Origin of the sequence: Bacillus sp. 7884-1, from assembly GCF_002272245.1 — a bacterium.
Classification (GTDB): domain Bacteria; phylum Bacillota; class Bacilli; order Bacillales; family Cytobacillaceae; genus Neobacillus.
This window is the reverse complement of record NZ_NPDD01000165.1, coordinates 1-57,671: the sequence shown is the minus strand read 5'-3', so window position 1 is coordinate 57,671 and position 57,671 is coordinate 1. Positions and strand designations below refer to the sequence as shown.

Here is a 57,671-nt window from a genome sequence, read left to right as displayed (position 1 = left end):
AATGATCGTTGGTGCTGCTACTGTCATTTTCTGGTCTATGGCAGGATTATCCGATACGCTTTATGAAATGATCCCTGGTTTTGGCGCAAGCTTGATTGCCATCATAGTGGTCAGTCTTCTTTCAGCGAAGCCATCTAAGGAAGTAGAAGAGCAATTCGAGGAATTCGAGAGAACATTAAAACAATAATAATCCCCCTAAAAGGAACGGTATTTTTCATATACTGTTCCTTCTTTGTTCATGCCCCTATACACATCATTGGTTTAAAAGTATTATTAAACTAAGTTGTCACACACTTCAAAAAACTACAGGGGGCCATATATGTCATTAGAAAAAATTCTGACTCTCACAAACATAAACGATATAACGGATATGGTCAGCACTTATTTAAAAAAACCAGTCGTCATCGAAAATGACCAATTTTTATTGCTGGCATATAGTTCATATTATATCGAACACTTCGACCAAGCCAATCGGCAAACCATCTTCACCAAGCATTGGCCGATTCCAATTCTGGAAAAATTCATGGATGAGGGCATTGTCGAACAGCTTAAAACCGTGGAGCATCCATTTAGGGTGAAACATATCGAGGAAATCGGCTTAAATCAAAGAGTCGTTGTGAGCGCCGTTCACAAAGGACAGGTCTTCGGATTCATTTGGGTCCAAGAAACGGAAATGATGACTGATTCCGATTTGGAATTTTTACATGAAGTTTCCCATCATATCGGCAAGCTCCTTTATCAGAAAAAACAGATAAACATGAAAAAAGATGAAGAAAAAAATGAGTTTTATCAAAAGGTCATTGACGAAGTCTATCAAACTGAAAACCAAATAAAATGGGAAGCAGCCAATATGAATCTTCTCATTCCGGAAACTTTCCTTGTCAATGTCTTTTCCATCGCTCAATCCGATGCGGAACATTTCGATGAATTAACGGATAAAGTCAGTCTATTCGCCAATGCATTGAATCATTTTACCCATGTATTCACAAACCAATTGAAGATCATAGTCTTGATAGGCAGCAACGGAAAAGGGAAAGACCTGCTTACCGATAGCGCCAATGATTTAACGAACACCGTTCTTTCCCAATTCAATAACAAAAAGGTATTCCCTGGAATCGGAAATGAGTATTCTTCGATTCTTCAATTAAGAAAATCCTATCTCGAAGCACTGGAAGTAATCAATGCAGCGAAGTTCATCGGTAAACCTGAACAGCTTCCTTTCAAATATAGCAAGCTTGGGATTTTCCGTTACCTCGAAATGATCTCCAGCCATCATACTAAAACGAATTATATCAATATGGATTTACAGATTCTTCAAAAGAAGGACCAGGAAAGCCAAACCAAACTCCTTCAAACAATGGAAATATATCTGTTGAACAATTGCCGGATCAAACCGACAGCTGAACAGCTATACATTCATACCAACACATTGAAATATAGATTGAATCAAATAGCCGAACTCACTTCAATCGATTTTGATGACTTTCATTTACGAATACAGCTATACGTCGATTTACAACTATTAAAGCAGAAACAATAGGAAATGTTTCTTTTGTAGGCCAGACTTTCAAGCCACCACCTTATGAATCCTTTAAATCAGCTAAGAAATAGGAAACATGGCAACGGTTCGATCCCGCAATGCTTCATACTTCAAAACCCTTGCTACACAAGGGTTTTTTCTTTTTAAAAATATAACAATAAAGTCATTTAAATCCGTCAGTGTTTATTTTCCCCGTAAAATTCTAACTGGGAGAGTCGGTCCTCATGAGTCCATGGCGGGCCATAAAATCCTTCGATCGAGCCGCGAATCGGCATTTCCGGCCAGTCACGAATTTCTGCCTCTGGAACCCAGTCTCTTCCTTCCCGGTCTTGAATCAAGTGCTTGAACGTCTTGGCAGCATAATACGTTCCCGTCTTGTCCTTACCGGCAAGAACGATCTGCTTCTTTCCTTTTTGCTTAGACGCGAGTACATCCCCCTCATCCTTTAATGCTTCAGGTCCTTCCACGCCCATCTGATCTAAGACAAGGGCTGAACCCATATTTTCCGAAGGTCCGCCAATCCAGATGGTAACAGGAGTTGTCACCTTCTCCCCGGCATTGATCCGGACGATCCGTTTGACGTCTGCGTCCTCCAATGCCCGAAGAACCTCATGAATCGCCTGTTCATCCGTGTCCTTGCTTACCACAATTCCGACGTCCGGTGTCAAAGGAAACCCTTTATCCTCCGATATTTTTTGCTCCTGCGGTGTCGGATTTAAGTCTATGTCTCCTGTGCCTGCCGCCGATGCCTGTGGTGTTCCCTATGGAAATGCTGACAGAAAACACAGCACGACCGTAACACAGGCCACAAACACCCGCTTTCCATGTTTGAAAAAAATCATTCCGTTTGCTCCTCCTCAGGATAGCTTCCAGCAGGGACGGTTCTTAAACCGCCCCACCTGATTGCCTTATCTTAGTTTTGTGTTTCAAAGACGCTGATTTCGTACAATGAGTAGCCCCAGCTGCTGGATCGTTTGATGCCCTGCATTTTAACATATCGGGCATCGACGGCAGGGAACTGAATTTCATCGGTTCCTCCGTTGCTGTTAAGCTCTGTGTAAACATCTGTCCACTGGCTGCCGTCCGTTGATACCTGAATTTTATATTGTTTTCCATAGGCTGCTTCCCAGTATAATTTCACTTTATCAATGGAATACACCTGCCCCAGGTCGACACGGATCCATTGATTATCGCTGTACAAGGAGGCCCATCTGGTATTGTTGTTCCCGTCTACAGCCAGGTTCGGTGTCAGCCAGCTGACTTCACTCGAAGAAGCGGTGGCATTTTTTCCTTCCGCTAAATTTTTCCCGTTAAGCGCCCGCTCCAGGAAGGTCGGAAGTACGCCGATACTCAGCTTCTGCGGGATTTCGGCCATCGCTGTCATCGATTGCTGCAGGACCAAGCGCTCCGCAGCAGCCTCATCACCATCCCCGCTCTGTTGAGCCAGCACCATGTTAACGGCCGCTTCACCCGCTTGGCCAAATAGCTCCAGCTTGTTTAAATATCCGGCAACCTCTTTCAAGAAGTTCGGATTATCCACCTGATCCCGCAACTGGGCAGGGGCCTGCTTCATCTTGCCGAATTCTTTTAACAGGGCCTCGCCAGCCTCGGAAACAGCCTGACTGTCCTTGGCTTCCTCTGCCGTCCAAAATTGCTGGATCAGTGGCTTTAACCTTTCTGTAATCGGCTCCTGGTTGTTATTGAGACTCGTTGCATACGAGGCTTCCACTAGGAGATTTAAAGGTTCATAGGCTGCTGGGGCAAATTCCTTCAGGCTCCGCTTCATCGAGTCAGCCGGGTCATAGGCTTCAGGGTTCCACGTATAATCGGCAACAGTAAACAGTGATATTTTCGAAGCCTCGGCCTCATTCATCGGGTTGGCCGTTAAGCCAATCACGCCATGTTCCACCGTTAAATCCGAATCCCGGCCGGTCAGCGGCGCAAGGAATAACCGGTTTCGATCAAAATCATTAACCGGATAGTTATCCCAGATCAGTAAATCGTGTTTAAAAATTCCATGGATTTTATCGGCATCCTCCGAGGTGATCGTAGGAGCAACGACACCAATTCCTGTCCATTGAACAATAATGTCAGGCTGAACCAGCTTAGCAAAGCGTTGCCGGTAAGGAGTAGTGCCTGCCTGATAATAATCGGTCGGCACCGTGATCAAACGCTCTGCCCCGTCGTGTTTTTGAATAAATTCTTCATTGAATCGATTTAATAGATACGCCTGTGCCGCAGCCGGCGGGTTTGGATCGCCGCCAAACATTGCCCTGTCTTCAGGAGAACGGAGTCTAGGGTCAATATCATCGAGGTATAAGGCAAACGATCTCACACCGATATCCCACATGGCTTGAGCCTTTTCAATCAAAGCCTTCAGGTCCGCCTCACTGGAATAGGTGATGGTATTCCCCGGTGAAATCGCAAAGGTAAAATCGACATGGTTATCGTGAGCTGCCTGGACGAGTTCGGCAAGATCCGCTAATTTATCTGCCGGGTACGGCTCTTTCCATTTATCGCGGTGATAGGGGTCATCCTTTGGAGCATAAATATAGCTGTTCATCTTATGCTCGCCGTAAAATTCTATCTGACGTAAGCGGTCCTCATGGGACCATGGTGCACCATAAAAGCCTTCAATCGAGCCCCTGATCGGCATCGTTGGCCAGTCCTTAATTTCCACCTCAGGAATCCAGTCCGTTCCTTCCCGCTCGACAATGATTTGTTTGAAGGATTGTGTCCCGTAATAGGTACCTGCGTCATCATGTCCAGTGATGACAATATGTTTCTTATCCTGGGTCCCGTACTTGGAAGCGACAATATACCCTTCTTTTTTCGTCATCTCCAAGTCCACAAGGCCGGTGTGCTGCTGAATGGTTTTCAGTTCGTCAGGCTCCGAGAACTCCCCCAGCCAAATGATGACAGGTGCCTGGAGCTTAGGGTCTTTGATATCACTTTCCACAATGGTGGTTACACCTGCTTCCTTCAGGGCTTGCTTCAATTCATCAATCGCAGCAGGATCGGTCCCTTCTTCCGTAACCAATTCCACTTTTGGATTCAAGGGAAATCCGTTGTCTGTTTGTTCGAACGATTTCGGGATGGGAGACACAGTCACTTCGTAGCTTGTACTTGCCTCTGCTTTCCCTACTTTTTGAATATCCAATGGAACCAATAACCCGGATACCAAACAAACTGAAACAACGGCTTTTAACGCTTTACTTTTTGCCAACTTAACCACCTCTTCTGTTATTATTTTGAACAATCAGGGACGAACCTTAGGTTCCAAGGTGCTCCGGCTCTCAGTATTTTTAGGAGAATGCCAGCAGAGCCGTTCCTATAGCCTCGACCAAAAAAAAGCAGGACACCACTAAGCAACAGGGAGATCCCCATTACCAAGTGCCGCCCTGCCTGATCGAGTCAGTAACATGCGAATTAGATATTCGTTCCTACACTGGGAATCATACCCAATATAACAAGAGGTTCACAGAGTCTAATAACCTATTTTTGAAAGCCCTTTCAAAATTTATACAGGACATTTTTCATAATTGGGGCAGCCGGAGGGGATCCGGTTTTATTTGCGATTTCTGGGGCTTTGCGGGGAGGGACTGGCCCGGATATACCACACTTCGACCTATTTCCCCCTTCGTCAATTCCAATCAATCGTTTGATTAAAAACCTGACAAACCCTTTTGGAAAAACGAACTTCATGAGCATTTCAAGAAAATAATTGTCGAAGAAATGAGTTGGAAATCTTTCACGAAATGGCAGAATCTATGATAAAAATTAGTCATTTACAAAGAATGCTAGTTTTCAACAAATATGGATGTCAATCTAACGTTTGATTAGAATCGCTGAACACCCTTTCAAATAAGTGTTTCTATCCAAACGGCAAAGAAAACCATGTCGAATGCAGGGAATGATATTTGTCAAAAAAACTGTCAAATTTCAGTGAACCTTGTATACTTTAGTCCGCAGGAATAAAGTCCCGCTTATTATTAAATAGATTTAGGGATGTTAACTTTCCTAATTTTTTAAATTACTTCCAACTTGAAGTTATTTTTACCCCTATTATCTTCCTGTCAATGAAAAATGGATTTGACAGAATTTCAAAGGTGGTGCAGTGGAACTTATACTACATAAAAGGCTCGATTTTTTGGTCCTTCATACAGTTCATTCAAACATAATAGTATACAAGCTTTTATTAAATGATTGGATATAAAGGAGATGATGACCATGATGATGAATAAAACATTATTTCATTGAAAAGAGCTTGATCTTACTCATGGGGGAATATGACCAATATGAGAAGTTTTGAAAGGGCTGCTATTCAAGCTATTATCAACATGCTAAATAAATAATTCAGTGTTTTTTCATGGACTTATCTAAGAAACAAACACTTACACCCTTATCCAATAATAGATAAGGGTTATGGCCAATTCGGTGAACTTCAACCATTATACGAAACCTATCAGCACTATTCTCCTATCAATCTTCGATAAAACTCGGGGATTGACAGGTACGGATTCGTAAAGTTTGGCAGTACTTCTCCTTCCTTTCTTCAATTGTTCCAAGGTAATAATTTAATATACTATCCATATTTATATATGACGGTGCCACTTTTTGTGGGTTCTTAAACAAATGATAGCTGCTCCAAGGATAATACTCTGGTTTCCTAACCATTTTGGCTTCTACAGGGTTTAAGTGAATATAGCGGCTGACTTCTAGCATTCCTTCTTTATCTTCTATCATCTTGTCGTAAAATCGTTTTTCATAGACATGTCCCGTTAATCGGTACTTGGTATTGTAATAATTGGCATAGCTCTTGTTGATCAAGCCCATAAGCTTTGAAAAAGAAGCGTCCTTTGAGCGAATGAGAAGGTGATAATGGTTAGTCATTAAACAGTAAGAGGCTATTTCAAACGGTATTTTCTCATGAAGCTGTTGAAGGATATGGAAAAAGGCTTGAAAATCAGAAGCATTTCGAAAAAGAGGATCACGGCGATTGCCACGACAAATAATATGATAAAAACGATGATTAATCCAAACTCTTTGTGGACGTGCCATTACGTTTCCCTCGCAATACTGATTGGTTTAGAAACACCCGAGCGCCTTAAAGTCATTGCTTCCCAAATGGCTTGATCCGTAATCTTGCCCTCCCCAGCTAAGTCTGAAATCGTTCTGGCCAAGCGAATGATCTTGATCTGGACCCGGTTGCTCCAGTTTTGCTTAACAGCCACATTTGTAAGCATTCTTTGCTGCTCATTTGTTAACGGGCTAGTTTGGGAAATCATTTCAAACGGAACTTTAGCATTTGTTATTTCTGACTGATAGCGTTCAAATTGGCGCAGGCGTGCATGATGAACCCGAGTGCGAACTTCGGTGGACGATTCTTGAACCTTTGCGGGCAAATCTAAATTTATCGACTTTAATGCTAATAGAATATCTATCCGATCCTGTATCGGTCCCGATAAACGATTACGATAGCTTTTAATTTGTTTAACAGAGCAAGTGCAGTAATGATGATTGGATTCAAAATAACCACATGGGCAAGGATTCATTGCACCAACGAGGATAAATGAGGATGGGTAGGTTACAGTAGAGTGTGCCCTGCTTATGGTTACCTCCCCTGTTTCTAGGGGCTGTCTTAGCATATCAAGAGTCTTTTTGGTGAATTCCGCAATTTCATCAAGAAATAATATGCCTTGGTGAGCCAGTGAGATTTCACCTGGCCGCGGACTGGAACCACCACCTATAATTGCCACGGATGAGGCGGAATGATGAGGATGTCTGTACGGAACGGTTTGATAATAACTTCGTTTTTCACCTGCTAGTTGATAAAGACTCATTACTTCTAGTTGAGCTTGATTTGTAAGAGAAGGAAGGATGGAGGGAAAAGTTTCAGCTAGCAAGCTTTTTCCACAGCCTGGCGGACCGCTCATTAGCACATTATGTTCACCAGCAGCAGCAATTTCTAATGCTCGTTTCACCTGCTCATGACCAATAACGTGACAGAAATCCTTTTGAACTGCTTCAGAAAATTGCGGTGCTTGCTTACTAGTCCTAGGTTTAGGAAGAAATGAAAAACTTTGTTGTCCTTGTAAGCGCTGGACCACTTCCTTAATATGGCTTACAACAACAAATTCCAGGCCATGCAGCATGTCAATCGGTATGGTTGGATCATCAGGGATGTAAATCTGCTTTAGACCAAGTGCTTTTGCTGCAATTAATGCTGGCAGCAGCCCTTCCGCACTTTCTATCGTTCCATCTAGGGACAACGTTCCAAAAAACGCCGTATCTAACCGGATTTCTTCCTTAATAACCTTTAGTTCCTTTAAGGCAGCAATCGCCATCGCTAAATCAAATAAAGGTCCATTCTTTTTTTGTTCAGGCGGTGAAAGATTAACGACAACCTTTTGATCAGTCACATCTTTTCCAAAGTGACTAAGAGCGGCTATCACCCGTTCTCTTGACTCCTTAACCGAAGCATCTGGCAACCCTACAATTACCATCGACTCTTTACCTGGAGATATCCTCACTTGCACCTGAACCCGATAACCCTCAAGTCCTTTTAAACCAATACTTGATACATTGACCGTCATAAAACAGCCTCCACACGTAACTTTATTTTCAAAAATACATGGATAAATTAGAAATGACTTGCGAGAGGTAAAGGAATAAAGTCTGAAAAAGTGAATTTCGTGGTTTGTAGATGAAGAATAAAATATGAGTACTCCTATACTAAATTTCAACAAAATAATTCAAAATCCTGCACAAACTTTTAAAAAAATAAATAAAACGGAAAACAAATAGATGTTTAGTTATCACAAAAGCTATCAATCCTAAACAATAATCTGAGGAGTGACAGTACACTAGAATAAGCTCGATTCCCTTCTCAACTGGAATAATTTTGTGTATAATGGATATATATTAAAAAAGAGAAGTGCTACCAACACTTCTCCATGCAGCCTCGACCGTCAGGGTGGTGGTTGTCAATGTGGATTATTTGTGAGAACCACCCTTTTGCTTGCTACGGCGCGGGGTGGTTTTCCTGTTTTCTAGTACGTTTTTCCGAAAGAAATATGCACTAATTTCACGCACGATCCCCTTCAGAATTTCTCGTAAGATTTCAAGAAAAGTTTCCAGTATTATCACCCCCTTCCCCTATGAAGGAAAAGAAGATTGACAACCCGGCCACCCAACAATATTCAGCTGCAACTCCATTCTATCACTATTTAGCTATCTAACAACCTAGCAATCTTCGACAAAAATCGGGGAGTGACAGTGGTTGACCCCCTTATAATAGACATATAGAGTATGATGAAGATACGACATATCTGAGTTTCTTTGGGGGACAATTAACATGAGAAAAAAACAATCATCACATAATAGTGTCGAAACTAAGTTGGAAGCAGTGCGTCAAGTGATGGAAAATAAAAGGCCTGTGGCTGAAGTTGCAAGGGAACTGGATTTACACCGGGATACAGTGAATCGTTGGGTAATCTCTTTTAAGAATAATGGTGAGCAGGGTCTTGTGAATCCACGCTCTATCCCGCAGACTTCTCAGTCAAAAGATATAAAGAATACCCGGGAGTTGGAGAAGAAATTAAAAGAAAAAGAGATGGAGATAGAAATCCTAAAAAAGTTCCAGGCCTTTCTCAAAGGGAACGAATAAGCAAGAAATTCGAAGCTATTTCTTATTTGAGAAAGGATTATCCAGTCAATCTTTTATGCCGTATACTCGGGGTTTCTGCAAGTGGTTATTTTGCATTTCTTAAACGTCCTAAGCGCCAAACATCTGGAGAAGAACGCCAACATTTAAAACAGATAAAAAGGATTTATTTCCTTCACAAGGGTACGTATGGAGCCAAAAGAATATCCCGATCTTTAAAAGCAGAGGGCATTATAATAAACCACAAAAAAGTAGCGCGACTCATGAATGAGGCCAATTTGAAAGCAAAGGTGAGACAACCAAAAACTACTCATGAATCTAAGGAACAATCTGCAGGCTATGTCTATAAAAATCTACTAAATAGGGATTTTGACGCCGTTCATCCCAATCAAAAATGGGTAACAGATATGACAGAGGTTTTGATGGGGCAGGAAAAGTTGTATATCTCTGCGGTAATGGATTTATTTAATCGCGAAGTAATTGCCTTTGAATTGAGTTCAAGTCCTAATAAGGACTTGATAAAAGCCACCATTAAGGCTGCACAGAAAAGGCGAAAACTGGATACATTGGATGGCGTTCTGATCCATAGTGACCAAGGAAGTGTGTACAGATCTCACATGTATCGCAATCTAAGTAAGGAGCTCCACTTCATACCAAGTATGTCAAGGAAGGCAAACTGTTGGGATAACGCTGTTATTGAGAGCTTTTTTTCGCAGTTAAAAACGGAATTTCCTTGTTTTTATCCCAACAGCCCAATTGATTCCTTTCAACATAATTTAAAGAAATATATTCGTTATTACAATGAAAAACGAATCCAAAAAAGAATGGGATTCGTTTCTCCTAAAATGTATTATTTTAATTACCAAAATGCTTCATAAACGTCGAATTTTCCAATGTCTATTTTTCGGGGGCTTGACCACAGGCACCGAAATTAATGCAGTCACTAAAGCAATTCGAAACTTAAAATACATACCTCGTAGATTCCAAAAACAGATATATCTAGTACTGTGTTCTTGACGTTTACAGATGGAGATTCGTGTGATTTCGACCCCTCCTATATACGGGGATTATTGGTTGTTAAAGTTTATAAAAATTATTAATTAAAACTTAAAGTTTTTTCACTCACTTTTTTGTGTTTAATAAGTATTCATTAACTACTCGTAACCTTTAGACTAGTTCAATTCCACTAAGCCTCACAATGGGTTAAATGATTATTCAAATGTATATTTAAGTATTACTCTTAACTATTTTACCTTCTACAATTTTCAACCTTTTTTGCTTATATTATTCAGGTGTAATTTTATTTCGTAAATTGTACTAGCACAAAGAAAGCCCTCATCTTTTCCAAATTGCATTATACAATTATCATCCATACAAATATCTAAAACTTCATTAGTGTTCTTATCATAATGATCATCCGCTCCAATTAGATGAGCAACCTCATGCCATATGTTTTTTTCGAGTGTGCAGCTTACAACCGCTATAAAATCTGTAGCATCTCCCCAAGGATTATCTGTAGGTAAGTCTTCACCAACAATTGCAAATACATCACCATTACAATTATTTAAGATTAAGGTTAAATCTAAGCTATCAATTAAATTATTGCTTACAGGTAATCTATCAATAATCTGTTTTACTTCTTCGTAATATAATTCATTATTGTAATTCACTGTTAAATTATCTATATTTCTTTTGATGAGATATTTAATAAAATTACTCATATATTTTTCAAGCGTTTCATTAGAAGTAACTTTTGAATAGTTAAGTACATGAATGTTTGTAGACACTTCGACCTCTCCTATACTTCGGAATTTAACTACGTTTAAATGCTTTATTGTGTCTAATGAATCTATTTATCACTTTTCCATTGATCCATTTCCGTCCCACAATCCTGGCTAGTATGGTTAACGATTATAGTATGTTTTTGTATCCTTTTTACTATAAATAAAAAACCTGAGTAATCCCAGGTTTTGAATAATTATTCCAAGCAATAATTAATGATGCCTAAACCGTTCTCTTATTACAAAATTAATTATAAGTACATATCTCGTTCCACTTTTATGGATAAACAGATCATGTTTAGATTTAGTTTGAAACTAGAATAATCGAATACTTCTCCTTTTTTACACTTTCGAACCATCTGCTCCACTTTATTCCAATCATCTTTCATCCGAGGGCTTAGCTTTCCTTCATTTTCCCTCACCTTTTTCAAGGTTGTTAGATGCCGGTTAATGAGGGTTTCGTAATTCAAGGTAGAATCTGTAGTTTGGATGTAATTTATTTTTCTTTCTTGCTTATGTTCCCGTATAGACCGCCAGTAGGTTTCTTCTTCCTGCTTCCTTCGCTTTTTAGCCACTTGTTTAACTTCTCGGTTGTAGTGATGGAGTCGGTCTAACTGTTTGTCGAGAAGCGGGAGACCTAAAGAAACAAACCGTTGTATTTTAGAGGGATAATTTATAAAGAATCAAGAGAATTTAATTTTCTATGGCGGTGTTGGAACAGGTAAAACTTTTTTATCAACATTAATTGGATTAAATGCCATTCAGAAATATGGCAATAAAATTAGGTTTTATACTGTAGCGGGATTGGTCAATAGATTATTAGACGCTAATGAAAAAGGAACATTGAGTCGGTTCTTTAAGCAAATGGAAAAACTAGATTTATTGATACTGGATGAAATAGGTTACATTCCTCTACATAAACAAGGGGTAGAATTGTTATTCCAGGTGATCAGTTTGTGTTATGTACGGAAAAGTCTAATCATTACAACAAACCTCCGGTTTGGAGAATGGAACCATGTGTTTGGTGACCCTATTTTAACAGAAGCTGTCATTGATCGACTGATTCACCATTCACACCTAGTTGTATTCAAAGGACCAAGCAATCGTATGAAGGAATCATTATTACAAAGTTAAGAAAATGATAAATGCCAAATGGGACATTTTTAGCTGCCGAATACTATATGGCATTGTCCCAAGTTTGGCATTTGCATAAGCGAGCAAAAAACAATTAAGGATAGAAAAAGTAAAGTTGGCAAGTGACACAAAATTAATTGCCATATAAAACATTTTTTACTTGCCAAATACAAACAGTTCATCAACTGCATCTCGATTAAGCAGGTCGACCTCGTAAAACTTGAAATCTTTACCTGTAATCTCTTTTACTCTATTTAGTGATTCAGGTTTACTGTTAAAAATTATCTAGGACGATTATTTCATTTCCGGAATTTAGTAGTTCAACACAAGTATGGCTGCCGATATATCCGGCTCCGCCTGTAACAAGTATAGCCATGATTAAATTTCCCCTCTTTTCTATTGTAATTTAACAATGACTTAATCATTAATTTCATAGGAACATGTAGTAATACAATAATTTATAATTTTCTATACTATCGTAACCTATCATTATTCGACATATTTCGAGCTGTGACAGGCAGCGGGATTAAGAATTAGACTAAAAACAAGCCTGGCCATAATAAGGGAAGGAAGAAAATTATATTTTTCTCCTCCCTTTTGTAGTACTGCTGGTGGTAGATTGTTTATAAAACTCATGTTAATATTCCCCTTTTTTTGTTGCGTAATATTCTCCTAGTGTGCAAATCTTATAAGTATTATGGAATATTGTTTACCCAATTTTCATTTGCATGGAATAGCTTTTTATACTTCAATAACTCCTCTTTGGGTAAATTCCACCATTTTAATTTTTTGAGGAAGTTTACTTTTTCATCTTCAAATCTCATTTTGATAACTTTTGCAGGAACACCAGCAACAATTGAATAATCCGGAACATCTTTTGTTACTACGGCACCAGCCGCAACGATTGCGCCATCACCTATATTAACTCCCCTCATTACTACAGCGTTTCCACCTATCCAAACATCATTTCCTATAATGGGAGGTTCCTTATCAATGAAGTCAATTTCTCCTTCTGCAAAAATATTATTTTTCCCATAGGTTGAAGGGTGTGTAGAAATAAAATTTACTGGATGCCCATATAAACCAATTTGACAATAGTAAGAAATAGAACAATACTTTCCTATTTTAGTCCCTTCACCTACCAAAGTTCCAGTATTGATATATGAATAATCACCTAATTCCGCTTCACTAAAAATTTGTGTATTAGGGTTAATGAAACATTTATTCCCTAATTTCACATCATTAGAAATCATATGTGAATGTATTTCGCAAGAAGGATAACGTTTTTTATTCTTAATTAATCTTACATAATCTTTTATAAATGGTGGTAATAACTCTTTGATAAACATTTTCTTTTCTTCCTTTTTTCAAATATTCTACTATTCTTGTAAACGAGCATATTTTTTCATCTGCCGATTTAAAATTAATCCGGCTATAAATCTGAAATATTGTGCATTTTTTATCACTTTATTTCAAATTTTCACAATAATTTGTTTACTTGTTTATTTAAATTTTTCCATTCCCTTTTATGGATAAAAAAGTCACTGACTATTTGTGACTTTGTTTAATTTATTATAAAATATTGCAAAATTGAAAAATAGTACAAGATATAAAATATAGGTAGAACCATAAAGGAATCCTTCAGAGTATAAGTGAAAAAGAAAAACAAGCAGTCCTCCTAAGATAGACCATAGTTTCTTTTTTAATAGCAGTATAAAAGAAATTACTATCATCCCAATAAGAATTCCAAATCCTATGATGCCAATTTCCGCTAAGAAACTAACGTAACTATTATGAGCGGTAACCCAACCTAACGTTTCAGTATTTAAATAGGCTGTTTGCCTGAATCCAAGACCAAATAGTTTATATAATAAATTACTTTCGCCATATTGGTTTAAAACATGCTCTATATAGTTAACACGATCAGCGCCGTCATTAATTGTAATGGTTATAAATTTATTAAATATATAAAATAAGCTAACCAATATACCAAAAAAAGAATATAACCTGAATAATTTTTTGAAGGAAAAATCAAATAAAAATTGGATGAAAGCTAAAATTCCAAAACCTAAAACAAACGCAAGTATTCCACTTTTGGATTGTGTTAGAAGTAAAACAAGACTAAATCCAAATATGAGAAACCATCTTTTGAATGGTAGCCATTCCTTTTTAGCAAATATCGAAATGATAAGAAATATTGCCATTGTACCTGCTAATCCATTAGCACTACCAGATGTTCCAATTGCTCTATATAAATTGAATCCATATCTTCCTTCATACCATCCAACAGCATATTTATAAAAGGGGCCTGAAAAAGAAGATATAAAACCAGTTACAGCTAAAAGAAAATGAAGAAAAATAGTGGATTTCATCAATTTGTTTTGTAATTCTTGATTTTGTCTAGTGTCAAAATACAGGAGTGAAAGTCCTAAAAAATAAACAGTCCACTGAATTTCATACAAAAAAACAGTAAATTTATGCATCACTGCTAAATAATATAAACAATGTATAATCATAAAAAATACTAAACCATTTACAAAAAATCCATATGTTTTAAATGGCGATAAAAATAGAGCGTTTTGTTTTAAAATTCTCCATACAATGTAAAATGAAATAATAACGATACCGAACGAAACGCTACTACCTGTACCGGATATACCTATTGGTATAGGTGGTGCAAATAAAGAAACAACTAAAAAAAAGATAAACCATTTGTATGTTGTTATACTTATATTTTGCTGTTTGGTGATAGGATTAATTGCTAATGCATTGATGTCAATCATCTCCTCTTATTTCAAATAAAATAACAACATATATCTTAGGAAAACAATTTTTAAAAAATTGTTAAAATAGTACTGAGATAGTACAATAATCTTAAAGCTTTTGGTTTTTCAGACGCTGTACATGATAGAAAATAATTTTTCCATTCGGTAAAAAACTGCTCGTAGAAACTTGAGTATTTGAGTGCCATAGGGCATTTTATGTTTAAATATAGTACACTATAGTCTTTTTCTATTTCAAGGTTATTTATTGACACCTGTAGTGGATAAATTATATTCAAGGGCTCACAAATGCCATAATGTAAGATCTACTACATGGATTATTCTGTCGATTCGGTAAACCTCTGTATGTTCCATCACTTTGAACTTTTACTCTTTTGTCCTTAAAAGTTTTTGCTTTTTTTAACGAGTAACTGAAGAGCCGTTATCTATAATAATAAATTCCCAGTTTGTATAAGTTTGAGAAAAATACTGACTTTTATTGCACTAAATAGCGACTTCGCGCAATTATAAACAGGTAGTTCTAGAGTATCTAACATCATATCTCCTCCCTATTTATTTTGAACCTATATTTTCAAGCAATCTCTCAATTTGTGGAATAATATTTTTCTCGTTAAACATATCTGCTCTTTCAAGACTTTTTTTACTGTACAGAGTTTTCCTCTTATTATCAATAAGCATTTTTTCAATTTCATTACACAATGCCTCTTTATTCTGTGATTTCACAAGTACCCCATATTCTCCATTATTTAGTACCTCAGCAGGACCACTTGGGCAATCTGTAGATATTACCGGGATTCCTAATGCCATTGCCTCTACAATAACCATTCCGAACCCCTCAAACCTAGAACTAAGCACAAAAATATCTGAATTTTTCATCCAATTATATGGATTGTTTTGAAACCCTTCAAATCTTACAGTTTCTTCCACTTTTAATTTTTCGGTTAACTCAACCAGTTTTTCTTTTTCTTCACCATCTCCCAAAATGATTAAATTATGAATTATACCTCGTTCAATCAATTTTGAATGAGATTCTATTAAATAGTCAAAAGATTTTTGATAGGTTAATCTACCAACTGCTATGACATGAGGGACATTTTTTGTAAAACCATCTAATGAATCTTCCCCTAATAATTTTATTTCATCCAATGGAAGAGGATTGTATATAACATGGACCTTATTTTTCAGCATAGGAAGACTTTTGATAACGGATTGTTTAACACCTTTGGAAACTGCAATAACCTTACTTAGAAATGGATACAGAGACTTTATCAAAATTCGATGTGGTATTTTCTTCGCAACATTAAATTCTGTTATATTAATATGCACCCATCCAACAACAGGTTTTCTAGCAATTAACCCTGCCAAAATACAAAAATAAGTTGTTGTTAACTCTAATGATCCTACAATAATGTCCTGCATTTTTACTTTCTTTATTAGCTTACGAATAACTTTAAATGGTTGCTTCGTAAAACTGTTTCCTTTTTCAAGTGCATAGAATACTTCTAAATCATCTGGTATTTTATCTAAATAAACACCATCATTTATAAATAAAAATAAGGAAGGATTGAATTTAGTTTTATCTAAATTTCTAATTACGTTTAATACAACCTTTTCTGCTCCTCCACCTTGGAGGTTAGGTAAAACAAATAAAATATTTTTTTTCTTTTTCGTATTTTTATACAATTTATTCTCCCCCCAAAAACCAAGCAAAATCCTTTTATATACTAACAGTTCCCCTTATCATACTGACCTTTCTCTTTATCGTAATGTAACAAACAATGGCAGAGAAAATAATTTGGGCTATTGAAGAGTAAACCATGGCGTATCCTGCTCCATTTAATCCGTATTTAGGAACAAGTAGCGCATTAAAAATTAAGTTTATAAAAACAACAAAAAGTACCAAATATGGCTGAACTTTAAAATTTCTCATTGCTGTTAACCCAAATCCTAAAAAAGAAGAAATATAACTTAGTCCAAAATATACCATTAATAAAACTAACAATGAGCCAAATTTAGAAAACTCCTTAGTATATAATATTTCTAGGATTTTCTCGCTAAATAATAAGGTAACAATAAGCCCCAATAAAGTTAAACATACTCCAACCAATATAAATTGTTTTAACATCTTTAAGAATCCCTTTATATTGTTATCGCTGAAATATTGGGATAACCTCGGACTAGCAGCTTGTCCTAATGCGCTAACAACAACACTTCCAGCAAATGGAATATATGCAATAGATGAGAAATATCCTAGTTCATGAGTACCTATAAACTTTTCAATGAAGTACCTTGGTATGTTCTCATTTAAGGAAATAAGCATCATAACAATGCCTAAGGGTATACTTTGAATAGCAAGATGTTTAATCTTATCTTTATTAATTTCTAAATTTATATCTACTATTTGTTTAGCAAATCTATAATCATAAAATAATAGTACTACTAATCTGACGACTACAAAACTTAAAAATATTGCAAGAGCTAGGTTATTTGTATATTTAATTGTAACAAATAGGATTATCAATGAAAGTATACCTTTTATTATCAATGATTTAGATACAATATCCATAACTTCACTTTTTTGCAATACTCCAAATAACATATCACTTATTGATTCAATTGCTTTAGATAACCCAATAAGGATAACAACTAATAATGTCTCTTTATTGTAATCATTGAATAAACTAAAAATTAAAGTTGCAATAAATGCAATAATTGTAGAAATATATCTCAGTCCCATGTAAATACCGAAATTATATTCATTATTTACATCTGTAATTTGAATTTGTCGAAGTTGCAAATTAGTAAACATAAAAATTGGAGCAGTTACAGCTAATGCAAGAGAATATACACCTACCATATATGAGCCATCATATTTCGCTAAGACGACAATTATCGCCCACTGTGCTGCTGAATATATTAAATTTCCAATAAGGTTCCACGAAAAGTTCATGGTTAATGATTTTTTATTAATTTTTTGCGTTTTTATAACTGAGTCACCCCTATTTTAAAAGATGAACTTTAGTATTGTATTAACAGAATTTAACTTTAAAAATAATGACATTATATACAAGAAAGCATATATTTAAGGTAAAGAGTCATTATTTCATAATAATTAAGTAGTTAATTTATACTGACATTTTTAGTTTTAAGCACTTAATTCAATTTTTTTTGATGATATTTTTTCATTATAATAGTCGGCATTATTCCTGCAATTAATGGTTTAATTAAGTAGGGATATCTTTTATACCATATAAAGCCAAGCCTTTTTAAATAAATTTCTTTTACCTTAATTTCATTAAACCTATCCTTAAACTTTTTCTTTTTATAACCATTTGAGTCAAGTCTGTATTTTAAAAGTACATCATCCATTACATATCCTTTATAACCGTTTGCATACATATTCATTTGCATTGCATAGTCTTCACAGCGACTAAATAAGGGATAACCTCCAGAATTTATAACATCATTTCTTTTCAAGCAAATAGTTGGATGTATAAATGGAGTTCCAAATAAGAAATCATTTTTTTGTACTTCTCCTGTACGCTTGCTTGTCCCATAAACCCCATCTTCATCGAAATAGTCTGCTCGACTTGATATAATGGAATATTCAGGATGTTCTAATGCAAATCCCATTTGTTTCTCTATCCGATTTGGATAAGCAATATCGTCAGTATCCATCCTAATAATATAATCTGACTTTGCAAGTATTAATCCTCTATTTAAAGATCTTTCTAGTCCGAGATTTTGTTCGTTATGTTCTAGTTTTATTCGACTATCTTTATAGCTTTCAACAATTTCTACTCCATTATCTTTTGTTGCATCATTTATAATTAGAAATTCAAAATTGGTAAATGTTTGATTCAAAATACTTTCAATTGCTTTACGTAATTGTTCTTCTGGGGTATTGTACATTGACATTAACACAGTTACAAAAGTTTCTTTTCGCATATCTTTACCTCATGTATCAGCCATGTAATTTCTCGACTGTTTTTTCTACAACTTGTTTCTTTTCAAATTTTTTTTCTATAAGTTCTCTAGAATTTCTTCCCATTTCAACCTTTTTTTCGTATGGCAATTCGATAAACTGCTTTATTTTTTTATACAGATCATCAGCATCCTTTACATTTACCAAATATCCATTTACTCCAACCTCAACAGCTTCCAAACAGCCGTGAATATTACTTGTTATTAGCGGTCTACCCATAGCTCCACACTCAAGCAATGTATTCGCCATACCCTCATGATAAGATGGGAGAACAAAGCAATGTGATTTTTTTATAAATGGTTTTACATTTTCTTGAAAACCATGATAGATAATGATATTTTGTAACTCTAATATTTTTATTCTTTCTTCATATTGATCCTCGATTGACCCGACAATATCAAAAATAATATTATTATTTTCACGTTTAATTTGTTGGGCAACTTCAAAAAGTTCCTCAACACCCTTTTCCTTCATTATTCTTCCAACAAACAAAAAACGAATTTTTTCTCTTTCAACTGGATATTGACAAAAATTATATTCCTCTAGGTTGACTCCCGCACCATTTAATTTGCACGTTTTTTCTTCACTTACAATCTGATTTTCAATAAATATTTTTTTGTTATCCTCATTCTCAAAGAATATTACCTTAGCCTTTTTGCATGCAATTTTATAAAGAAATACTATTGTTTTTTTAAGGAATCCCTGTTTTTGAAAAGCAGTTCCTAAACCTGTAATATTTATTGCATACTTTACTTTTTTTATCCCACTCACAATTCCACCATATATGTTGGGTTTAATTGTATAGGTGATTACTATGTCAGGTTTTACTAAAGTAATTAACTTAAAATAAAATATTAAAAGTTTTAAATCTGTAATAGGATTTATTCCTCTCCTATCTACATCAGTGTTAATAAATGTACATCCCATGTCAATAAGTGGTTGTACAAACTTCCCTTTAGGTAATGAGATAAATATGGAATTACCTTGCATTAATAACTCTGCAATTAGTTCTTTTCTAAACTTATATAAACCGACATCTTTATTTGCTAATATTAGTATTTTTTTCATAAATTACTCTCCTAGCCGGAACCCCTACATAAATTCCAGTATCAGTTATATCTTTTACAACCACAGCACCAGCACCAACTTTAATCCCGCTGTATATGGTAATGTTATTTATAATAATACTTCCTATACCTATCCATGTTCCTTTTCCGATTTTCACCGTACCAGCCAGGTTTGCCCCTGGTGATATGTGGACATAATCATCTATAAAATTGTCATGATCTATCGTAACACCTGTATTAATAATGCACCCATTTCCTATTATAGAACAGCAGTTAATCACTGTTCTCGCCATAACAACTGTCCCCGCTCCTAACACAACTTGTTCTCCTATAATAGCGCTGGGATGAATCAGAATAGGGATAGATGCTCCTATTAATTCAAGTTCCTTCTGAATCTTTTCTCGTGTAGAATTATTACCAATACCTACAAATATGTCGTAATCCTCAACATGCATACAGGCATCAGATGATCTACCAATCACCTCTATACCCATGCTTGATTTGACATTTTCGTTATCATCTAAAAAAGCAATACTCTCCCACTTATTCATTTTCAATGCTATATCAGCCACAACTTTCCCGTGACCACTTGCACCGATTATTAGAAGCTTGTTTTTCATAACTCTATCCCCCTTTAATTACCTTTAAAAGGCTCCACAGTTGCGGCAGTTTCTGAATTTATCCCTTCCCTAACAAAAACCTTTTTAATAGTTTGGAATATAATCTTCCAATCTCCAAGAAAGCTAACATTTTCAACATACTCAACATCAAGATTGAATTTATCTTCCCAACTGATTGCATTCCTGCCACTAACTTGAGCCAATCCCGATAAACCAGGTCTAACTTCATGACGGCGTTTTTGATGTTCATTATAGAGAGGTAAATACTGAACAAGTAATGGTCTGGGACCAATGATGGACATATCACCTTTTAGTATATTAATAAGTTCTGGTAACTCATCAAGGGATGTAGAGCGTAGAAACTTCCCAAAACTGGTTAATCTAATACTATCAGGAAGTAGATTGCCCTTTTCATCTTTTTCGTCTGTCATCGTTCTAAACTTATACATCATAAAAATCTTCTCATTTAGACCTGGTCTTTCTTGTTTAAACAACACAGGACTACCTAGTTTCACCCTTACAAAAATAGCAACTATCAAAAAAACAGGACTAAGAGCTATAATTGCAACCAAAGATAGTATTAAATCCATTGACCTTTTTAATAAATTTCTATAAATGCCACCTTTGGAGGTTACCATTAATCTAGCCACAACCCTTTAATAATTTTCACGACTTTCTCTAATTCACCATCTGTTATTTTCGTATCAGACGGTAAGCACACACCATTTTCAAACAACTTCTCTGATATATCCGAACCAACAAAATCATACTTCTCAAAAAACGGCTGCATATGCATTGGCTTCCAAACTGGTCTTGACTCGATATTTTCCTTTTCGAGAGCTTCCATAATATCTATCGGTCTAACTTTGCCACTTAAAGTAATGGAACTTAGCCAATAGTTAGGGGCATTCCACTCATTACTAGGCATGAACTCAACACCATCAAGTCCGCTTAGTTCTCTTTTATAAAATTCAAAGATATAATTCTTCTTTTCAACTCTCTGATCCAATACTTTAAGCTGCCCTCTACCAATTCCAGCTACAACATTACTCATACGGTAATTGAATCCTAATTCGCTATGTTGATAGTGTCTTGCTTGATCTCTACTCTGAGTAGCCCAGAACCTTACCTTTGCAATCCGTTCTTCATTATTAGAGACTAGCATTCCACCACCGGAGGTGGTAATAATCTTATTCCCATTAAAAGAGAAAATTCCATAATCCCCAAAAGTCCCAGTATGTTTACCTTTATAGTAAGTACCTAATGACTCAGCAGCATCTTCGATTAACGCCACATTATACTTCTTACATAGCTCCACAATCTTATCCATGTCTGCAGACAAACCATAAAGGTGAACCACTATCACTGCTTTCACATCAGGATATTTTTCAAATGCATCTTCCAACGCTTTAGGACACATATTCCATGTCTCATAATCACTATCAATAAAAACTGGTATAGCATTTTGATAGATTATTGGATTAGCAGTAGCTGAGAATGTAAGAGTTGGACAAAAGACAATATCCCCTTCTCCTACTCCTGCTGCTTTAAGAGCTAAATGAATTGCAGCCGTTCCAGAGGTTAGTGCTGCCGCATTTTTTGAACCGACCTTATCCGCCAATTCTTTTTCAAACTGATTCACATTTTCCCCTAAAGGTGCAATCCAATTCGTATCAAAGGCTTCTTTAACATATTGCATTTCATAGCCTTCATCACTCATATGTGGTGATGAGAGGAATATTCTTTCTTTCATAAACAAAGACTTCCTTCCATTGTTAAGTTACACATAATTGATTGTTTTTTAGTCACTTAGTACTTAATTAGAAATATGTTTTCCAACTAACTACTAACCAACTAAAGATTTCTTTACAACAGCCCCCTGCCCATAGAAAACAAATCTATGAACGGGGTCTATTTAAATTCAATATTTATTTCACTTTTAATTCATTCATAACTTCATCAAGATAGGTAAGTAACTCAGACCTCAATTCAGGATTCTGTAGCGCAAAATCGATGGTCGTCTTTACAAATCCTATCTTCTCACCCACATCATACCGCTTACCCTCAAAATCATAAGCAAACACTCGTTGAATCTGATTCAACTTCTGAATTGCATCTGTCAATTGAATCTCTCCACCAGCACCTGTTTGCTGTTTATCCAAGAGCATAAAAATCTCCGGTGTAAGAATATATCGTCCCATAATAGCAAGATTAGAAGGCGACGTTCCTGGTGCAGGCTTCTCAACAAAGTTATCAACCTGATATCTACGCCCCTCTTGAACCGAAGGTTCAACAATCCCATAACGATGTGTCTCATTATCCGGAACAGTTTGCACCCCAATCACTGAAGAATGAGTTTCTTCATATATATCCATTAATTGTCGTAAGCAAGGCGTATCACTTTGAACAATGTCATCTCCAAGTAAAACAGCAAAAGGCTCATCCCCAATAAAATTACGCGCACACCAAACCGCATGCCCTAACCCTTTAGGTTCTTTCTGACGAATGTAATGAATATCTGCTAGATTAGTAGAATATTGAACTTTATCTAGTAACTCTAACTTCCCTTTATCCCTAAGGTTTTGCTCTAACTCAGGTGCAAAATCAAAATGATCTTCAATAGCCCGTTTACCTTTTCCAGTAACGATAATGATATCTTCAATCCCAGATGCAATAGCTTCTTCAACAATATATTGAATTGTTGGTTTATCAACAATTGGCAGCATTTCCTTTGGCATTGCCTTTGTAACCGGTAAAAATCTAGTACCCAGCCCTGCAGCCGGAATAATCGCTTTCCGTACCTTTTTCATACTAATTCTCCACCTTTGTACATTTTCAAATAGCTTTCAAACCGAAGATTTGTATCTATTAATTTGTCATAATCTAACCGCAAGGTTTGCTTCTATTAAACTATTAATTCCACATCCTTTTTCGCATAAGCCAAAACAGGTGAATAATCAAACTTATTATTAGCCACAGCAATCAAAGTATCATGCATTTCCTTCTCAGACATCCCTAACAGCCCATTAATTAAACCACTAAGCACCTCAGCCTCAAGTACATTCGCCTTCCCGATATGAATTTTAGGAAAAATACTCTCAGGATGAACCTCATTCTCATTTAACAATTCTTCATACATCTTCTCTCCAGGACGGAGTCCAGTAAAATGTATCCCGATTTCTTCTATTGTATAGCCCGAAAGCTTAATCACATTTTTCGCCAGATCAACAATCTTTACAGGCTCACCCATATCAAGAACAAAAACTTCACCGCCACGAGCAAGGGATCCTGCCTGAATAACAAGCCGTGAGGCTTCAGGTATCGTCATGAAGTACCGTGTCATATCCTGATGTGTAACCGTAACCGGCCCGCCGGCTTGAATCTGCTTCTTAAATAAAGGTATAACACTACCACGACTACCAAGTACATTCCCAAACCGAACCGCAACAAATTTCGTATTGCTGTGTTCAGCTAGACTCTGAATAATCATCTCCGCAAATCGCTTCGTGGCCCCCATGACATTCGGAGGATTTACAGCCTTATCCGATGAAATCAAAACAAAAGTATTAACACCGAAGGTGTCACACGCCTCCGCCACATTCTTAGTACCAAAAACGTTATTCTTAACCGCTTCCCGAGGATTATATTCCATCAAAGGTACATGCTTATGTGCTGCTGCATGATAAACAACAAACGGTCGATGTTCTTCCATTACTTCAAATATTCGATTCCGGTCTTGAATATCGCCAATCACTGGAATAATTTCAATACTGTTTTGATATTGATTACGTAATTCCATATCTATTAAATAGATACTATTTTCACCATGACCAACCAAAACAATTTTACTAGGGTTAAACTTGCAAATCTGGCGACAGATTTCTGAGCCAATCGATCCACCCGCACCAGTTACTAACACGGTCTTGCCAGATACATATTCTGAGATACTGCCAATATCTAACTCAACAGGATCTCTTCCTAATAAATCCTCAACTTGGACTTCACGGAACTGATTGACTGAGATTTTCCCTGTCATTAAGTCCTCAAGCTTGGGAATAATCTGTGTTTTTGCATTTGTTTTTGAGCATTCCTCAAATATACGATGTAACTCTTTTTGCTTTAACGAAGGAATCGCAATCACAATGTTTTCAATTTGGTACTTTTCAACCGTTTGAGCAATCCTGTCCGAACCACCAACCACAGGAATACCGAGAATATCCAATTTATATTTCTTTGGATCATCATCAATAAATGCAACAGGCTTTAGATCAATTTCATGGTTGTTCAGTAACTGACGTGCCACCATCGTTCCACCCGAACCCGCACCGATAATAAGGGTTTTTTTGATATCCTTATGTTTATTCATAATGTTGTCACGGAACATTCTCCACGAGAACCTTGAACCACCTATTAACAGCACATGTAGCATCCAGGTTATCAATAATGCTCTTACATATGTGTTATGAAAAACTAACAGCTGCATCGCCGAAGTGGCCGCAATTGAAAATGTAACAGCTTTGACAATGGCAATGAGTTCACCGACACTCGCATATTGCCAAGCCTTATTATAAAGATGATACATGGAAGCAAATAGATGATGGCAGATTAATAAGGTCAGCGCAGTCACAAGCAACATAGGTATTTTAAAAATGTGAACCCAAGGATTAAGCGTCCAATAACTTATGTAGATAGCCGTCAACACAATAATTGAATCCAATATAGCAAGTGTGGTTAATCTTTTCTTATATGTCACTAGAACATTCCCCCTTTATCTCTTTATTAAGGCTCTTTTCTTATAGTTGTTACTTTTTGCAACAAAAACTAATGACTGTATGTGTTACGGAAAAGGTAGCATAAATTAAATAAGAAAAGAGCTTGCAAACTAAATTCAGAGATCCAAAATAACTATTTGCACGTTAAAATCGGCTTTAAGATTTTAACAACAATCGTTACGAAAACATCTCTATTCGGTTAAAGCGAAATTTTTGACAAAAAAATAAATATCTAATGGAAACTCAGTTGACTCTTCACCTGATCTTTCATTAGATATTTATTATTTTTACTTTTTTTATTTTAAAAAATCAGGCATTTAACCCATCCTCGCATCATACTCTTGACGACAGGCGTCTAAGGATTGGAGGAATGTCTCCCCTCCCACAGCATAATCGAGTGCTCACATGGATAACGGACAGGAAGCCTCGCCGTTCAGGGAGTTATGCCTGAAAAATCTATAGGTAAAGCTTTTCATTCTCATCGGCTTAGTTGGATTTAAAACAAATTGAATAGTTTTTTTCTTTTAATTCTCTCTGGATCCTCTTTGTAGACATGCTTTCCCTCAATGACAAGAGCAGCATTTTCTTCAAAGTAGTAGACCATTTCGTTCCCATACTTTTGACCAATTACACCAAACGCTTCTCTCATCTTAAAACTACGGTTTGTGATATTATGAGCATCGGATGCAATGAAGTGTGTTAAATTTGCTTCAACTAATTGCAGTGAAAAGTTTTTAATTTTTTTTCCGAAGTCACCACATACACTTGCAGCTGTGATTTGTGTCAATGCCCCTTTTTTCACTAACTGATATAGTAAATCAGCGCGTTCGATGATTTCCTGATTCCGTTCAGGATGGACAATCACTGGTATCAGTCCATTCATCTGCAAATCATAAAACAGCTTTTCCGTATACCTAGGCACATGATTCGATGGAAATTCAACTAGGATATAAGGTGTATGATTCACTGGCAGGATTTCTCCTGTCTCGTATCCCTCGAGCATTTCACCATGGATCCGTACTTCCTGTCCTGGTAATACCTCTAATTCTATCTGTTCCACACGTAAAGCCTCGTTTAACTCTTTCACTCTATCAATAATCGATTGCTTAGGATTTTCATAAGCGTTGTTCAAATGATGCGGTGTTGCAACTATTTTATGAATCCCCTGTTCAACAGCCTTTCTCGCCATGTTAAGACTATCGGAAAGAGACTGCGCACCATCATCTACATCAGGTAATATATGACAATGTAAATCGATCATAAGCAGCACTCTCTTTCCAAAAGATTGTTATTTTTCTACGACAATATTCATGGTACCACCGTCGAAAGATTAGGTAAAGGGGTGTAATTTGTCGAAAATTAGTTATTTTGAACCATAATAATAGTAATAATCATTACCCTTTACTTCTTTATGGTTTAAAACAACACCAACCAATTTACTTTGGGCATTTTCGAGCAATTCCTTTGCCTTCTTCGCTTGGTCAATTTCTGTTTTGCCGCTAAAGACGACAAAAATGGAAGCATCTACCTTATTCGCTAGAATTTGCGGATCAGCAACGGCTAATAATGGTGGCGTATCAAATAGTACATAATCAAATTGTTCCTTCGCTTCTTCAATAAACTGTTCCATTGATTTCGAACTCAATAACTCTGCTGGATTCGGAGGAACCGGCCCGCTCGTTAGGATATATAAATCCTTTTCTTCCGTTTCAAGCACTGTGCTGCCAAGTGTTGCTTGCTTCGTTAATACAGTCGTAAAGCCAAATAAATTATTTTCGCCAAACGAACGATGAACGGTTGGCTTACGAAGGTCTGCATCCACTAGCAATACCTTTTTCCCAAGCTGCGCAAATACTACTGCAAGGTTTGCTGCTGTAGTCGATTTTCCCTCAGCTGGTCCAGAAGAGGTAACCATCAAGGTTTTAAGTTCCTTATCAATAGAAGAGTATTGAACATTCGTCCGGATTGTTCTGTATTGTTCAGAAATCGGTGACTTTGGATCAAGATTTGCAATAAGCTTACGACTTGGGTCCGTTATTTTCAGTTTCTTATTTCTCTTAAACACCAAAAGTCTCACCTCTTCCTGTTGTTCTGGTTCCTGCTTTACGTTTTTTCAACTCTTCCATCTTTTGATCGTCAATTTGTGCAATGACGCCTAAAATCGGAAGACCTAGTATTTTTTCAATATCTTGTTCGTTTTTAATCGTGCTGTCAAAATACTCAAGTAGAAACGCTAGACCCACAGACGCCATCAAGCCAACAACAATTGCAATTGCTACATTCATTACTGGTTGTGGTTTAATCGGAGATTGATCTTCCGCTACCGTTGCCTTAGCTAAAATACTTACATTATCGACACTCATAATTTTTACAATTTCTGTTTGAAAAACTTCTGCTATTTTATTGGCTATTTTTGCCGCCATATTTGGGTCTGAGTCTTGAACGGATATATTAACAACCTGTGAATCCTTTTCACTCGCTACTGTAATTTTTCCATTTAATTGTACTGCAGTCATATCTAATTTAAGATCTGCTGCCACTTTATCTAATATAGCTGGACTCTTGATAATAACATTGTAGGTATTGATTAATTGAAGATTTGTTTGAACTTCACTTGGACTGTAAACAGACTGTTCACTTTTTGCTTGATTGACGAGAATTTGTGTCGAAGCTTGATAGATTGGGGTTAGAAAAAAGTAACTAACGACTCCGCTCACTAATCCTGCTGTCATTGTAATGAGTATGATCATAACAAGGCGTTTTTTTAACGTCGCTAGTAATTCTTTTAAACTTATTGTCTCTTCCATAATATCCTCCCTATTACTTTGTGCCTAATACTTTTCTTACAAAACAAAAAGTATTATATCATGAAACACTGTCGCTTTTTGTCGATTTATGGAGAATGGTGAATATTTATTTATACTTTTTGTTTTTATTATCCTATTTTTTTTGAAGTGTACTTCCAGTTAAATAAGTATAAATTCACAGAATACTTATTAGATGAACATCGAAGAAATTTGTGAAACACTTAACAAGCTTAACATATTTTTTTGTAAAATAATGTAGATATTTCAAAATTGGTAAATATATTACAATTTCCACTTTCATGTATTTATAAATGACCTAAGCAGCGGGATTAATCTTATCATGGTGCCTTTCGTTTAAGGAAATCCAGAAAACTTACTAGGTAATGAAGTAAAGCTTACAATGACTGAGCTTTAAAAGTTAGCGAAGCCAATTTCCTTCAAGACCATAATAGGCAGAAAGTCACTACTTACGATTTGATGATGGTATTCTGACAGGATTGTCAGAATGATGTCTTCGCACATTGGGGAACTCTTTATAGAAGTAAAAGATTACTAGCCATAAAACAAAAGGATCTCCTACTAAAAAGGAAATCCCCGCAGTTTATAGGCCCATCTTATATTCCCATTAACCGCTGCACCTCATGGATCTTTAATTTCGAAATAGAAGCGAACTTTTCAGGGACAGTAAATTCAGCTATATAGGTTTCTCCAAACGGTTTAATCTTGATGATTTTCCGTAAATTCACCAAGTAGGAACGATGTGTCTTAAAGAAAAAGTCAGGTAGTCTGTCCTCCAATTCCTGCAGTGACTCAAGGGATTCATAGCGGTCCTCTACGGTATGGATAATTGATTTTCTTCCTTCTTTTTCTATATAAAGAATATCTTCTATTAAAATGTATACGAATGCATTGTTTGACTTAATGGCCAGCTTATTTTTGATAACGGACTTCGATTTTGTCAATCCATATAATTGGAGCGCTTGTTTCGCTTTTTCCAAGGCGATAAATAAGCGGACCTTTTCAATTGGTTTCACAATATAATCAATCGCTGAAATATTGAATGCCTCGACAGCAAACTCTTCAGAACCCGTTGTAAAGATCACCTGAAGGGAAGGAAGCATTTCTTTACACATTTTCGCTGCCTCTACCCCATTTAGTAAGGGCATATGGATATCCACTAGCACGATATCCGGCTTTACTTTTTGGACCACTTCAATCAATTCTTTACCGTTTGAAGCTTCTCCGACTACCTTATATTCAGATAATAACTCGATAAAATAGGAAAGAAGGGTTTTAGAAGAAAAGTCATCCTCTGCAATTACTACTCTTAATTCTTCCATCTAACCCCTCCCTTATTTCGAAGTTACCTTTTATTGTAAACACTTCATTGGGATTCAATACGAATGATTAATAAACCTCTATCTACTGTATCTTTTCTATCCAAATGTGTCCATTCGACAAAAAACATATGAGGGGCAATAAACGGCACTTTAGCTATTTGTTGGGACAGTACATGTCATCAAAAGGACTTTTTACGACATAAAATACACAAGTTTGTAACATCAGTAACATTTACGTAAAGCCGTTAGTTCTTAACGCAAATTTTTTTCGATTAACTTTAAAAATGCGGGAACGTCGAATGGCTTTGTGATATATTCCTTAAAGCCCATCGCTAAGGTACGGTCGATATCCTCCTTCATCGCATTCGCACTCAGCGCGATAACCGGAATACCCGTCCATTCTGGGTTGGATTTTAGCTTTTCAAACACTTCTACACCATTCATATCAGGAAGATGCAGATCCAATAAGATTAAATCCATTTTTTGATTCGCAGCTGCCCGAAGACCCTCCGTGCCCGATCTTGCCGTAAGTAATTCCATTCCTTGTCCGTTTTTAAGGATTTCTGCTACTAATAGCTGGTTGGATAGCTGATCCTCTATATAGAGAATGGTAACCTCATTGTGTTCTGGTAGGGTCATTTCATTTTTTTCAGGCGACACGAGGTGGTCAGCTTTATTCGATCGAACCCTTGGCAGGCTAATCCAGAAATCACTGCCCACTCCGATTTGGCTCTCCACTCCAAGCTTCCCCCCCATTAAGATCGTCAGCTGTTTAACGAGGGAAAGGCCAATCCCCGTCCCTTCTATGAATGGATTTTCTAGGCGGTAAAACGGTTCGAAAATTTCCTTTTGTGCCTCAAGCGGAATCCCTATCCCTGTATCGCTTACATGAATCGTCAGAAGGTCATCCTTGGATTCACAGCTGATGATGATTTCCCCATTTTCACGATTATACTTAATACCATTATCTAATAGGTTCAACAGAATCTGTCTGAGCCTCAATTGATCAGCATATACAAAATCATTTTCACATTCGTTCCGCTTTTTCGTTATCGTTATTCCTCTGAGATTAGCAGTTGGTCTTACGAAATTGATACATTCATCGATTACACTTGCTATTTTTATGTTTTCTACTGATAGCTTTAATAATCCCGATTCAATTCTCGAAAGGTCTAATACTTCATTAATTAAGTTGAGCAGGTGCCTTCCGCCCTTTAAAATTTCTCTGACAAAAGTGCCCTCCTTCTCATTAAGCGTTTCCTGGAGCTCCAGCAATTGCGAAAAGCCAAGAATCGCATTAAGCGGCGTCCGTAGTTCATGACTCATATTCGCTAAAAACGCTGATTTAGCCATATTCGCTTTTACCGCATCCTCTTTTGCCCTTAGTATTCCTGTTTCCATCGCCTTTCGCTCGGTAATATCTTCAAAAGCCCATAAATGCCCCTTTAGTTCTTCATCTATATAAAAAGGAAAATAGCTTCTCTTAATCAATCGGTCATTCAGCATTTCGACTTCATCCACCACAGGTATATTATTGGCTAAAATACCTTTCACTTTTTCCTTTTCTTCCTCACTATATTTATACGATGGATGATAGTATTTGGCAGCAGGCTGCCCGATCAAGTTCTGTCTTGGCTCGTTAATTCTAAATAACTCTAAGCATGGTCGATTTACGGCGACAATCTTTCGATCAGTATTGATCACAATGATTCCAATTGGGATACCATCAATGATCGTTCTCAACAATGCATTCGATTCTCTTAGTTTAATTTCGGTTTCTTTTTGCTTCGTAATATCCGTCATCGTCACTAAAACTTGGGGGACGTCTGTAGAATCCCTTGGTTCAAGAAGCTTTGTATTAATAGATATCCATCTTGTTTTTCCTGAGCTTTTAATGCCTATGACTCTGCCTGTTATCGATTCTCCCGTTTTTAAGGTAATCGCGACCGGATAATCTTCTAGTGCTAATGGATTTCCTTCCGTATCTACGAAAGGGAAGTTTGGTTCCAAAATGTTCAGCTTTTCATGAAATGTCTCTCTATCTATATTAAACATTTTATAGGCATTTTCGTTCAAAGGTATTTTCTTGTGATCTGCCCCATAAAGAATCACACCCTCCGGCATCACACTTAATATATTCTTATATCGTTTTTCACTATTATCTATTATCTCTTTTGCACTTTTTAACTCTGAAAGATCAACACCCGATCTGTATGAATGGAACAGCGTTTTCAGTTTATAGATTTTATAGCAGGCAGCGATTAAGGCAATCATCAATAATAGGATAATCGTCATAGCTAAATGTCCCACCTTCGATATCCCCCTTTACAACTTTATCTTTAGACTTCCCCAAAACAAATGATGATAGTTGCTCCTTTTAACACCATTCATACCGTATCTTATACAGGTAATCGGCCATTTGGCGGATGGGGAAAATCATCGTAGGAATTTTATGTTATCATTTTGTAACATACCTATTTTTCAAGGAGTTCCTATGACTTATTTGCTAGTAATGATTGAAGAAACACAGCTCAAGCTACAAGAATTAGTCGATCAGTATGGAATGACATCCGAGAAAACCATTGAATGCAGCAAGCAACTAGATACATTATTATACCTACTGGAACAAGCTATCCAAAATAAAAAGACTACCGAGGAAAATAAACCTTCCCTTGGGTAGTCTCTCTTTTTTTCTAAATTGAAATTCTTTCTCTTAGTTCATTAATTTTCAATTTTGAAATACCAGCATGTTTGTCAAAATCCTTAAAATAGGCAATAAAGGTTTCGTTTTGCTGCTTGATTTGAGTAATCTTCTGTAAATTAATGATATAAGAACGGTGAGCTCGGAAAAAATCCCCATTCAGTCGGGTACCTATCCTTCCAATCATTTCGTTCGTTTCATACACATCTGTATTGGTATAAATCAGGCACCTTTTCCCAGTCTTTTCAATAAAGTAAATATCGCATATCGGGATAAAGAGCGTACACTTTCCCTCTCTTAATGGTAGAACATCCCTATTCACTTCGGGAAAGCGGCTTTCCGTTTTGCCTTGTTCCAGGTAAATGAGTTTTTTCGCTTTATCTAGCGACTGGAGTAAACGTATTCTTTCTATCGGTTTGACCATATAATCAACGGCTGCAATATCAAAAGCCTCCACTGCAAATTCATCAAATCCGGTAATAAAAATAACCTTCACCTTCGGACGAAATGACAGGCATTCCCTTATTGCCTTTACCCCATTTTTCTTTGGCATTTTAATATCAGTCAGGACTAGATCCGGCTTCATTACCATCACATTCTCCACCAGCTCGTCGCCGTTCTCGCACTGCCCGACGATCTGAAAATCTGGCAGGTCGCTGATAAAGTATTTCATCATTTCTAGTGACTCTTGATTATCATCTGCCAGCAACACTTTAATTGGATTCATCCGCAAATTCCTCCGATAACTACGTAGCTCTTCACGTTCTATTACACTAGTAATCATAGCAAATTAACCTGCCACTTCTGTGGAAATCCTACTTTTTGATAAAAAATACCCGTTTTTTTTGCGATATTTGTAAAAAAATGCAGACTTTTTGCGGATGGAATCATTCCTATCGCTGATAGTTTGTTATAATGATAGGAAGAATTTATTAAGTTTGGGGGTATATGGATGAAGTATTTTTTCACAGGCCTTTGGGGATTCGTATGTTTAAGCGTGCTTGTGTATGGTCATATCCATTGGAATAAGGAGACAGCCGCCAATGCAGTTGCATCGACACCAGTAGTCGGACAGCAGGAGTCGCAGGAGTCCAATGAAGTCAACTTTGATCAATACTTGGCCCTTGCAGCAAATTGGCCCGAAACTGCTAAGCAGTCATTTAAGCAAGCATTGGAAAGTGAGCAGCCCTTTAAAATCCTCTTTGTCGGGACAACCGCCAATCAATGGGAGGCAGAGGTCACTCAACGATTAACGGAAAATTACGGAAGTGAACATATTACTACAGCTATACATACATACGATCAAACGTCGAAGGATATTCTCGCAGAAAATAAGCAACTGGAGTTGGCAGCTGAGAAAGCACAGCTCGTGGTCATTGAGCCGTTTTTGCTGAACGATAACAGCAAAGTAAAAATTGATGGTACCTTAGCCAATCTAACAAAGATTATGGAAGACGTGAAGCTCAGTAACCCAGACTCTACCTTCATCCTTCAGCCTTCGTACCCGATCTACCTTCCAAAGTATTATTCGACACAGGTAGAAGCACTAAAGGAATATGCGAAGGAAAACAGTTTGACTTATCTTGATCACTGGGCAGCTTGGCCGGCTACCGACAACCTTGAAATCAAGGATTATTTAAATGAAGAACAAAGTGGTCCAAATGACAAAGGAAATCAAGTATGGGCACAGTTTCTAGTTGAATATTTTATAAACAAATAAGGCAAACTAGCAATAAGCTAATTTGCCTTTCTTCTATATTATTGAACCTTCATTTTCATTAGGTCGATTTTTAAGTCTTCAATCAGTTTTGCAACTGTTACCCCTTGATCACTTTCTCCACGGTCATAGGCTTTTTTAACAATGCCAGAGAATTCCATAATAGAAACCTCCGCTTTGTTATTCTTATTCACCATTCGGCACATTTCTCCTTTCTTCTTATTATTTCTGCCTATTCTACTAAACTTTTCAAATTTTGTAAATAAAATGTCTACCAATGTAATTTTGAAATATTTGTGTAATTTAATAGATTGATTAAATTTCACTTTGTTGGTAATAACTTTCTTCTATCTATTCACCCGCAATTTTGGTATTCTATTGTCTAGGTGTTAAAAAAAATGTAAATTTTTCGGAGGTACTCTCATATGAGATCTAATAATAAAAAAGGTAAGAAATGGTTAAAAGTTACTGGAATCATTCTTCTTGTCCTGTTAATTGCTGGTGGAGCCTATGGATACACTGTATATAAGTCACTAAGAACCGCTGTTGACACGATGCACGAACCAGTAGAACGGAAAACAGAAAAGCGTGAGGAACCTGTGGAGTTTGTCGAAAAAGATCCATTCTCCGTGTTGATGCTTGGTACAGATGCGAAAAATGACAAAGGCCGTACTGACACGATTATTGTTCTAACCGTGAATCCGACAAATAACTCTGTAAAAATGCTAAGCATTCCGCGTGACACACGCACAGAAATAATCGGTAAAGGAAAAGAAGATAAAATCAACCATGCACATGCTTTCGGCGGTGTTGAAATGGCCATGGATACGGTCGAGAACTTCCTTGATATTCCGATCGATTATTATATGAAGGTGAATATGGAAGGCTTCAAAGATATCGTGGATGCAGTCGGTGGCGTTACCGTGACAAACACTCTCGATTTCTCTTATGATAATGTTCATTTCCCTGTTGGTGAAATTACCTTAACCGGTGAGGAAGCTTTACCATACGTTAGAATGCGTAAAGAAGACCCTAACGGTGACTTTGGCCGTAACACAAGACAGCGCCAAGTGATCCAAGCTGTTATCAAAGAAGGAGCAAGTGTATCAAGCTTAACGAACTTCTCCAGTATCTTTAAAGCAATCGGAGAAAATGTCAAAACCAATTTAACCTTTGATCAAATGATTGATATTCAAAAGAATTACAAAACAGCCGGAAGCAATGTTCAACAAATGGAAATCAAAGGTACAGGTACTAAAATCAATGGTATTTACTATCTACAAATTCCACAAGATGAACAGCTTCGTGTTCAAAATGAATTAAAAGCGCAGTTAGAACTACAATAATCTAAACAGCAGTAAAAACCTGATTGGGAAGTCTTCCAATCAGGTTTTTTATGTCGTGAGTTTATTTTTTTATTATTTAAATATTTTAGCGATATTTTCAACCATTCCTAAGGAATAGAGATGAATAATAGATGTTAGATAGATGGCAAATTTGGTTGGGTTGGTATACAAATTATTCCAGCAGAGAAGGGCTCTTTATTTTCACCGCTTAATGCCAAATATACAAAGACAACCCCCTATTTTTAATAGGGGGTTACTGGATAAAAAGGTGTTATTTTTCATGATTATATATTTATTCTTCATAAAAGTAAAATACGATCAGGCTTTTTTACTTTAATATATCATTTAAAGAAATCCTCATATGTTGTGTTTTATGAATTTTCATACCCATGAACTTGAACTAGGGTTTATCTCTCAACACTCTTATAAGACAAGGGATACCACTCGTCTTTCTCTTCGATATTAACTGCCTTGATTTTTTAACTGAAGCTTTCGTTTTGCGATATAAAGCTTTAATGTTTTTTCAATATGTTCTAATTTCTCTATTGTTTTCACGTCTTGATTAATATATCGTAGTGATTTCTTTATTGATTTTGGCAATTGATCAAAATCTTTCAAAGAAGGTACCGGGTACCGTCCTTAATGATTTTATCGATATTGAATATATAAAACTGAGGAATGCATTAATTGATCATCATGTTCCTTAGATCAATTTTTAGATCCTCAATCAACTTTTCAAGTGTTATTTCACTCTCATTTATCCCCTTCTCGTATGCCTTTTTCACAATCATTGAGAAATTGATTTGTTTCGTGCTACTGTACTTTTTCTTTGTGTTCAATTTCAAATATCCTCCTCTTATTCATTCCATTTAAGTATTTTAATAGTTTAATAGATATTTGTAAATAGATTTCCAGTTGAAGTTTGTAGGATTTAAAAAGAGGAGAACATCGGAGAGCAATCCTAAAATATGCATGGAGTTATCTACTATTCCTTAGTAGAACAGTCGATGCAGCTACATGTTCGTATTATTCAAAGTATTATAAGATACCGAACGTAAAACAACAAAAAACTGATTGGGATTTACTTTATCTCCCAATCAGTTTTTTTGGCATGTTTATAAGCTATTCTTGTCTTCGGCTACCTTTTTTACGGTCATGGTCGTGAATGATCCATTTTGGCTATACAGTATGACATCAACCTTATTACCATGATATAAGTAGTCCGAGTCATCTAGCTGAACGGTTGGTTCTCCAACGAGTTCAACTAGACTATCGATAGAAATACCATTCAAATTGATGCTATACTCCCTCACCATATTATTATCATCATACGAAATTTCTAGATCCCCAACTTCTGATTCCAAGAGTTCTTGTTGAGATTTCCCCATTACCTCTAAAGTCGAAGAAAACCCATCAGTTTGATCTAATTGTTCCAACTCTGACATAAAGGCCACTTCATCAATCGGAGCTTGTACTTGGGTCACTAATCGCTCACTAATCCAGCCATCCTGCCCTGTAGGCAGGGAGAACATTAGCCAGTTAAAATCCCCCTCAGGATCCTTCACAGTTTCTTTAACAGTAATCGACTCCCCGAAAGTCACCATGGTAATTTTGTTACTTGTAGATAAATTAGGAGCGTCTCTTACGAATCCCGCTTCAATATTGACATACCGAAGGTCCTTTGTGGTTTCCTCCACAGGCTCTACAGGCGGCGTCTCGGTTTCCAACTGTTTTTCCTCTTTGGCTACCGATACCTTTTCTTCTTGCTGTAAGAAATTAGACACCGTGTTCCAATTTGCATATAACGTTCCAGAAACCACAACGAGCAGGAGGACTAAAAAGGAACGAAAGATATTGAGTTTACGCTTCGGCTTCTTCTTTGCCATCTCGCTTCTGGAAGGTTCCGTACCCTTATCTGTCGGAATGGGTTCATGCTGCAGCCTGCTGCGTTTTTCCGCAACGTGTTCATTGAACTTTTTCTTTTCTTCCTTCGACATCTTGTTAAATTCAAGAATAAACTCCTCATACTGAGGGACTACTTCTTCAACCGGCCCGTAGGCCTTGATTTCCCCCGCTTCCAGCCAAAGAGCCTTTTGACAAAATTCCTTCACCTGGCCAATCGAATGACTAATAAAGAAAATCGTCTTGCCTTTCTCTTTAAAACTGTTCATCTTATCTAAGCATTTCTGTGCAAAGATTTTATCCCCTACTGAGAGTGCCTCATCAATAACCAGGATATCCGGATTAATATTAACTGAAATCGCAAACCCCAATCTTGATTTCATCCCGCTGGAATATTTCTTTACAGGCTGGTCGATAAACTCACCAATCTCCGCGAATTCAATAATCTCCGGCATCAGTTTTTCGATTTCCGACTTTTTAAAGCCCAGCATTAAGCATTTGAGTTCTATGTTCTCACGGCCGGTTAGTTCATTATTAAGACCTGCCGCAATCGAAATCAAGGCTGCATCCCCATTAATTTTCACCTTCCCAGAGGTCGGTGGGATGACACCGGAAATTAAATTGGAAATGGTTGATTTACCTGCTCCATTTACACCAATAATCCCGATGATATCGCCCTCATATGCTTCAAAGTTAATATTTTGCAACGCATAAAAGTCCCTGCCATATCCATTTGGCATCGCTAAATCCAATAATTTATCAGAGGTCCTTTTATACATTTTATATTTTTTTGTAACATTTTTTAAAACAACTGATGCTTTCATGAGTACTCCTTATATGCATACTCCGATGGGAGCATTCGAATTTTCCTTATTATTCGCATTCCTCCACGCAAATAATCAAACAACCATATAGGACATAATATCACATAATTTACATTCCCTTTAAAATGTCAGAATTGTCTAGACTAAAAGTTTGCTGCTTATTACCATGCAGCTTATTACTAATATAAAATGAAAGTAACCATTTTTGATAAATGAAGAGTGTACGAATTAAAACAAATCCATGCAAGTCAAACCTTTACAAAGTAACAACAAAAAAAGCTGATAAGAACAGGAGTTCAATCCCTTTTATCAGCTTCACCTATTTATATTCAATCCGCACCGTTTAACCATAATTTCACCTCTTTCAGAACAACCTGCTCCATTTCCTCTCCTTTTTTTCTAATTAGAGGATTGGCAAAAGCCTCTTCAGAAGCGTATCTATTCTTTAGTACCATTTGGGTTCCATCATCATAGATGACAGCACTAATCACGACTAAGTCTTCCTTATTTGAAGGGTCTTTATGATCATTCCATCCCAGTAGCTTTTTCTCAAAGTACGGAAGCCCATTTTCAGTAATACCTGCAACTAGATAACCATCCTCCGTATATGCCCAAGATTTCATAGACACTGTCCCCCTGCCTTTTGGTATACTCTTTCAGTATAAAAGGGTCATTTCATTTTCTTGATTCCAATACTACTCTCTTAATGTAAAGGGAAGCTTAAAGTTTTGTTTAGTCTTTGTAAAGCTGTTCTCTCTTAATAGCTTGTTTTTTTAGATCAGTCTGCAAATACTAAATGGTAACAGTTAAAATGAAATAAATGTTTCCTTTACACAGAATACTTTTGTCGAAAACTGTTTGATAATGTTAAAATATTTTACTGAATACCCTTTATTGGCCCATTTCACCAGAGAGTATCATTTCGAAAGGAGGTATTACATCATGATAGAAAAGGATAAAACCATTATCAGTGACATTCAATTTAATCAGAATCATAACACCCTATCTTTTTCAATCAAGAACCTTCCTAAAGCTACCGATAAGATCATAATGGTGGAAAGAGGTTCAAAAACGGAATGGATGGAAGATATCACATCAGAAAACATTCATGATTCTTCCATTACCATTAATCTGAATGCATTCATTCAAGCTTATTATAACCAAACTTCACGTTGGGATTTCTACCTTGAAACCAAGAATCACCTCGGCAAGATTGTAAGAAACGCGCTGGGTGTATTTGACCAAGAATTGGCTCCCAAGGAAAAGCGCTACTTCCCCCCGGCTTCAACGGATGGAGTAAATATAGTGACAGCTTATATAAACGAATTAAAAGGACTTTCTTTACTATTTATTGAACCCCATCATTTTATAAATGAAAAATTAGATTCAAATGTGAAAATAGTAAAGTTTAAAATGAATCATCAATTTATTAATGGTGTAGTTCAAGTTCAATTAACCGAAGTTCAATCCTTTCATATAAAGTCCATCATTTTAAGATACCGAAGCAAAACGGATAACATTAAATATGAATTTCCGGTTTCCGAAGTGAAAATGACACAAACGAAAAGTATGGTAACGTTTACTATTGACCTTTCTTCACTGAAACTGCAAAATTATTATTGGGATTTTTATTTAGTTGCTGACTTCGGAAAACAGGAAGGCTGGATCCGATTAAAAAATCCTTCCAGTAAAGTCCGAAAGGCTGTAAATAAAAAATCGATGAAACAATCCTATACTTACGAGAATGGATTCTGGGTACATCCTTATATAACAGCAGCAAATACGCTCGCACTTCTGTACAAAGAAAAAGAATCCCATGAATCATCAGCGTTTTACAGGAAAGAAAATTTTGCCTATTTATTCTATCTTTTGTTCAAATGGTATTTCGATCGGAAAAATATTTGGCTGGGCTTTGAAAAATTTTCGGATAGTGCCCAAGACAATGGCTATTACTTTTTCCGATATTGTTATCAAAATGCAAAGAAAAATAATTTCTTTTATGTCATTAAAAAGGAATCTCCAGATTTTGCTAATGTGCAGTCTATGAACGATAAGGTTATTCATTACATGAGCTTTACGTATATGGTCTATATGTTTGCCGCAAAATTACTCATTTCATCAGAATCCAAAGGACATGCCTATGATATTAGAATACAAAAAGGAAGGTTAAAAAAAGCTCTCGATCGTAAACGCCAGGTTTTTTTACAGCATGGAGTCATCGGTTTGAAAAGGGTTGATAACGTATTCAAAAAAGCCAGCAAAAATGCTGTAGATTTATTTGTTGTATCCTCTGAACATGAAAAAGAAATTATTAAAAATAATTTCGGCTATAAAGAGAGAGAAATTATTATTACAGGGCTAAGTCGGTGGGATGTACTCAAAGATAAATCAACGGGTCAATCAACCATTCTTCTCATGCCGACCTGGAGGTCATGGATGGATGATCTGCCTGAAGATAAATTTATTCGTACAGAATATTATAAGCAGTATGTTTCACTTTTAAATTCTTATGATCTAGAGAAACTTTTGGAGCAATACGATATCTATCTTAATTTCTTTATTCATCCTAAATTTAAACAGTATATTGATCAATTTACTAGTACGAACAAACGAATTACCATTTACCAATTTGGAGAAGCACAGGTTAATGAATTGTTAATGAAGTCTTCTCTATTAATAACAGACTATTCAAGTGTTGCATGGGATATGTATTATCAAAAAAAACCTATTATCTTTTACCAATTCGATTTAGAAGACTATATCAAGTACCAGGGAAGCTACATCGATATGGAAAAGAATCTATTTGGTGACCAAGCTCGAAATGTTGAAACATTAATCGATTTGATTAAAAAGTATGCCGAACAAAGATTTAAAGAAGAAGAAAAATATGCTGTGATGAGAAAACATTATCTTACCTACACAGACCATCACAACTCGAGCCGTATCTATCAAGAGATCATTAAAAATGCTAAGTGGCTCCAAAAGAGAAAACGCGGTTTAGTGCTTCAGGAATCTTCCATTATAAGAGCTTTATGGGCTCATGCTAAAAAAAATGAAGCTAGCTTTAAAGTGGCGAATATTTTAAAAAGGCTCCTCCTTAGAACATAAAAAAATAGAGTTTACGGAGTTTTGGAAGAAACAAAAATTATTGACATAATTAAAGGGGATTCAATATTATATGGAATTTAATCAAATGATTAAAGGTAAATGGGTTAACAACAAAAGTGACAAATTAGTTATTGTGTTCCAATCACTTCCTCGCGGGAGATTTGATTTAGTAAAATTTTATCCATGATTTCATCAGGAATAGGCTTATAAAAATGTTGATTATTTATTTTTAGAAGACTATTTTTCAAATAGCTATGGCTGGTACATGGTTGATTCCGGAAAAAACATTATTGCTGAATTGAATCAAGGCTTAACCCAATTTATCGAAGACAATAATTATAAAGTCGTGACGACATATGGCAGCAGCAAGGGCGGAACAGGAGCATTATTATATGGGTTACTAAACCCAAAAATCAACAATGTTTTTTCATTAGTGCCGCAAGTACATTCCATCAAATATATTGAAAAGCATATGAAACGTTATAAGAGTTTATTTTTCCCCACTCCAGATCCACAATTTGAGCAATATATAGACAATATCTTTTTTGAACCAGATTTATATAAGAGCGAAAATTGTTATAACACAACTATACACCTCTACACTGGACTAGAGGATGAGCAATTTAATGAAACAGTTCAATTAAGCAAGTTTTTGAAATCAAAAGTAAAAGGCAACAATATGATTATTAATACTAGCAGCAAGAGACATACGCCACTCGTTATGGATAATCTAGATTTCATTTTTAATTTGATAAATGCCATCACGATGAAACAGAAAGTATCTGAGAAAAAATTAATTAAATTAGGAAGCGGATTATCCTTATTTAAGGATTCCTAAGAGTATAGTCATCTCAAAAGTTGTCTACAATAGCACTAATGTAGACAACTTTCTTTTTATTTCTACATTCTTCTTTGTTATTTTTTATTTATTCTGTTGGAACTACAAGAAATTCCGGGTATGAAATGAGCTAAATAGCTGTAAATAACATGTTAAGATATTAGTACAAATGCTATTTACAAGGAGGGTTTCATTGTGAGTACAAATCCAAAGTTAAATTCAAAAATGGTTGAAAATTTGTTAAATGATGGAATGACAGAGGATGAAATTTGTGAAATTCTCGGGATTACAGAAGAGGAACTTAATGAAGCCATTAATGTGAACAACGAAGGTATTGATTACCTATATTAAAAAACACCTTTAAATCGTAAAGATGTAATTTTTGCAGTGGAATTGCAAAATTGCATCTTTTTTTGTTGAATGTTGAACATATTAACTGTATGCAAAAAGTCCCAATTCTTACATTTTGGTTTAAAAAAAAATGACTTTCGTGTAGAATAGTTTAAGTTAACGTCTTTTTTGGAAGACTTTGTAAAATCATTGTAGTTAAAAGCTTTTAAGGAGGACATACATTGTTAAATACCTACAATAACCTCATTGAAGTGTTGGAGTATGATGATACACTAATTCATATATTTGTGAAAAATGTTCAATCATTTAAAATTTACATGGATGATCTGACAGCTGATGATCCAAAGCTTCTGTTTGATTATGAAGTACGAAACCAGATTTTAATAGAATATCAAATTGATGATGAGTATATCCTCTACATTTACGCTTTAGAAAATAAGATTTACATTTTAAAGGAAACAAAAAGTAGAACATCTAGACCTTTAAAATCTAAAAACACCTTTACATTTACCATTGAAAATAATTATAAACATCTATCTATCGAGCAGATTGGGTTAGCCAGGCTAGCTATCATAGATAAAGACAATGAAGCTATTCATGAAATTGATGACTTTTTAACAACAAACCCTATCGATTTTAATATGGAATGGCCGCTTTATAGAAGGAAAACGAAAGCAAGATTTATTGTCGTATCAATGGTTCAATATGATATCTATCATATTGTCTTAACCTATGATTACTTAAATGAGGAATTTAATGTTTTCAAAATCCTCTTTAATGCAATAACAGATAATCCAAACTTATTTGTTACGATTAAAAACCGTAATGAGATCGAAATCGGAAATAAGTACACTACTGATACAGCAATCGTGAATTTTAAAAGAATGAACAAAGCTGTTCCGGAAAAACTGTTTGATAAATCCCTTGTAAAAAAGTTTAAGAATGAAAATATTATAGCTATTTACACGATTAATATGGCCAGATATTTTGTTTACCTGCAAACGAATGGGGTTTTTATTGTCAAAAGTAATCCTATAAGAGTAACTCAGCACAAATCGAACCTAAAGGTCTTATCAACAAGAAATAACTTTTATATTTTTGGCAGATTCACTCATCATGCTTATAACTCTTTTCAGAAATTCGAGTATTTATATTTAAGGAATTCAGACCATAAGGTTGCAAAGTTTCAAAGGCCATTTAGCGGTATAAAATATTTAAAACGATATGGTTTCTTTAAGGTACCAGTTTCCTCTTTAAATATAGATGAGCGAATCCACCATAATTTATTTGTTGGTAATGAAGATAAAATCATTCATAACTTAAGATTTAAAAAAAATGATGAAAAGGTAAAAACATTTACTTTTAGAAAGCATAACGATAATTTACAAATACTTAGAACCAATCTACAAGGTAATATCACTTCTACCACCATTCCGTACGCCGAGGAATACTCACTCGTTAATCGAATTAAGATTAGAGCGGCCCAAATGGTTTCAAAGCTGTTTAAAAATAGGAATAAAAATGTAAACTTATATTTTGAAAAGAAAAGTAACAAAGCTGATGAATCAGGATTCCGGGTCTTTGAAAAGGTAATGAAAACTGATACGCCGAACTCTGCGAACTACTTTATTCTCAATAAACAGTCTGATCATTACCCTTTTATGAAGGAGAAGTATGGATCCAACGTTATCGAAAAGTATAGCTTTAAGCATTATCTTTCTATCTTTAATGCTGATTATTTAATTGCCAGTGAACTTTCAAACCATGTACTAAACGATAGACTGTTCATCGACAGTTTAAGAAATAAAATAATGGAAGTACCACTTGTATTCTTACAACACGGTATTATGTTTGCGAAGCCTGTTGATAATCCGATGGCCTTTGGTTTTCATAAAGATAAAAACAGTTACAATATGTATAAATCAGTCATTAGCTCTGAGCTTGAAGCCGGTGAATTTTATAAGATGAAATATGCCCGTGAAGATCTGTTACTTACAGGGTTAGCTACCTTTGACCATGCGAAGTTAGATCCTGGAGCTGATAAAATTGCATTTATGCCAACCTACAGATATTGGGAAGAAGGACTTATTTATAATAACAATATAGAGGAAACCACCTATTACAACACACTAATAAAGGTTATCAAAGCCTTTGAAAAAGAAGGCTTATTGGACAAGCTAATAATCGTTCCTCATAATAAATTCTCCGAGCATATTTATCGAAATATGCCGGAATATAAAGATATCATTTCTGATAACCCTTCAGAGGCATTGAAAGTTTCAAAGGTTTTTATTACGGATTATTCATCCGCGATATATGATGCTCAGTACCGAGGGGCATATCCTATTTTTTATTGGGAAGAAAAAGATTATTTGATTAAGCAGTATAAGGCTATCCCTCCTGTAAATGATGAAAATGCACCTGGGCCGGTCGTTTATAATGTCGAAGAACTGGTTGATACTGTCAAACATGCGATAAATAATCATTATCATCTTGAGAAAAAGTATAAAGATAAGTACTTGAAAATTAATCAATTCAATGACGGTAAAAACACAGACCGAATCATTGAGTTCCTTAACTCTGAAGGGATTATCTAAGTCTAATTGAATCACAATGCATGGAGGAATGAATGTATGGATAATAAAGTAAAGGTAATGACAGTGTTTGGTACTAGACCTGAAGCGATTAAGATGGCCCCGCTTGTAAAAGAATTAGAAAAGAATGAGCATATTCAATCAATCGTAACGGTAACGGCTCAACATAGACAAATGCTTGACCAGGTCCTGAATATCTTTGAAATTGTTCCTGATTATGATTTAAACGTCATGCAGGATAGACAGACCTTAATCGATGTAACGGTACGCTGCTTGGACGGTTTGAATAAAGTTTTTCAAGAAGTAAAACCTGATATTGTCTTGGTTCATGGTGATACCACAACTACTTTTGTCGCTGGCTTAGCAGCATTCTATAATTCAATTCCAATCGGGCATGTAGAAGCTGGTCTAAGAACAAGAAATAAGTATTCACCTTATCCGGAGGAAATGAATCGTCAGCTTACAGGTGTTTTAGCAGACCTTCACTTTGCACCTACGAATCAGTCAAAAGCAAATCTCGTATCAGAGAATAAGAATGAAGATACGATATTTATTACTGGTAATACCGCGATTGATGCTCTTAAAACAACGGTAAAAGAAAGTTATTCTCATCCAGTGTTAGAAAGACTCGGTGATGATCGATTAGTTCTGATGACAGCGCATCGCCGTGAAAATACGGGTAAACCGATGGAGAATATGTTCCATGCAATTAGAAGGCTGGTTGAGAAACATCATGATGTTCAGGTTGTATATCCTGTTCACATGAACCCGGTAGTTCGGGAAATTGCGAATAGAATTCTAGGGGAAAACAATCGAATTCATCTAATCGAACCTTTGGATGTTATCGACTTTCACAATTTTGCTTCCAGAGCCTATTTGATCCTGACAGATTCTGGCGGTGTTCAAGAGGAGGCCCCTTCCCTAGGTGTTCCAGTCCTCGTATTGAGAGATACAACAGAACGGCCTGAAGGAGTAGATGCAGGTACCTTAAAGTTAGCAGGTACTGACGAAGAGACAATCTTTTCACTTGCTGACGAACTGTTATCAGATAAGGAAGCACATAATAAAATGGCGAAAGCTTCTAACCCTTATGGTGATGGTCAGGCTTCAAAGAGGATTGTAGAAGCAATTCTATTCAACATGGGATATAGCAAAGATAAGCCTCAGAACTTCGGAGAAATATAAAGTGTAATCAAAAAACTGATTGGGCACTCCCAGTCAGTTTTTTGATTACGTTATTTGAGGAATCTAGGAAACTTCAAAATAATGTAAGATTATTATTATTTAGTAAAATAGGTCAGTATATGCTTAATGGGGTGATATTTTGCAAAGAAGAAACTTCATAGTTAACTTTGTTATGTGGTTATTATCTTTCACTTTTGGTTATAAAGTTGGACATGCAAAAGGTTCTGATTCCACCACAATTGATGTAGAAAGTAAAGAATTGTCAAATTCCGAAAAAATTAGTATGTTAAATGAACAGTTATCGGACATTGGGTACAACATAAAGCAGTTTGGCGCTGCAGGCGATGGTTTTACGGATGATTCCGATTCCATTAAAAAAGCAGATAAAAAGGATGGAATCCTTTTGTTCCCGCCAGGAACTTATAAATCAGAGTATGTTCCTTCCTCTCTTTGTAAAGGAGCTGGGGCAACTTTGATTATTCAAGGTAATGAAATAAATTTAGATGATAAGGCGTTACCTGTAAATTCCATAAAACAAGGAACTACAATTCTAAATAATACTACACTTGGATTAGATGCCGGCACTAAATTAACCGCAAAATCGTATGGTAACACGGCGGTAGGTGATAAGGCACTTCAAAATAATACTGCTACTGTAAGAAATACTGCTGTTGGTAGTAATGCTTTAAAAGAGTTAGAAGATGGTTATGCTAATACAGCGATAGGCATAGACTCCTTACACTGGGCCTACTATTCTGACCGAAACACAATGATTGGATCAACAGCAGGAAAGAATATTGGAAATAAAAAAGTGACAGGCAGGCATAGATATTTTAAAGATGGTGAAGATACAGCTATTTTAGATGCATACTGGCCTAAATGGAGACAGTATGCAGGCACCATTAGTAATCCAGCTTTTGTTCCTAACACCCCTGATGATACAACTTCGAACGTTGGAGTTGGCAGAAATGCTTTGGGATTTGCTATTACTCCCAAAAAAAATGTTGCCCTTGGATACTCCGCTTTAGAAGGTGGATTAAATGCAGAGAGCTGTGTAGCAATTGGCGAGGCTGCCTTACAGCATGGGATTAAGTCCTTAAATTCAACAGTCATTGGATCAAGAGCAGGATATCACTTAATGGATACGACCGCGGATGTGATCATTGGTAAATCAGCAGCTCAGGAGTTAGTTCATTCCGAACATAATGTAGCCATCGGTTATCAAGCATTTTCAGGAATGCAATTTACCAATAAAAATGACAAGCCTGTTCGTAATGTAGCAATTGGAAGCAGTGCAATGGCAAAAGCGAATGGCAGTTTTACTGGAAATGTTGGCGTGGGAGCAAGCACTTTAAATGTTAATCAAGGGAATCATAATACAGCCATTGGCACAGGTGCATTGGGATTTAATACAACGGGTACCAGTAATACAGCTATTGGTTACAACGCTTTGAATAACTCTAAAACAGCGGCTTATAAAAATGTTACTGGCATCGGTGCAAATACTTCGGCAACAGGAAGCAACCAAGTACAATTAGGAGATAGCGCCACCTCCACTTATGTTTTTGGTACTGTTCAGAACCGTTCAGACCGTCGTGATAAAGCAGATATTCAGGAAACGAAGTTAGGTTTAGATTTTATTAATGCACTGCGTCCAGTTGATTTTAAGTGGGATTATCGTGAGAGTTATGTTGATGTGGACGCTGAAGGAAACGAAATTCATCATCAGAAAAATGGTTCTCGTAAACGCAATCGTTATCATCATGGATTGATTGCTCAAGAAGTCAAAGAAATTATTGACGAAACAGGAATCGATTTCGGTGGATTCCAAGACCATTCTTTAAATGGCGGGGATGATGTTTTAAGTATTGGATATGATGAATTAATTCCACCATTGATTAAAGCCGTTCAAGAATTAACCGCAAGAGTTAAAGAGCTTGAAAAAGCCCAAAAGCAGTAGGTTATTGTGGCATTTTGCTATTTGATTTTTGTCCTATTAAAAAAGTCCTTCCTAATTTAGGAGGGACTTTTTTATAGATAATTACTTCGCTACTAGTAATTCCTTTTTAATTTTAGTCGTGGAAACACCAACAGTACGCGGTAAGTATACTACTTCACAATGATCCCTGAGAAAGTCAAACTTCCCTTTCCAATCGTCCCCCATCACGAAAACATCAATATCGTGATTTTTTACATCTTCAGCCTTCTGTTCCCACGTGCTTTCAGGAATTACCTCATCAACATAACGAATTGCTTCTAGAATCAGCTTTCTGTTCTCATAGCTATGATAAGACTTCTTATTCTTTAAAGCATTAAATTCGTCAGTAGAGATCGCGACAACAAGGTAGTCTCCTAAATCCTTGGCCCGCTTTAACAGATTAATATGCCCCATATGCATTAAATCAAACGTTCCGTACGTAATGACCTTTTTCAAATTCTCGCCTCCTTAAACCAAACTCCATCTATCAATCTGTAACTTTATTTTCTATTAAACTATTATATATATAAACATGAATTTACAATTTTTTTACAACAGTTGAAATTATACCATACTTTTTTTCGGCAAACTACTATTCCCTTTGACTTCCCTACAACGTTCTCTGTATTGTTTCTCCCAATGCTTAAAATATTTTCCAATTATTTTTATAAAAAAACCCTCCTAGATTAGGAAGGCTTAAAGAAAAATATTTATAATAAATCCACGAATCTTTGGCTAAATTTCATATGTAGAACAGAACCAATCAATAAAAGAACAAGCACAAGCCCCCAGAAATAAGCCGTATACAGGAAATGATCGATAAAATACCAATTGGTTCCCAACAATGCTGACCGATATCCTTCAACAATATAGTAGATGGGATTTACCTTTAATACTCCTCTAATGGCTGCAGGTAATTTATCCGTTGTCCACAAAATAGGCGTTAAATACAATAATACCCGAACCACAGATTGAACAACCATTTGAATATCACGAATAATCGTTGCTAAGGTTGATGTAATTAACGAAATCGATATCAAAAATGCAAAATTCGCTGCCATGAAATAAAGTAACTGAAAGGAATAGACAGTAGGTGTATACCCAGAAAAAGCCAAGATAATTATCGTAATTCCTAATAGTATCAAATGCTGATAAAACCTAGAGGTAATCACAAATGATGGAATAACACTCATTGGAAAGTTCATTTTTGAAATGATCCTAATTCTTGAATAGATGGATTTCGAGCCTTGTAACAATGCCTGAGAAATAAAAAACCAAACGATTATCCCCGAAAGCATCCAAGGAAAATATTCTATTCCCTCTACATCCTCTCCGCCTCTTATACCCATACCAAATACAAACCAATAAATGCCGATCAATATCAACGGATTAATAACTTCCCACAGCATTCCTAAATAAAGATTGTTACTACTGCTCTTTAATTCAAAAACTGACAAGCGAATAATTAAATAAAAATTTCTAATATGGTCTTTCATGATTTGAAGTAATGATCTCATTTTGTTGCCCTTTCTAAAAACACACTTTTTACTACCCTCTCAGTTGAAATCCCCTTCTCTAAATTGCAGAATTCCTGATGAAATCGTATTAATGATTCTGATGGCTTTGTTTCAATTGATTTAATTGCCTCTAATACCTCTTCTGTTGTTTTAGCTAAAGTCCCAGGTGCATCCTTTTCGATATCGAAATAAAACCCTCTTAATTTATCCCGGTAGGAATCAATATCATATGTATAAAAAATTATTGGCCTTTTTAAACACAAATAATCAAAGATGACAGATGAATAATCTGTAATAAGCACATCACTTATTAAATATAGATCCCGGATATCATCATGTTTGGAAAAGTCGTGAGCGAAACCCTTATAAGTGGACACATCCATTTTATTGGCAATTAAATAATGCATTCTTAATAAGATAACATACTCATCACCTAAAGAGCTTTGAAGCTGTTCCAATTCCAAATGCAATGTGAACTTATATTGTCCCACTTTAACATATTCATCATCACGCCATGTAGGTGCATACAAAATTATCTTTTTATTTTTTGGTAATCCAAGTGATTTCTTAATACTGTTAACAGCTTCTATAGTATTATTATTGATTAAATAATCATTTCTAGGATATCCGGTTTCTAATATTTTCTCTTTGTTATACTGAAAGGCACTTTGGAAAATATCTGTGGAATAACGATTCGGTGAAATCAAATAGTCCCAATTACGGGTTTCCATTAAAAAAAGCTGCTTATACTTATCCGTGGTTGTACCCGGCATGTGAACTTCTTCCATATCAGCAGCCAGTTTCTTTAAGGGTGTTCCATGCCATGTTTGTAAATAAACGGTATGCTTTGGTTTTCTTATCCAATAAGGCATCCTGCTGTTAATGACCCAAAAATTAGCACGTGGCATCAGAAGTAACCATTTGATTGAAAAACGATTAACAAATGATACCTTTGCATCGAGAAAATTCTGTTTATACCTTTTATCAATACTCCACAATAGTTGATACTCAGGGTGATGTTCTTTCAAATATTCATATATGGCTCTTGGGTTATCACTGTATTGTTTACCAAGAAAACTTTCAAATATAATTAGATCCTTTTTTACTGGTAGATATCCAATTAAATTAAACAAAATATGATACATTTTTTTAATAATTGATTTCGATTTCAGTAATGTTTGTAAAAGCTCCCTCACATTCAACCTCCATCATAACTACAATGATCTTTATCATTAAAGTTAGTTTTTACAACTAGTGTTATTTTATTAATGGAGATGGCATGCAAAAAAAATAATCCCAAAATGGGATATTCTTCATTACCTCATCTCCATGAATATTTCTCAAATGATCATAAAAAAATAATTGAAAAATGCTATAGCATCCGATTATTAAGCAAACGATACTGCAGCCAATTCTTTTTTTATTTTTGTAGTAGAAACACCTACTGTTCTTGGAAGATAAATGACTTGGCAATATTCCTTCAAATGGTCAAATTGCCCCTTCCAATCATCACCCATCACGAATATATCAATATCATTTAAAATTACATCTCTAACCTTTTGATCCCAATTCTTTTCTGGAATCACATGATCAACATAACGTATGGATTCCAAAATTAACTTTCTATTTTCGAAACTATGATAGGACTTTTTATTTTTTAATGCATTAAACTCATCCGTAGATAAGCCTACTGTTAAATGGTCGCCTAATTCACGAGCCCTTTTTAGTATATTTATATGTCCAAAATGGAGTATATCAAATGTGCCATAGGTTAATACTTTTTTCAAATTTGTCCCCCCTTTATTCGTTGTCAACTGAATTTATTATCAAATCTATTTTTCGGTTCAATTAGTTTACTAATTAAACATACTATCAAATTGTAATATTTTATGAGAAAATGTCAATGGTTATTAGGGAATTGTAAATAAGCAACAAAGCTTTTGTCGAATTTGTTAAAACAATGTAAATATTATAGCACACCCAATTCTAAATATGGGTGAAATTCCCTATATAAAATATAAAAAGAACGGACAGAATCAGTCCGTTCTTTTTTATACTAATGATTTATTCTCTGTACAACATACCCAGCTAGTCTTTTCGATGAATGACCATCCGAAAATGTATTCCAGTCCTTTGAAAACTCACGAATTTGATCCATATCAAAGTTATTTTCCTGAATGATTTTGGCAATCTGTTCTGTGTTGTATGCAATAGGACCAGGAACTATCTTTTTATAGTCTGGAATGAGCCCTCTTTCTCTCTTATATTGTTCATAGTCATAATCAAAGAAAATCATCGGTTTCTGTAGAATGGCATATTCAAATGGGATAGATGAGTAATCCGTGATTAGGTAATCGGCAACGACTAGCAAATCATTTACTCTCCTATAGCTGGATAAATTATAAGCAAATTCTGGATATTGTTCCTCATACCGATTGCTATTATTTACGGAAGGATGCGTTTTGATAAGCAATAGATATTCATCCTTAAATTCCATGTACATTTTTTCAACATCTAATGGCATTTGGTCAGCATTCATTAATCCATCCCGAAATGTCGGTGCATACATAATGATTTTTTTACCTTCAAAGCTTGGATATTTCTTCAGAACCTTTGCTTTTCTTTCTGCTATTTTCTTTTTATTGAAAAAAAAGTCTGTTCTAGGAATTCCTGTACGCAATATATTTTCAGGAGCTGTATTGAAAGCGTCAAAATATATTTCTGCCATTTTCTCCGATCCCACAACTATTTTATGGAATTTAGAGTATACCCTCTTGAAACGTTTATTGGCTCTTTTGCTTCTAGTTAACGTCGATTTATCTGCAAATCCGAATGTTTTAAGAGCGCCCGCTGCATGCCAGATTTGGATGCATTCGACATTTTCCTTGAAACGCATCGCTGCTAAAAATCCATAGTAATTATCGACAATAATCACTTTCGAAGTGGAAATATGATAGACTGCAGTAATCCAGTTCTTTACATTCTTGGTAAAGTGAATCGCTTTTGTATTTTGGGTTAAAAGCTTCTGAAATCCTTTAGAGATTTTTCCTTTATGTAATATAATCATATCCATGGAAGGGTCTTGTTTGATTAGTTCCCGATAGAGAAAACGATTATTTTCCTCAAATGAGATCACAAAGGTAATCTTTTTCTGGACTACACAAAAGTAAAAAAGAGAATATATTATTTTAAATACGAATAGATAAATTCCAATTAGTATTTCCCTAGCCATTGGTCGTTGAAGTTGCCTCTTCTATATTTATCTGTCCATCATAAATTAGGTTAAATGTCTTGCAGGATGTAATCCCTTTCAATCCTTCAGCACCCCTTCTAAAGCTGTTTCTTGTTTCTTCTATTATATACATTCTTATTAATTGTAGTATTTTCTCAAAATTTGTCAATCTTCCTTGAAGACAGGAAGTATGAGGCATTTCTTAATATATTATTCACTAATGTGTACTATTTATTTTAAAGGGCATAACTTTGTACAGTTCGGGACCTGCACCCAATAAACTACACCCATGCTGGGCGCACAAATAAAGCCCCACTTTGCAAAAAGCGGGGCTCCATTCTTCATTATTTACTTTGAAACTTCATCCAGGGCAGTTGGGTTAACTCCGCCGCCCACTTGTTAAACATGTTTAAAATGCTTACCAGCCAATACTTGTTTTTGTGATTGTAAAATTCCCCAAGGTGTTGAAACTGATTTCGTTACCAGGATGGAAGATAATTCTACATTTGAATAGAACTTGTTAAAGACCTTTGCATTCGTTTCATGACGATCTGAGCCGCTTAGTCGGTTCTTGAGAACAATCGTCTTCGTATCTTCCTCATAATCGTTATAAATGGCTTGATACTTCCCATCGATTCTAGAAATATCCAAATTTCTCTCTTTCTTGGCCTTATATTCTTCTTGCGCTTGAGCCATTAATTCAGAGAGCCTTTTATCCGCGACTTGATTCCCTTGTCCCATTCCGGATCAACCATTTTCTGAATCTCCTCTAGTATTTCTTCCTGCTTTTTTGCTTGTTGGTTTTCTGCTTCTTTATTACTTGTGGGAGTCCTATTTACCCCGACCTTTGGATTCGCTTTATTCGCAATTGGATCTGTTAGAATCTCTCCTTGACTTGCACTCATTTGCGAGATTCCTCCGGCTTTTTCCTTATTATCCTTATTGAAAACTAGTAAAATAGTTGTTCCAGCAACAACGACGACAACGGCAGATATCATCCCATACTTTTTCATAAACCTTTTGTAATGTTTCAAAATGAACCTCCTAGGAAAATAGTACACTTATTATATAGTGCTTTAGGCTGAAAAAATAACTCCTTTTGTGCTGTCAAACGAACAATATTGTTTTTCAAAAAGTGACATTTTGCTATAAAACTTTGATAATACTACTTTTTTCGCCTTACTCTGGCTTTGTTTGCAACTTTATATACCGTTTTAAAGGAAATTCATGGTAGAATATGTGTAATATACCAGAATAATAGAGGTGAGCTGTAAATGAAGAAAACAATCGTTCGAGCGGTTTCGACTGCTGCCTTTCTTTCGACTGTATATGCAGGTTCCGCATACGCCAGTACGCATACAGTTGAAAAGGGAGATTCTCTATGGAAAATTGCAACAAAATATCAAACTACTGTTTCAGATTTAAAGAGCTTGAATAACTTGAAATCTGATTTTCTGCAAGTGAATCAAAAGCTGAAGGTTTCTGGTGAAGCTGTTGCAGAACCAATAAAAACAGTTACTAGTACAACTGCTACTTCAACTACTACGTATGTAGTCAAAAACGGCGACTATCTTGGTAAAATTGCCAATCAATTTAGCACGACTGTTTCTGCACTGAAATCACTGAATGGGTTGAATTCAGACAAGATTTATGTGGGACAAACATTAAAGGTTTCAGAAAAAGCGAGTGCAGCTCCAACACCACCGCCAGCCCAGACTCCTGTTACTCCACCTGCTGATTCTTCTTCTGTCTATACCGTTGTAAGTGGTGATACTTTAGGAAAAATCGGCTTACAGTATAAAATGAGTGTGGCAGAATTAAAGAAGCTTAACGGTTTGAATTCGGATAGGATATATGTGGGACAAAAATTGAAAGTTACAGGGAAGGCAGCAGAGGTAACTCCGACTCCGACTCCCACACAGCCAGTAGCACCACCCGTCCAACCTGAGAAAACGACGGAGTATACGATAAAAAGCGGAGATACATTAGGTGGAATTTCCCTGAAATTTAAAATGACTGTTCAGAAATTAAAAGAAATCAACGGTTTGAAAACGGACATGATTTACGTTGGCCAAAAGCTGAAGGTTTCTGGTGAGGCAGCGGTCGTTACTCCTACTAAGCCTGTTGAACCAGTCGGAGAATTTGCAACTGACTTTATCAATGTAGCAAAAAGCGTTATGGGCACACCATATGTTTGGGGTGGATCCACGCTAAATGGCTTTGATTGCAGCGGCTTTATCTTTTATGTTGCGAATAAGGCTGGCTACAAAATCGGCCGTTATTCAGCGGCGGGATACTATAGCCGTACATACTATGTCGACCAGCCAAAACCAGGCGACTTGGTCTTTTTCGAAAATACATATAAACAAGGAATCTCTCACCTCGGCATCTATCTTGGCAATAACGAATTTCTCCATGCCGATGAGAAAAGGGGAGTCTCGATCGCTAACCTAAGCAACCCTTACTACACTGCCCACTTTGATGGGTTTAAACGATTCTATTAAAACCTTAAGCCAGGCAAATTGCCTGGCTTTTTTACGTGCATGGTGTCCATGTTGGCACGTAAATTGGAAATTTGGCACATAAACTATTAATTCGGCACGTAAACTATTAATTTGGCACATATAATCGAGATTTGGCACGTAAGCTATGGTCAAATCTTATAGGATGCATAAATGCGCTTAAAAATGATGGGCGCTTTTATTCATCCTTGATTCTAGAACCACATCTTATGCATTTCCTTTAAGAACATATCTGTAATCGGAAAACCTGAGCTCTCCCCAATTACCGAATCAATCCCACAATAAGGGCAGAGCGCGGTATCGTCATCATCCACCCACTCGGTAATCTCAGCAGGATTAAAAATCCTTAGGCAATGGAAGCACCCACATACCTGGTCCCTTTCTAAATCCTTTCGGTGTCGACTGCTAAACCGATGTGCCTCATGATAAGTATTATCCAACTGAGTCCCCCACTTTCATCTGAACCTTCTCTTCCTGCGATTCTTTTTAGGTTCCACTTCGGATGGCTTCTCTTCTGCCCTTTTTTTCATGAACATGAAGAAATCTGTAATCACCTTTGATAGGACGATAATAATGACATAGGTCAAGAACAGGTGAAAGTAATTTGCCCATGAGTTGAATTTGAACAAATGATGCATGACAAAGATAGGTTTTAGAATAAATGAGAGAAACAAACTTAATAACAGTGTATAAATGTAATAATTTTTATTATGTTTTGTCGTCCATTGGTACACCAATATGAACAATACCGGGACCAGTGAGGCGTCCAATCCGACACTGTGGGAGATAAAGGGAATCATTTTATAAGGATATGTCCAAAGCGCTTGAGTTGTACCAAAATCATCAAAGTAGGTAAACCAAACATGTACATTAAATCCATAAAAGCCTAACTGGAATGCCCTTTTCCAGTCCATTGCATATAGAAGAATGATTAGCGGGGTCACAAACATAATCACATGAAACCAAAATTGCCACGTATCAAAGGCAGAAAACTCCTGCCAATAGTGCAGCCATTGCTTTGCTCCCTCACGTTGTTCTTTAATTAACTTATTTAAAGCTTCACTTTGAGCACTCATGGTAATCCCTGCCTTGATAGTAGTTTCCTTTTAAATTGCCCAAAATTTTGGTGAAAAAATGATTAGGAAAAAAATTTATTTTACAGCGATGCTTAATAAACAGCTATTAGGGTGATTAAAGTAAAATGGAACTAAAAGAGGAGGAATGAAAGTGAAGAAATTCGGAATATACGGCAGGTTGATTGCAAAAGAGGGCGAACGGGAACAGCTGACAACGATTTTATTAGAAGCCGCTGAATCGTTGCAAAACTTAGATGACTGTGAGTTATACCTTGTAAGCGTGGCACCTGATGATCCTAACTCTGTGTATGTTTATGAGGTGTGGAGCAGCGAGAGTGCCCATCAAGGCTCACTAACGCTGGAATCCACACAAACTTTGATTCAGCAGGCGAAACCAATTCTTACGGGCATGGAAAGAATATCGACCCTTGTTCCTAGAGGCGGAAAAGGAATGTAAGCAGCAGGTGTTGCGGAACAATCATTGTTCCGCAATTTTTTGCAGGTTTAATTGATTTACCATTGATGAAACTAACGTATTTAATGGATTGATAATCGAGATAGAAGTTTCATGCTCCACCTGCTGTGCCGCCGCTACCATCGATAATTGAGCAACTGACAGGCCGTGGATGCTATCCAGCTGCTTTATGTAATCGCAAACCGCCTTTTGGTACTCCTCATTTTTCCCACTCATAATTAATTCAAAGGTATTTTCTATAATCTTAACCTCGATATCCAACGTTTTCTGACGATTTTTTGCATATTGTTCTAGCCTGGACATCGTTCCCTGTACCGTGTCAGGGTTCGTAAATAGAATGGTCTGAGGCTGCTGGATCTTGCAAAGGGCCTCAAAGTACGGCTCATCAATCTTGATGATAGGTATGTTAACCTCGATTTGCTTCAGTAATGCAATATAGTTCGTACATGTGATGAGAATGGCATCCACTCCAGATTGAGCAATCCATTCTATTTGATCCTTCACTTTCTTCTCCGCCTCAGCCACTTGATCGTTTTTCAGCCGATATATTAACCCCGGATCAACGTAATGATTTAACTCGAGTTCATAAGCTGAAAACGCGCTTTCGATATAGTCGATATTGGAATAATGCGCATGCAGGCAGCCAATTTTCTTCTTCAAACATATCTCCCCCTTTTCAAAACCCCATTATTAAGGACTAATCCTTCTAGTAGCTCGACCGATTTGTCCTCAAGTGCCCGGATTAAGGACTAATCTTTCTAGTAGCTCGTGCCATTTGTCCTCAAGACCCTGGATTAAGGACTAATCCTT

At 36.2% G+C, this 57,671-nt stretch carries 52 protein-coding genes and 2 pseudogenes (1 of these 54 running past the window's edge); 16 read left to right on the top strand and 38 right to left on the bottom strand.

All coding sequences use genetic code 11. The annotated features are described in order from the left end of the window. Positions 1 to 187, top strand: the 3' end of a protein-coding gene (putP, locus tag CHI06_RS18985) for a sodium/proline symporter PutP (RefSeq protein WP_095250187.1). It extends 1,280 nt beyond the left edge of the window; the window shows 187 of its 1,467 coding nt (coding positions 1,281-1,467); its start codon lies off the left edge, out of view; its stop codon occupies positions 185 to 187. Between the two features lie 132 nt (positions 188 to 319). Next, positions 320 to 1,540 (top strand): PucR family transcriptional regulator, encoded by a 1,221-nt coding sequence (locus CHI06_RS18980; protein WP_095250186.1) that lies wholly within the window; start codon positions 320 to 322, stop codon positions 1,538 to 1,540. Positions 1,541 to 1,716: 176 nt separating this feature from the next. On the opposite strand, the gene CHI06_RS18975 is transcribed toward CHI06_RS18980, so the two are convergent. The 4 genes from CHI06_RS18975 to CHI06_RS18960 form a co-directional block, all read right to left on the bottom strand. After that, positions 1,717 to 2,265, bottom strand: coding sequence for a glycoside hydrolase family 20 zincin-like fold domain-containing protein (locus CHI06_RS18975; RefSeq protein ID WP_095250185.1), 549 nt, complete (start codon positions 2,263 to 2,265; stop codon positions 1,717 to 1,719). A 188-nt stretch (positions 2,266 to 2,453) separates the two neighbouring features. After that, positions 2,454 to 4,766, bottom strand: coding sequence for a beta-N-acetylglucosaminidase domain-containing protein (locus CHI06_RS18970; RefSeq protein ID WP_179292688.1), 2,313 nt, complete (start codon positions 4,764 to 4,766; stop codon positions 2,454 to 2,456). Positions 4,767 to 6,022: 1,256 nt separating this feature from the next. Then, on the bottom strand, positions 6,023 to 6,601 hold the full coding sequence (locus tag CHI06_RS18965; protein ID WP_095250183.1) for an REP-associated tyrosine transposase: 579 nt from the start codon (positions 6,599 to 6,601) through the stop codon (positions 6,023 to 6,025). Continuing rightward, positions 6,601 to 8,136 carry a YifB family Mg chelatase-like AAA ATPase gene (locus tag CHI06_RS18960; protein WP_095250182.1) on the bottom strand — a complete coding sequence of 512 codons (1,536 nt, stop codon included), beginning with the start codon at positions 8,134 to 8,136 and terminating at the stop codon, positions 6,601 to 6,603. Before CHI06_RS18960 ends, CHI06_RS18965 begins: the two co-directional genes overlap by 1 nt. A 761-nt stretch (positions 8,137 to 8,897) precedes the next feature. On the opposite strand from CHI06_RS18960, the gene CHI06_RS18950 reads away from it, so the two are divergent. Then, the gene (locus CHI06_RS18950) at positions 8,898 to 9,209 is read left to right on the top strand and encodes a helix-turn-helix domain-containing protein (protein ID WP_095250181.1); all 312 of its coding nucleotides are present in this window, start codon (positions 8,898 to 8,900) and stop codon (positions 9,207 to 9,209) included. 26 nt (positions 9,210 to 9,235) lie between these two features. After that, positions 9,236 to 10,084: an IS3 family transposase gene (locus CHI06_RS18945; protein WP_095250180.1), complete on the top strand. Its 849-nt coding sequence runs from the start codon at positions 9,236 to 9,238 to the stop codon at positions 10,082 to 10,084. Between the two features lie 387 nt (positions 10,085 to 10,471). On the opposite strand, the gene CHI06_RS18940 is transcribed toward CHI06_RS18945, so the two are convergent. Both CHI06_RS18940 and CHI06_RS18935 read right to left on the bottom strand, forming a co-directional pair. Beyond that, the gene (locus tag CHI06_RS18940; protein ID WP_095250179.1) at positions 10,472 to 10,993 is read right to left on the bottom strand and encodes a hypothetical protein; all 522 of its coding nucleotides are present in this window, start codon (positions 10,991 to 10,993) and stop codon (positions 10,472 to 10,474) included. A gap of 245 nt (positions 10,994 to 11,238) precedes the next feature. Further along, complete coding sequence (locus tag CHI06_RS18935; RefSeq protein WP_095250178.1) at positions 11,239 to 11,562, bottom strand: hypothetical protein; 324 nt, start codon at positions 11,560 to 11,562, stop codon at positions 11,239 to 11,241. A 97-nt stretch (positions 11,563 to 11,659) separates the two neighbouring features. Between CHI06_RS18935 and CHI06_RS18930 the strand changes: the two are divergent. Beyond that, positions 11,660 to 12,121, top strand: a pseudogene (locus tag CHI06_RS18930) (ATP-binding protein); the annotation flags it as partial. Positions 12,122 to 12,292: 171 nt separating this feature from the next. Here the strand turns inward: CHI06_RS18930 and CHI06_RS18925 are convergent. The 17 genes and pseudogenes from CHI06_RS18925 to CHI06_RS18845 all read right to left on the bottom strand — a co-directional run. Continuing rightward, a pseudogene (locus tag CHI06_RS18925) lies at positions 12,293 to 12,497 on the bottom strand (SDR family NAD(P)-dependent oxidoreductase); the annotation flags it as partial. Positions 12,498 to 12,816: 319 nt separating this feature from the next. Then, positions 12,817 to 13,470 (bottom strand): CatB-related O-acetyltransferase, encoded by a 654-nt coding sequence (locus CHI06_RS18920; protein ID WP_142300980.1) that lies wholly within the window; start codon positions 13,468 to 13,470, stop codon positions 12,817 to 12,819. A gap of 192 nt (positions 13,471 to 13,662) precedes the next feature. Beyond that, on the bottom strand, positions 13,663 to 14,904 hold the full coding sequence (locus CHI06_RS18915; RefSeq protein WP_095250177.1) for a hypothetical protein: 1,242 nt from the start codon (positions 14,902 to 14,904) through the stop codon (positions 13,663 to 13,665). A gap of 552 nt (positions 14,905 to 15,456) precedes the next feature. Next, positions 15,457 to 16,587, bottom strand: coding sequence for a glycosyltransferase (locus CHI06_RS18910; RefSeq protein ID WP_142300979.1), 1,131 nt, complete (start codon positions 16,585 to 16,587; stop codon positions 15,457 to 15,459). A gap of 34 nt (positions 16,588 to 16,621) precedes the next feature. After that, positions 16,622 to 17,854, bottom strand: coding sequence for an oligosaccharide flippase family protein (locus CHI06_RS18905; protein ID WP_095250175.1), 1,233 nt, complete (start codon positions 17,852 to 17,854; stop codon positions 16,622 to 16,624). Positions 17,855 to 18,057: 203 nt separating this feature from the next. After that, entirely contained in the window at positions 18,058 to 18,852 is a 795-nt protein-coding gene (locus tag CHI06_RS18900; protein ID WP_095250174.1) for a glycosyltransferase, read from the bottom strand. A 16-nt stretch (positions 18,853 to 18,868) separates the two neighbouring features. Then, a complete protein-coding gene (locus CHI06_RS18895) occupies positions 18,869 to 19,957 on the bottom strand; it encodes a glycosyltransferase family 4 protein (protein ID WP_095250173.1) in 1,089 nt (362 codons plus the stop codon). Beyond that, positions 19,929 to 20,576: an acetyltransferase gene (locus tag CHI06_RS18890; protein ID WP_095250172.1), complete on the bottom strand. Its 648-nt coding sequence runs from the start codon at positions 20,574 to 20,576 to the stop codon at positions 19,929 to 19,931. Before CHI06_RS18890 ends, CHI06_RS18895 begins: the two co-directional genes overlap by 29 nt. 14 nt (positions 20,577 to 20,590) lie before the next feature. Beyond that, complete coding sequence (locus CHI06_RS18885) at positions 20,591 to 21,214, bottom strand: sugar transferase (protein WP_095250171.1); 624 nt, start codon at positions 21,212 to 21,214, stop codon at positions 20,591 to 20,593. Further along, a complete protein-coding gene (locus tag CHI06_RS18880; RefSeq protein WP_095250170.1) occupies positions 21,214 to 22,329 on the bottom strand; it encodes a DegT/DnrJ/EryC1/StrS family aminotransferase in 1,116 nt (371 codons plus the stop codon). The genes CHI06_RS18885 and CHI06_RS18880 overlap by 1 nt, the downstream gene beginning before the upstream one ends. Positions 22,330 to 22,504: 175 nt before the next feature. Then, positions 22,505 to 23,386: a UTP--glucose-1-phosphate uridylyltransferase GalU gene (galU, locus tag CHI06_RS18875; protein ID WP_095250169.1), complete on the bottom strand. Its 882-nt coding sequence runs from the start codon at positions 23,384 to 23,386 to the stop codon at positions 22,505 to 22,507. Between the two features lie 95 nt (positions 23,387 to 23,481). After that, complete coding sequence (locus tag CHI06_RS18870) at positions 23,482 to 25,329, bottom strand: polysaccharide biosynthesis protein (RefSeq protein WP_095250168.1); 1,848 nt, start codon at positions 25,327 to 25,329, stop codon at positions 23,482 to 23,484. A gap of 515 nt (positions 25,330 to 25,844) precedes the next feature. After that, a complete protein-coding gene (locus tag CHI06_RS18865) occupies positions 25,845 to 26,609 on the bottom strand; it encodes a tyrosine-protein phosphatase (protein ID WP_095250167.1) in 765 nt (254 codons plus the stop codon). A gap of 102 nt (positions 26,610 to 26,711) precedes the next feature. Further along, on the bottom strand, positions 26,712 to 27,416 hold the full coding sequence (locus CHI06_RS18860) for a CpsD/CapB family tyrosine-protein kinase (RefSeq protein ID WP_095250166.1): 705 nt from the start codon (positions 27,414 to 27,416) through the stop codon (positions 26,712 to 26,714). Continuing rightward, complete coding sequence (locus CHI06_RS18855; RefSeq protein WP_095250165.1) at positions 27,406 to 28,155, bottom strand: YveK family protein; 750 nt, start codon at positions 28,153 to 28,155, stop codon at positions 27,406 to 27,408. The genes CHI06_RS18860 and CHI06_RS18855 overlap by 11 nt, the downstream gene beginning before the upstream one ends. Before the next feature lie 614 nt (positions 28,156 to 28,769). After that, positions 28,770 to 29,495 (bottom strand): LytR/AlgR family response regulator transcription factor, encoded by a 726-nt coding sequence (locus CHI06_RS18850; RefSeq protein ID WP_095250164.1) that lies wholly within the window; start codon positions 29,493 to 29,495, stop codon positions 28,770 to 28,772. A gap of 252 nt (positions 29,496 to 29,747) precedes the next feature. Beyond that, entirely contained in the window at positions 29,748 to 31,805 is a 2,058-nt protein-coding gene (locus CHI06_RS18845; RefSeq protein ID WP_095250163.1) for a PAS domain-containing hybrid sensor histidine kinase/response regulator, read from the bottom strand. A gap of 184 nt (positions 31,806 to 31,989) precedes the next feature. Here CHI06_RS18845 and CHI06_RS18840 point away from each other — a divergent pair, with 184 nt between their 5' ends. Beyond that, a complete protein-coding gene (locus CHI06_RS18840; RefSeq protein ID WP_133371789.1) occupies positions 31,990 to 32,175 on the top strand; it encodes an aspartyl-phosphate phosphatase Spo0E family protein in 186 nt (61 codons plus the stop codon). A 13-nt stretch (positions 32,176 to 32,188) separates the two neighbouring features. Here the strand turns inward: CHI06_RS18840 and CHI06_RS18835 are convergent, their stop codons facing one another. After that, the gene (locus tag CHI06_RS18835) at positions 32,189 to 32,923 is read right to left on the bottom strand and encodes a LytR/AlgR family response regulator transcription factor (protein WP_095250161.1); all 735 of its coding nucleotides are present in this window, start codon (positions 32,921 to 32,923) and stop codon (positions 32,189 to 32,191) included. 225 nt (positions 32,924 to 33,148) lie between these two features. On the opposite strand from CHI06_RS18835, the gene CHI06_RS18830 reads away from it, so the two are divergent. Further along, on the top strand, positions 33,149 to 33,916 hold the full coding sequence (locus CHI06_RS18830; RefSeq protein ID WP_095250160.1) for an SGNH/GDSL hydrolase family protein: 768 nt from the start codon (positions 33,149 to 33,151) through the stop codon (positions 33,914 to 33,916). A gap of 38 nt (positions 33,917 to 33,954) precedes the next feature. Here the strand turns inward: CHI06_RS18830 and CHI06_RS29905 are convergent, their stop codons facing one another. Further along, positions 33,955 to 34,110 carry a hypothetical protein gene (locus tag CHI06_RS29905; protein WP_179292687.1) on the bottom strand — a complete coding sequence of 52 codons (156 nt, stop codon included), beginning with the start codon at positions 34,108 to 34,110 and terminating at the stop codon, positions 33,955 to 33,957. A 228-nt stretch (positions 34,111 to 34,338) separates the two neighbouring features. Between CHI06_RS29905 and tagU the strand changes: the two genes are divergently transcribed. After that, positions 34,339 to 35,259, top strand: coding sequence for a polyisoprenyl-teichoic acid--peptidoglycan teichoic acid transferase TagU (gene tagU / locus CHI06_RS18825; RefSeq protein WP_095250159.1), 921 nt, complete (start codon positions 34,339 to 34,341; stop codon positions 35,257 to 35,259). A gap of 683 nt (positions 35,260 to 35,942) precedes the next feature. Here tagU and CHI06_RS29900 read toward each other — a convergent pair. The 3 genes from CHI06_RS29900 to CHI06_RS18810 all read right to left on the bottom strand — a co-directional run bounded on the left by CHI06_RS29900 (position 35,943) and on the right by CHI06_RS18810 (position 38,608). Further along, entirely contained in the window at positions 35,943 to 36,098 is a 156-nt protein-coding gene (locus CHI06_RS29900; RefSeq protein ID WP_179292686.1) for a hypothetical protein, read from the bottom strand. A gap of 276 nt (positions 36,099 to 36,374) precedes the next feature. After that, positions 36,375 to 37,985, bottom strand: coding sequence for a teichoic acids export ABC transporter ATP-binding subunit TagH (gene tagH / locus CHI06_RS18815; protein WP_095250157.1), 1,611 nt, complete (start codon positions 37,983 to 37,985; stop codon positions 36,375 to 36,377). 329 nt (positions 37,986 to 38,314) lie between these two features. Further along, on the bottom strand, positions 38,315 to 38,608 hold the full coding sequence (locus CHI06_RS18810) for a hypothetical protein (protein WP_095250156.1): 294 nt from the start codon (positions 38,606 to 38,608) through the stop codon (positions 38,315 to 38,317). Between the two features lie 319 nt (positions 38,609 to 38,927). Here CHI06_RS18810 and CHI06_RS18805 point away from each other — a divergent pair, with 319 nt between their 5' ends. The 6 genes from CHI06_RS18805 (at position 38,928) to CHI06_RS18785 (ending at position 48,021) form a co-directional block, all read left to right on the top strand. After that, complete coding sequence (locus CHI06_RS18805) at positions 38,928 to 41,093, top strand: CDP-glycerol glycerophosphotransferase family protein (protein ID WP_179292685.1); 2,166 nt, start codon at positions 38,928 to 38,930, stop codon at positions 41,091 to 41,093. A gap of 265 nt (positions 41,094 to 41,358) precedes the next feature. After that, positions 41,359 to 41,931, top strand: a complete 573-nt coding sequence (locus CHI06_RS18800) for a hypothetical protein (RefSeq protein ID WP_257009365.1) — start codon at positions 41,359 to 41,361, stop codon at positions 41,929 to 41,931. 195 nt (positions 41,932 to 42,126) lie between these two features. Then, complete coding sequence (locus CHI06_RS29895) at positions 42,127 to 42,282, top strand: hypothetical protein (protein ID WP_165979273.1); 156 nt, start codon at positions 42,127 to 42,129, stop codon at positions 42,280 to 42,282. Between the two features lie 221 nt (positions 42,283 to 42,503). Then, a complete protein-coding gene (locus tag CHI06_RS18795; RefSeq protein WP_257009364.1) occupies positions 42,504 to 44,879 on the top strand; it encodes a CDP-glycerol glycerophosphotransferase family protein in 2,376 nt (791 codons plus the stop codon). Positions 44,880 to 44,915: 36 nt separating this feature from the next. Continuing rightward, positions 44,916 to 46,061 carry a non-hydrolyzing UDP-N-acetylglucosamine 2-epimerase gene (gene wecB, locus CHI06_RS18790; RefSeq protein WP_095250154.1) on the top strand — a complete coding sequence of 382 codons (1,146 nt, stop codon included), beginning with the start codon at positions 44,916 to 44,918 and terminating at the stop codon, positions 46,059 to 46,061. Positions 46,062 to 46,200: 139 nt separating this feature from the next. Further along, the gene (locus CHI06_RS18785; RefSeq protein ID WP_095250153.1) at positions 46,201 to 48,021 is read left to right on the top strand and encodes a tail fiber domain-containing protein; all 1,821 of its coding nucleotides are present in this window, start codon (positions 46,201 to 46,203) and stop codon (positions 48,019 to 48,021) included. Positions 48,022 to 48,102: 81 nt separating this feature from the next. Here the strand turns inward: CHI06_RS18785 and tagD (CHI06_RS18780) are convergent, their stop codons facing one another. The 7 genes from tagD (CHI06_RS18780) to CHI06_RS18750 form a co-directional block, all read right to left on the bottom strand. Continuing rightward, on the bottom strand, positions 48,103 to 48,495 hold the full coding sequence (gene tagD, locus CHI06_RS18780; protein ID WP_095250152.1) for a glycerol-3-phosphate cytidylyltransferase: 393 nt from the start codon (positions 48,493 to 48,495) through the stop codon (positions 48,103 to 48,105). A 254-nt stretch (positions 48,496 to 48,749) separates the two neighbouring features. Then, entirely contained in the window at positions 48,750 to 49,556 is an 807-nt protein-coding gene (locus CHI06_RS18775; RefSeq protein ID WP_095250151.1) for an ABC transporter permease, read from the bottom strand. Further along, a complete protein-coding gene (locus CHI06_RS18770; RefSeq protein ID WP_257009363.1) occupies positions 49,553 to 50,752 on the bottom strand; it encodes a CDP-glycerol glycerophosphotransferase family protein in 1,200 nt (399 codons plus the stop codon). Before CHI06_RS18770 ends, CHI06_RS18775 begins: the two co-directional genes overlap by 4 nt. A 192-nt stretch (positions 50,753 to 50,944) precedes the next feature. Continuing rightward, complete coding sequence (tagD, locus tag CHI06_RS18765; protein ID WP_095250150.1) at positions 50,945 to 51,343, bottom strand: glycerol-3-phosphate cytidylyltransferase; 399 nt, start codon at positions 51,341 to 51,343, stop codon at positions 50,945 to 50,947. A 269-nt stretch (positions 51,344 to 51,612) separates the two neighbouring features. Next, positions 51,613 to 52,788, bottom strand: a complete 1,176-nt coding sequence (locus CHI06_RS18760; protein ID WP_095250149.1) for a CDP-glycerol glycerophosphotransferase family protein — start codon at positions 52,786 to 52,788, stop codon at positions 51,613 to 51,615. A gap of 399 nt (positions 52,789 to 53,187) precedes the next feature. Continuing rightward, positions 53,188 to 53,529 carry a cell wall-binding repeat-containing protein gene (locus tag CHI06_RS18755; RefSeq protein ID WP_142300977.1) on the bottom strand — a complete coding sequence of 114 codons (342 nt, stop codon included), beginning with the start codon at positions 53,527 to 53,529 and terminating at the stop codon, positions 53,188 to 53,190. Continuing rightward, positions 53,484 to 53,822 (bottom strand): hypothetical protein, encoded by a 339-nt coding sequence (locus tag CHI06_RS18750; protein ID WP_095250147.1) that lies wholly within the window; start codon positions 53,820 to 53,822, stop codon positions 53,484 to 53,486. The genes CHI06_RS18755 and CHI06_RS18750 overlap by 46 nt, the downstream gene beginning before the upstream one ends. A gap of 240 nt (positions 53,823 to 54,062) precedes the next feature. Between CHI06_RS18750 and CHI06_RS18745 the strand changes: the two genes are divergently transcribed. Continuing rightward, entirely contained in the window at positions 54,063 to 55,292 is a 1,230-nt protein-coding gene (locus tag CHI06_RS18745) for a C40 family peptidase (protein ID WP_095250146.1), read from the top strand. A 212-nt stretch (positions 55,293 to 55,504) separates the two neighbouring features. On the opposite strand, the gene CHI06_RS18740 is transcribed toward CHI06_RS18745, so the two are convergent. Both CHI06_RS18740 and CHI06_RS18735 read right to left on the bottom strand, forming a co-directional pair. Continuing rightward, positions 55,505 to 55,750 carry a cytoplasmic protein gene (locus CHI06_RS18740; protein ID WP_095250145.1) on the bottom strand — a complete coding sequence of 82 codons (246 nt, stop codon included), beginning with the start codon at positions 55,748 to 55,750 and terminating at the stop codon, positions 55,505 to 55,507. Positions 55,751 to 55,765: 15 nt separating this feature from the next. Then, positions 55,766 to 56,386: a CBO0543 family protein gene (locus CHI06_RS18735; protein ID WP_179292683.1), complete on the bottom strand. Its 621-nt coding sequence runs from the start codon at positions 56,384 to 56,386 to the stop codon at positions 55,766 to 55,768. 145 nt (positions 56,387 to 56,531) lie between these two features. Here CHI06_RS18735 and CHI06_RS18730 point away from each other — a divergent pair, with 145 nt between their 5' ends. Beyond that, positions 56,532 to 56,843, top strand: coding sequence for a putative quinol monooxygenase (locus tag CHI06_RS18730; protein ID WP_306453823.1), 312 nt, complete (start codon positions 56,532 to 56,534; stop codon positions 56,841 to 56,843). A 21-nt stretch (positions 56,844 to 56,864) separates the two neighbouring features. On the opposite strand, the gene CHI06_RS18725 is transcribed toward CHI06_RS18730, so the two are convergent. Beyond that, positions 56,865 to 57,527: a hypothetical protein gene (locus CHI06_RS18725; protein WP_095250143.1), complete on the bottom strand. Its 663-nt coding sequence runs from the start codon at positions 57,525 to 57,527 to the stop codon at positions 56,865 to 56,867. Positions 57,528 to 57,671: the final 144 nt, after the last annotated feature.

Coding starts and splice junctions, on each gene's coding strand:
- CHI06_RS18980 (WP_095250186.1), top strand. CDS start 320: ATGTCATTAGAAAAAATTCTGACTCTCACAAACATAAACGATATAACG.
- CHI06_RS18965 (WP_095250183.1), bottom strand. CDS start 6,601: ATGGCACGTCCACAAAGAGTTTGGATTAATCATCGTTTTTATCATATT.
- CHI06_RS18960 (WP_095250182.1), bottom strand. CDS start 8,136: ATGACGGTCAATGTATCAAGTATTGGTTTAAAAGGACTTGAGGGTTAT.
- CHI06_RS18950 (WP_095250181.1), top strand. CDS start 8,898: ATGAGAAAAAAACAATCATCACATAATAGTGTCGAAACTAAGTTGGAA.
- CHI06_RS18920 (WP_142300980.1), bottom strand. CDS start 13,470: ATGTTTATCAAAGAGTTATTACCACCATTTATAAAAGATTATGTAAGA.
- CHI06_RS18915 (WP_095250177.1), bottom strand. CDS start 14,904: ATGATTGACATCAATGCATTAGCAATTAATCCTATCACCAAACAGCAA.
- CHI06_RS18905 (WP_095250175.1), bottom strand. CDS start 17,854: ATGAACTTTTCGTGGAACCTTATTGGAAATTTAATATATTCAGCAGCA.
- CHI06_RS18900 (WP_095250174.1), bottom strand. CDS start 18,852: ATGCGAAAAGAAACTTTTGTAACTGTGTTAATGTCAATGTACAATACC.
- CHI06_RS18895 (WP_095250173.1), bottom strand. CDS start 19,957: ATGAAAAAAATACTAATATTAGCAAATAAAGATGTCGGTTTATATAAG.
- CHI06_RS18890 (WP_095250172.1), bottom strand. CDS start 20,576: ATGAAAAACAAGCTTCTAATAATCGGTGCAAGTGGTCACGGGAAAGTT.
- CHI06_RS18885 (WP_095250171.1), bottom strand. CDS start 21,214: ATGGTAACCTCCAAAGGTGGCATTTATAGAAATTTATTAAAAAGGTCA.
- CHI06_RS18880 (WP_095250170.1), bottom strand. CDS start 22,329: ATGAAAGAAAGAATATTCCTCTCATCACCACATATGAGTGATGAAGGC.
- galU (WP_095250169.1), bottom strand. CDS start 23,386: ATGAAAAAGGTACGGAAAGCGATTATTCCGGCTGCAGGGCTGGGTACT.
- CHI06_RS18865 (WP_095250167.1), bottom strand. CDS start 26,609: ATGATCGATTTACATTGTCATATATTACCTGATGTAGATGATGGTGCG.
- CHI06_RS18855 (WP_095250165.1), bottom strand. CDS start 28,155: ATGGAAGAGACAATAAGTTTAAAAGAATTACTAGCGACGTTAAAAAAA.
- CHI06_RS18850 (WP_095250164.1), bottom strand. CDS start 29,495: ATGGAAGAATTAAGAGTAGTAATTGCAGAGGATGACTTTTCTTCTAAA.
- CHI06_RS18840 (WP_133371789.1), top strand. CDS start 31,990: ATGACTTATTTGCTAGTAATGATTGAAGAAACACAGCTCAAGCTACAA.
- CHI06_RS18835 (WP_095250161.1), bottom strand. CDS start 32,923: ATGAATCCAATTAAAGTGTTGCTGGCAGATGATAATCAAGAGTCACTA.
- CHI06_RS18830 (WP_095250160.1), top strand. CDS start 33,149: ATGAAGTATTTTTTCACAGGCCTTTGGGGATTCGTATGTTTAAGCGTG.
- CHI06_RS29905 (WP_179292687.1), bottom strand. CDS start 34,110: ATGGTGAATAAGAATAACAAAGCGGAGGTTTCTATTATGGAATTCTCT.
- tagU (WP_095250159.1), top strand. CDS start 34,339: ATGAGATCTAATAATAAAAAAGGTAAGAAATGGTTAAAAGTTACTGGA.
- tagH (WP_095250157.1), bottom strand. CDS start 37,985: ATGAAAGCATCAGTTGTTTTAAAAAATGTTACAAAAAAATATAAAATG.
- CHI06_RS18810 (WP_095250156.1), bottom strand. CDS start 38,608: ATGAAATCTTGGGCATATACGGAGGATGGTTATCTAGTTGCAGGTATT.
- CHI06_RS18805 (WP_179292685.1), top strand. CDS start 38,928: ATGATAGAAAAGGATAAAACCATTATCAGTGACATTCAATTTAATCAG.
- CHI06_RS18800 (WP_257009365.1), top strand. CDS start 41,359: ATGGTTGATTCCGGAAAAAACATTATTGCTGAATTGAATCAAGGCTTA.
- wecB (WP_095250154.1), top strand. CDS start 44,916: ATGGATAATAAAGTAAAGGTAATGACAGTGTTTGGTACTAGACCTGAA.
- CHI06_RS18775 (WP_095250151.1), bottom strand. CDS start 49,556: ATGAGATCATTACTTCAAATCATGAAAGACCATATTAGAAATTTTTAT.
- CHI06_RS18760 (WP_095250149.1), bottom strand. CDS start 52,788: ATGGCTAGGGAAATACTAATTGGAATTTATCTATTCGTATTTAAAATA.
- CHI06_RS18755 (WP_142300977.1), bottom strand. CDS start 53,529: ATGGGACAAGGGAATCAAGTCGCGGATAAAAGGCTCTCTGAATTAATG.
- CHI06_RS18745 (WP_095250146.1), top strand. CDS start 54,063: ATGAAGAAAACAATCGTTCGAGCGGTTTCGACTGCTGCCTTTCTTTCG.
- CHI06_RS18735 (WP_179292683.1), bottom strand. CDS start 56,386: ATGAGTGCTCAAAGTGAAGCTTTAAATAAGTTAATTAAAGAACAACGT.
- CHI06_RS18730 (WP_306453823.1), top strand. CDS start 56,532: ATGAAAGTGAAGAAATTCGGAATATACGGCAGGTTGATTGCAAAAGAG.